Raw genomic sequence first — 57,671 nt, 5'->3', positions numbered from 1 at the left:
TATTGTTAAACCAGGGGTTATAAGCGGTAACGAGCTTAATAAAGTTTATGAGTATGCTAAAGCAGAGGGATTTGCAATCCCTGCTGTGAATGTTGTTGGAACAAATTCTATTAATGCGGTTTTAGAAGTTGCTAAAAAAGTCAATTCTCCCGTAATTATTCAGTTTTCCAACGGGGGTGCCAAATTTTACGCCGGTAAAAATTGTTCTAATGGGGATGTTTTGGGTGCTGTTAGTGGGGCTCAGCATGTTCATTTGCTTTCTAAGGCTTATGGAATTCCAGTTATTTTACACACTGATCATGCTGCTAGAAAGCTTTTGCCTTGGATAGATGGCTTGATCGCAGCAAATGAAGAATTTAAGAAAAATCATGGACAAGCGTTATTTAGTTCTCATATGCTTGATCTTAGCGAAGAAAGTTTAGAAGAGAATTTAAAAACTTGTGAAGAGTATTTGAAAAAACTTGATGCTTTGGGGATTTGTCTTGAATTAGAACTTGGTTGCACAGGTGGTGAAGAAGATGGCGTTGATAATACGGGTATTGATAATGCTAGACTCTATACTCAGCCTGAAGATGTAGCTCTTGCTTATGAAAGACTTGGAAAAATCAGTGATAAATTTTCAATCGCAGCAAGTTTTGGCAATGTGCATGGAGTCTATAAACCTGGCAATGTAAGCTTACAGCCTGAAATTCTCAAAAATTCTCAAAAATTCATAAAAGAAAAATTTGGACTAAGTAGTGATAAGCCAATTAATTTTGTTTTCCATGGTGGAAGCGGAAGTGAATTAAAAGATATTAAAGATGCTGTAAGCTATGGTGTGATTAAAATGAATATCGACACAGATACTCAATGGGCTTTTTGGGATGGAGTTCGCGAGTATGAAGCTAAAAATCATGCTTATTTACAAGGCCAAATTGGAAATCCAGAAGGCGATGATAAACCAAATAAAAAATACTACGATCCACGCGTATGGTTAAGATCAGGCGAGGAAAGTATGATTAAGCGTTTAGAAATTGCTTTTGAGAATTTAAATTGTATTAATAAAAACTAAGCCTTGTGCTTGGTTTTTATTTTAGTTTAAAGATTGTTTTTTAAATAATTTTTAAAGTAAAATTTTATTATTGATTAGGGATTGTTTATATGGAAGTAAAATCGGATGAAATTGCGGAACTTATTTTGCCTGAAAGTAAAGAAAGAAAAGGATATTTTGTTTATTTAAAGATTATTTTTATTCCTGCTTTGCTTTATTTTTTGATTTTGCTGGGTTATTTTCATGTTATAAATTTTGAAGTTGAATTACATACAGTTGTTATGACAGGGATTATTTTCTTTATAGCGCTTATTTTTGCACGTCATAATTCTGAATACGCCTATAGTATTTTTGAACAACAAAAAGATGAATTTAAACAAGCTCTAAAACGACATATTATGAAACATTTTCTTGCCATAGGAAAAGACACAAAATCAAATGCTAATTTTGATGATTTTGCTTATAGTTATATTAGAGAAACTAGAAATGAAAACTTTGCAAGTATAGGTTCAGCAATTTTTCCTATGATGGGAATTTTAGGAACTTTTATCAGTATTGCAATTTCCATGCCAGATTTTAGTTCTAGCAATACAGCGGCTTTAGAGCAAGAAATTGCAAATTTATTAAGCGGAGTAGGAACTGCTTTTTATGTTTCAATTTATGGTATTTTTTTAGCTCTTTGGTGGATTTTTTTTGAAAAATTTGGTAAGAGCAAAATCGAGCGTTTATTAAATCGTCAAAAAAATTCTACAAGTGGATTTTTTTGGACTAAAGAGGAACTTGATCAAAGATATTTGAGTGAAAGTTTGCAGCATTTTGAAAAGATCGGTGCTATTTTTAAACAAGTGAGTAATCAGGATTTTTTTGCAGAGCTTGATCATGCTATCGATAGAAAATTTAAAATTTTTCAAGATATGATCAATGTTGAAGAAAAAGCCATAAGATTAAGTGGTGAACATATTAAACAGACTATGGGAGAATTAAGTAGAGCACAAAGAGATCAAAGAGATCTCGGTAAATTATATAGTGAAATGCTTAATGGTATTGGCATACTTAATCAAAATCTTAAAGAAGTTAATATGCGTATGTCAGAACAATATAATCGTTTATTGGATATTAGCAATGAAAAAATTCAACATTTTGATAAAACTTTAGGTGTTTTTACAGAGGAAGTAGAGCGTTTCAGTCATAATTTTAAACTTTATGAGCAAGAAATGCTTCAAAGTCAAGAGAAGATCTTTGAAGGATTTAAAACAAGTCTTTTTGAGGGAATGCATAAATTTAAAGAAGTGTATGAAGAAGAAAAAAATATTGATGAAAAAATTAAAATGATGGGAGAATTTAAGAAAGAAATTCAAGATCTCAATGAAGAAACCAATGAAGTGATGAAAAAAATTGGTAAAGAAGCAGAAGAAAAAGAAGTTAATATTGAAGAAAATAAAAATACAGAGCAATTAGATCTTGCTAAAGAAGATGAGCAAGAAAAAGAATCGGATCTAGAAAAAACAAGTGAAGAAAAAAATCATGAAAAATGATTTTAAAGAAGATAATAATTTTTGGATAGCCTATGCTGATTTAATGGCAGGCTTACTTTTTGTTTTTATTTTACTAATAGGTGCTATTGTGGTTAAATATGTTTTAACTCAAAGCGATCTAAGAGAGATTAAAGATAGTCTGACTAAACAAGAAGCACGTTTGGAAGAAAATAAACAAGAATTAAAAAATAAAGAAGCAATTGTTTTTAAATTGAGTTCCGATTTAAACAATGCTTCAAGTGCTTTAGATCTTGCAAATTTACAAAAAGCAGAACTTGAAGCAAATATAACTAACTATAAACAATTAAGTCAAGACTTAAATTCAACTCTTGACAATAAAGACAAGCAAATTCTTATTTTGCTTGGACAGCTTGAAAAAAAAGATGAAGAATTATCCAATTTGCAAGAAGAATTTAAACAAGCTAAGGAAAAAATTCAAAATTTAGGACTTATGCGTGAGAATTTGAGCAAAGAATTACAAAAAAAGCTTGATAGTAATATTACGATCAATGATAAAACAGGAGCAATTTCTTTACCTGCTGAGGTTTTGTTTGATAAGGATTCTTATGTTTTAAAAAATGAAGCAAAGGCAAGATTGAGAAAAATTTTAAGTGAATATTTTGATGCGATTATGAATGATCCAAAAATTTTATCTAATATTGAAAATATTATTATCGAAGGGCATACAGATAGTGATGGTTCTTATATTTATAATTTAGATTTATCTCAAAAACGAGCTTATGAAGTGATGAATTTTATTTATAGTTTCTATAAAGATCCAAGATTGCAAAAACTTTTGATGGCAAGTGGGCGTTCTTTTTCTGATCCTATTATGATCAATGGAGTAGAAGATAAAGACAAAAGTCGCCGTATAGAAATCAAATTTAGTATTAAAAATGATAATGCCTTAAAAGATGTAGAAAATTTTTTTGAATTCCATTAAAATTTCATGAGATGCTAAAATCTACCATTGATAAAATTTGTTTTAAAGGTTTTGAATTTTATGTAAAGCGTGATGATTTATTAGGTGAAATCAATGGTAATAAGGCTAGAAAACTTGCCTTTTATTCTTCTAAAACCTATACCAAACATCAGCGTTTTATTAGTTATGGTGGCATTCAGAGTAATGCAATGGCTGCACTTAGTCTTTTTTGTTTTCAAAGAAATATAAAATTTATTTTTATCTGTAAAAAAATTCCATCCTATCTTAAAGAAAATCCATGCGGCAACTATGCTTTAGCTTTAAAAAATAAGACTGAAATCATAGAAACTGATGATAATCTAAAAGAATATGCCCTGTCTTTGTGCAATAAAGATGATATTTTTATAGAACAAGGTGTGGCTAATTTAAATGCAGAACAAGGCTATAAAGAATTAGCAAGTGAAATTAAAGAACAAAGTTTGGAATTGAATTTAGAATTTGATATTTTTTTACCATCTGGCACAGGAACTTCTGCCGCTTTTTTGGCTAAACATTCTCAATTTAAAGTTTTTACTTGTGCATGTGTTGGTGATGAGGATTATTTAAAAAAACAAATTTTAGAGCTAATGCAAGATTATGATTTTAAAAATTTACAAATTTTGCAAAAAAATCAAAAATACCATTTTGGAAAACCTTATAAAGAAATTTACCAACTTTATAAAGAATTAAAACAAGAATGTTCTATAGAATTTGACTTGCTTTATGATATGATAGGCCTAAGCGTTGCGTTAAAAAGAAAATGGGAAAAGCCTTTGCTTTATATACATCAAGGAGGCATTTTGGGCAATGCTTCCATGCTGCAAAGATATGCTTTTAAGGGTTTTAAATAGTTTTTATTTTCTTAGATATACTAAGAGGTTTTTACAAGCTAGAGAAATGATTTTATATGTTTCATCAAAATTTCCACTATACCAGGGATCAGGAACTTCATCATAACCCAAATCAGAAGCAAAATCAGTCATTTTTAAAAGTTTATTTTGAGTATTATTAAATTTTTTTAAAACATTGTTAAAATTAGAATTATCCATAGTGATTAAAAAATCACTTTCGTCACAGAGTTTTTGCGTGAGTTTTTTACTCTTGAAATTTGGATGCTCGATATTAAGACTTTGAAGTTTGGTTTTTGTACCAAAATGCATCCCTTCACCATCGTGTTCTCCTGAAGTGCCTGCACTGGTAATGAAAAAAAGTTCTTCTAATTTATTTTTTTTGATTAAATCTTTCATGACAAATTCAGCCATAGGAGAGCGACATATATTTCCTAAACATATAAAGGTTATTTTTTTCACATTTTTTCCTTGTGTTTTAATCAAAAATTATAAAAAGTATCATACAATAAAACTATGGAAAAATTCAATAAAACTTTGTGGATATGTTGGTTTGGAGTTTTTACTACAAGCATGGGGCTAAGTCAAATTGCTCCTATTTTGCCTTTATATATAAAAGAATTAGGGCATATTAATCCCAATGATATTGCATTTTATTCAGGACTTGCTTTTGGCGTAACTCCGCTTGGAATGGCTATTTTTTCACCTCTTTGGACTTTTTTAGGTGCAAAATATGGTTATAAAAATATGTTGCTTCGTGCGAGTTTAGGGATGTCAATTTTAACCTTATGGCTTAGCTTTGCTCATAGTGCTACAGAAGTAGTTTTAATACGTGCTTTAACGGGAATTGTTTCTGGTTTTACATCAGCATGTGTTGTTTTTATAGCAGTGATTGCACCTAAAGAAAAAGTAGCTTACGCTTTGGGCACTCTTTCTACTGCTTCGGTTAGTGGTAGTTTGATAGGACCTTTGTTTGGTGGGTTTGTCGCTGAGTTTTTAAGCATCAGCACTGTTTTTGATCTGATAGCATTTTTGATTGCTTGTTCTTTTGTGACAATTTATTTTTTCATCCATGAGGATAAGAAAAACAAAGAAATTCAGCAATACACTCATAAGAAAAAAGAAAATAAAACTCTTATTGTTATCCTTTTTATCACAACTTTTATCATTCAGTTTGGAACTTTTGGGGTTATGCCTATTTTAAGTATTTTTGTAGAAAAAATTCACCAAGGGGGCAATTTAGCTCTTTGGGCTGGAATTGTTGTGGCTTCAAGTGGTGTGAGTAATTTGTTTTTTGCACCGAGAATTGGTAGTTTTGCGGATAAAATAAATCCGGTTAAGATAATTTTTTCTTCTTTGATATTTTGTGGAATTTGTTTTTATTTGCAGTCTTTAGCCACAAATGTTTATATGTTGATTTTTATAAGATTATTAATAGGGGTAGCACTTGGCGGTCTTTTGCCTTGTGTGAATGCTCTGCTTAAAAAAAGCGTGAGTGCAAAAAATTTGAGTGTTATTTTCGGCCTTAATCAAACATTTCAATTTTTAGGCAATTTTTGCGGAGCCTTTGGAGGAGGAGTAATAACAGCTTATTTTAAAATAGAAATGGTTTTTATTCTCATGTGTTTTATTTTTATACTCAATGCTTTAATTTTTTTATTGTTTAGAAAGCATATTTAATTTTTTAAAATTTCTTTGATTTTTTCATATTCAGCTATAAGCTGTTCAAGGGAAAAATTTAAATTTGCAGGGGAAGTGGATGGTAAAGCAATAGCATCTAATTTGGGATAGAATTTTTTAAAAAAATGATAAGCACTTTTTCCTGTAGTAAAGATGTGTTCTATTTGGGCATGATTAAAAATAATATTTAAATCATTAGCCTTAGCATAACTTATGGTTTTATCATCGGAATTTTTTATTTTACAACTTTGAAGTATATCCCAAAGGGCTATTTTATGATTTTTTAAAAATATTTTTTGTTCTTTTATGCTTGATAATTTTACCGAGAATAAAATTTCAAAAATAGGCCAAAATCTATTTCTTGGATGTTGATAGTAAAAGCCATCTTTTCTAGATTGGATTGAAGGAAATGATCCTAGGATTAAAATTTTAGAATTTTTATCAAAAAAAGGTTTTAAAGGATGAGTGAGAAAATCACTCATTCGCATAAATCCACAGAAATTTTGCCATTTTTAATTTCACTTACTTTTACTTTTAAAATATCTTGTTCTTTGATATTTAAATGTTTTATTTTAGAATGATGAAGCAAACCATCTATATCGTCTTTAAGCTCTACAAAGGCTCCAAATTGAGTGATTTTTTTAACCATTCCTTCAAATTCTTGGCCGATTTCAAATTCTGATATTTTCTTTTCTTTTAGTGATTTTTTATGAGTTTTATGAGACGTTGTGATATTTAGAATATAATTTTTAGCGGCCATAATTTGTTCATTATCGCAGCCTGAAATTTTTACCTCGCCTTTATCTCGGTCAAGATCGATGGATACATTAAATTTCTCTATAATTTCTTTGATGGTTTTACCACCTTGACCTATAATATCTACAATTTTAGATGGCTCAATATTAAACAGTTCTATTTTTGGTAAAATTTCTTCATTAACAACAATTTCTTTTGCCGCTTTTTCCATAATATCTAAAATATGGAGTCTTCCTTCTTTGGCTTGATAAAGAGCGATTTTTAATTTTTCTTGATCTATTCCACCAAGCTTAATATCCATTTGTAAAGCAGTGATACCATTTTTATTTCCAGCAACTTTAAAATCCATATCCCCATCGTGATCTTCAAGCCCCATGATATCGGTTAAAACTGCAAATTGATCGTTTTCAAAAATCAAGCCCATTGCAACTCCAGCAATCAGATCTAAGCTAGGAACTCCTGCAGCACGCAAGGCTAAAGAGCCTCCACAGACTGTAGCCATAGAGCTTGATCCATTGCTTTCTAAAATTTCACTGACTAAGCGGATAACATAAGGATAATCTTGTGGCACACTTGGATATAGAGCTCTTTTTCCTAAATTTCCATGTCCTAATTCTCTTCTGCTTGGTGCTTTAATAGGACTAGCTTCGCCCACTGAAAAACCTGGAAAATTATAATTTACCATAAAACGTTCGCTTACAGGATTTTTTTCATTGAGTAAATCTATCATTTGGGCGTCATTATCCCCGCCTAAAGTTACTACAACTAAAGCTTGAGTTTGACCCCGTGTAAAAAGACAAGATCCATGGGCGTTAGGAAGTATATTTGTTTCTATGCTAATAGGTCTTACTTCTTTTAAGCCTCTGCCATCAGCTCTTTTTCCTTCATTTAGAATTTGAGAGCGTATGATATTGCGTTTGACTTTATTTAAAGTACCAAGCACGCTTTCTTCGTCCCAATCTTTGGCGATATCTAATTTCATAATTTCTTTAGCAATTTTATTTAATTCGCTGGCTCTTTCACTTTTCGCCATTTGATTGATAGCTTGTTTAATATCATTATAAAAATTATTTTCTAAAAAGGTGAAAATTTCTGGATATTCGATTTCATCTTTTAATTCTATAGGATTATTTTTTTTGTGTTTCATGAAAGTTTTTTCATAAATACTTGATCCTTCTAAGATGGCTTTTTGAGCCAAATTTAAAGCTTCTAAAGTTTCATCTTCACTTAGCTCATTCATAACTTGAGTATTTTCTGGTACAATTTGAATAGGTGGTTGATTATCTGGAAATTTGATTTCTATCATTGCAAATTCATCACTTGGTAAAGCTCTCATTTCTATCATTAAAAGTTCATCTTTTACTCCAGAAACATAAAGATCTAAAGTGCTTTTTTTTAGTTCTTCATGGCTAGGATTTAAGATAAAGTTACCATCTATGCGTCCTATACGAACCCCACAAACTGGAGCTTTTATAGGAATATCACTCAAATAAAGTGCCGCACTAGCAGCATTTAAACTCATTACTTGTAAGTCTGTTTGGGGATCTACTGAAAGAACCATAACAACAATTTGAGTCGGATAGGCATATCCTTTTGGAAAAAGTGGGCGCAAAGATCTGTCTATGATTCTAGCTGTAAGAGTTTCAGCATCAGTTGGCTTAGTTTCTCTTTTGACATAACCTCCTGGAATTTTACCTGCGGCATAAGCTTTTTCTATGTATTGAACGGTTAAGGGTAAAAAATCCTCTTCAACTAGTTTTTCTTCTCTTGCAACTGTTGCTAATATAACACTTTTTCCTTGTCTCATTAAAACAGCACCGGAGGCTTGTTTTGCCACTTTATCTATATCAAAGATTTCTATATTTTTATTCACTTGAATTTCGTATTGCATTGTTTGTCCTTTTTTTCCAGATAATAAATGGGTTAAATTTTTAAAAATATTCAGCAAGTATCTTTCCTTTAAATTTTATTTTCAGTTTCAGCTAATGAAAAATCATATTTAATTCCACCTATTGGGTAAAAATTAAATACAAAATAAACTCCGCTTTGATTTTTAGCAGTAATTCCAGCACTTGTAAGCTGTGGATCAATTCTTTCTCTATACATCAAAGAATAATTCCAACATTTTCTTTGGAAAGTATATCCAAATTCCCACATATTTGCATGTGCTCTTTGAGTGTCAAGCCAAATTCCTCCAAATAAATTGTAATTTGGTGTTATGATATAATTTGCGTGAGTTCCTATGAAATTATATTTACCATATTCGTTATTTTGATAAGCATGAGAAAAATTCCAATTAAAATCAAAATTAGTGCTAAATTCGATTTGATTGATCACATTGGTAAATCTTTGCTCTTTATAAGAATAAAATGTTTCATTGCTTAAATTGATATAATCATTATAGTAATAAGTTATTAAATTTTTTAATTGATCAAAGTGGTGTTGCTTGCTTAAGTATTCGAGATTGAATTTATGTTTTAATTTTTTTTGACCCAAATCATTGTAGAAATATTGAACTGTATAAAAATTGATTTGATCGTCTTTTTGAGTGGTGGATTCTTCAAGATAATTTTCGCTAATATTTCCAGATTTTGCTCCAAGCAGTGAATATTCTAAGCCAAAATTTAAAGTATGAAAAAAATATCCATAATTTTTTGAAAGATCTGTATAAAAATTAAAGCTATGGGTATTTTGAAAATAGTGTTCATGATCTTTTCTAGGATCATGGGTGTAATTAACAAAAGAGGCAAAAAGATGCTCTGTAAAAGTGAAATGAAGTAAGTCATTAAAAAAAGCATTATGGTATGAAATTGGCAATTCTAAATTAATTTGATTAGCATAAGGACCTACTTGGCGATAAAAATTATGAAAGCTTGCGTCAAAAGAATAACGCAAACGCTCATCAAATAAATTATTTAAAAATCGGTGATACTGAAAGCTTGGATATTCTTGCAAGGTTGATTTATTGTTTAATTTAGAGGTATCAATATAGTATTTTCCATAAGCTCCATAATAATTGTTTTCATCAGCTAAAAAATAATTGATCCTAGAGGTGACTAATGAATTAAGATCGTAAGTATCTTTTGAGCTAAGATTAAAATAATCTATATCATTAATATAAATTCCATCAATCCATAGCCCTTCTTGAAAATTATCCCCCAATAAAGATTTAACTAAATCATCCCTAGTATATTTTAGTTCAACACCAGCATGAGTTTTATTTTTTAAATTTTCTTTGTGATAATAAGAAGATTTTTCTCTAAAACCTCCGAAATTAAGTTCTCCCATGGAATAAGGCGAATCTACAAATCTTAAAGTAGAGTAAAGTCCAAAACCTCTATTGGTTCTAATTTGAGGGTTAAATTGTAAGTCCCAATTTTCATCTGTTGCTATATAAATAGGTTGTTCATAGTATAGACCTTCGCCTCTTTTTAGAACAATTTTAGGGATTAAAAGTCCGCTTTGTCTGTGTGTATCAGCACTAAATCCAAAATAAGGCAAATAAAATATAGGTATATCTTTAACATATAATCTTGCATTATATAGATGAACAAAATTATTTTTTCTATTTAACCAGCCTTTGGAAAATCGAATTTCCCAATCTGGATCTTCAACATTACAACTAGAAACTGAAGAAATTTTGCTTTCAAAAACTTTATCATTTAAATAACTTTGTTTGCTTTGAAACCAAACTTCTAAATTGTTATTGGAAAAGAAAAAATTGTCAAAATGTGCTTCATTGGAGTTTAAATTTATTTTTGCATAATTTGAATGCGATCGTTCATTTTGCCCTCTTAAAATATTAACATCACCAAAAAGCTCTATATCTCCACTTTTTTCGTTATATATTGCTTTATTTGCAGTGATGAAATAAAAATCTGAAAAGATAACTACATCATTTTTTGCTGTGAGTATATCTCCTTCTTTCTTTGCATTTAGCGCATAAATATCAACTTGTGCTGCATTTAAAGCAATATTTGTAAAACATAAAAATAAAAATTTACGCCACATTGACCACTACTGTTTTTGCTGCATAATCTTCCCATGTTTTACGCAAATCATTGCTTAAAGCCCATGCAAATCCTAAAAAAAATGCACTATTGCTAAGCTCGCTAACACTAGCTCTTATGCAACTTTGAATTAAGTTGGGTTTATCTAAAAGATCTTCATCCAAAATGATTATCTTACATATCATTTTTCCTAAACTTGCACCGTATAAATAGGTAAAAATGATTTGATATATCAAGTGAATTAAAATAAAGCTAAAGCTGAAATTACGTGATACTTCAATCATTTCCATTAAATCTTTTGCTTGAGATAAAGGAGTATAAAAGATGATATAAATAATAAAAGAAAGGATAAAATTATCTATAAAATAAGCTAAAACTCTTTTTTTAAAACTAGCAATACTTAAATTTTCACGTTCTAAACGAGTGGCTAAATCTTCTTTCATTGGATAACCTGATAAGCAATATCTTTTCTAAATTGTTTTCCTTTAAATTCAACATTTTCACAAAGCTCATAAGCCTTTTTTTGTGCTTCTTTTATATCTTTTCCTACACCAACGCAGACTAAAACACGCCCTCCATCGGCCATTAATTTATCATTATCTAAGCTAACTCCAGCATAAGAAATATGGGTATTTTCTGGAATATTTTTTATAGAGATTTCTGTTTTTTTAGAACTTTTATATGGGTAATTTTCACTAGCACAAACAACTCCGACGGCGTATTCTTTTTTTATATTTATTTTTGTATTTTTTAAACGTTTTTGGGTTGTGGCTAAAATTAATTCCAAAGGATTTTCAATTAAAGGCATTAAAACTTCGCATTCTGGATCGCCAAAACGCACATTAAATTCTAAAACATAAGGTTCTTGATTGACAACCATAATTCCTATAAATAAAACCCCACTGAATTCACTACCTTCTTTTTTCATTCCAGCTAAAGTAGGAATAATGATATCTTTTTTGATTTTTTCAAGCAAATCTTCACTGGCTAAAGAACTAGGTGCATAAGCTCCCATTCCACCGGTGTTTGGACCTTTATCTTGATCAAGAAGTTTTTTATGATCTTGAGCTGCAGGTAATAAAACAAAATCATCCCCATCACAGACTGCAAAAATACTAAGTTCAAATCCATCTAAAAATTCTTCTATTACTATGAATTTTCCAGCATCTCCAAAACTTTCCCCACTAAGCATTTTAGAAGCTGAGTCAATAGCTTCTTCATGAGTTTGTGCAATAATCACTCCTTTTCCAGCACACAATCCATCTGCTTTTACAACTATAGGTGGTGTTAAGGTTGAAATAAATTCTTTGGCTTTTTCTAAATTATTGGTGTTTAAAAATTTAGCCGTTTTAATTTGATATTTTTGAAGAAAATTTTTCATAAAGGATTTTGATGTTTCAAGCATAGCAGCAGCTTTGCTTGGTCCAAATATAGCAAGATTATGTTGTTTAAAAATATCTACAATCCCTTGGGCTAAAAAATTTTCACTTCCTACTATACAAAGATCAATTTCATTTTCTTTTGCGTAATTTGCTAATTCTAAAGGTTTTTCAAGATTGATATTTGTGCCAAGACTTTTGGTTGCACCATTTCCAGGGGAGAAGAAAAAATTTAAATTTTGATCTATATTTTTTAAAGCTAAAGCGATAGAATATTCTCTAGCACCGCTGCCTAAAATCATTATTTTCATTTATTCTCCTTTAATAAAACCCAAACAGCCGCTATTAAAGTTGACCCCAAAAAGTCAAAAGAAAACCGTTAGGCGATTTTTAAAGGCTGCAACTTCTCACTTCTTTCGAAATTCAAACGACGCCACAGACACGGTAAATCGCACACTCACAGTAATTAAAAATGTGTTGGATCACTAAAAATTCGCGTACCGTTTAGGCACGAAATTATAGCTTAATTTAGCTTAAACTTACGTTTTAAATAAGCTTAAATTTGGTTTTTCCTGTTTTATCAAAATGTTTTCCTTGCAATATAATATCTGCCACACTTTCCCAAACGTGCTTTTCGTCAATATAAACAATATCAAAAGTATTATCACGCATTAAGGATTGATAATTAACTTTTTTAGGAGCATATTTTACGATATAATAAGGATTTTGAGCAAAATTTTCAATTTTTAATTTGCAAAGCAAATCCAAATCTGAAGTAACAACTAAAAATTTTCTCCTTTGTTCCTTTGCGATTTTTTGAATATAAATTAAAAGTTTTTGATCAAATGGATTAAGAGCTGATTTATTTAACCTGCTTAAATAATGCTCTGCAAAAGAAAGAGAACAAAAAGAATTTTCTATATTAGCCATTGAAAAATAAGAATTTTTTACCCCTGAAGATTTTATTGATAAATGCCAAATTTTAATATCCATAATTGTAGCACATAGATTAAGCCCTGTAACTATTTTTTTAAAAAGTTTTTCACGAGAAAGTTTAAAAGCATTTTCAAAAATATTATAATTTTTTTTATAAAAGTCTTCCTGAAGAGCTTGTAATCTTTTAAGTGAGGTTTTATAGCCTTCTGATTCTTTTTGAAGGTTTTCTAATCTTTCTTGACGTGCTTTAATTTTTTCTTGATCAGGATTAGCCGCTTTAGATTTAAGATTAATTTCAGATTGCAAGGTTTTCATTTGAGCTTCAATGGATGCGAGTCTATTTTTTTTGGTGTCTATAGTTGCTATAAGAGCTTGATAATGACACTGTAAAGATAAAAAAGTTTCGTTAAAAATTTTAGTTATATTAGGCTTACGATCTGCAATTATTTGTTTATAAGAATTTTCTAGGTGCATCATAATGCTTTTTAAGGCATTAAATTGAGTTTGGTCAATAGAGTTATCCATGAAAATAAGGGTATCATAAGCCTTAAATAAAAATCTTTTAATGATTACATAATCTAAAATACACGGAATATCTTTTTCATCTTCTAAATTTGTTTGTAGAGTTTCTACAGATAAAATTTCGTGAGCAAAATATTTTTGTATAGCTTGAGGAATGGTAAAAGATAAAGGAATTTTCTCAATAGAATCAAAATCTATGGTTCTATAAAGTTCTGTAACATAAGCACTTCTTCTTGAATTTTGCAAATCTTCCAACTCATCATCATCATTTGTTTTCCAAAAATCATTTTCTGTAATAAAATCTCCTTCTTTAAATTCTTGAAATTTAGAAGGTCTTATACTTGTAATTGTTTTATTAACAGGAGCAGGTGCTCCATTTGCATTTTTATTTTCAGCTGAAAGAGTTCTAAACTCCACAAACATTCCAACTGTAGGCATACTTTTCTTATCATTCCAAATTTGACGATTAAAATCAAAAAAGGTATTTGCTGAATTGGTAACAGTCCCTCGTCCTGTAGAGTCCATATAGATAGCTATCTTTCCGTGCATATTTCATCCTTGAAATGTTTTAAAAGGATATTTTAACTTTATTTTTATAAAATTTTAATAATAGATTTAAGATTTTTATTATTAAAATTCACATTAATTTCACATATTTTTTTATAATTATTATTTTTTTAGGATATTTTATTTTTTTAAAGGATAATTATGTTTTTTTATTATTATTTAAAAAATCCTAAACAAGTGGGAGCTTTGTGTCCTAGTTCTAAAAAATTAAGAAAAGCAATCACTCAAAATATAGGTTTAGAAAATGTTAAAAATATAGTTGAAATAGGACCAGGAACAGGAGCATTTACAGAAGCCATACTTCAAAGAAAACATAAGGATGCTAAATTTTTTGCGATAGAAATTAATGATCAAATGGCACAAAAACTTTCTAAAAAATATGAAAATTTAGATTTGCAAATTGGAAATGCCGAGAATTTAGAGTATTTTTTATATCAAAGATCTATGTCAAATGTAGATGTTGTAGTTTCTGGAATTCCTTGGGCTTTATTAAAAAATCATGAACAAGAAAAGCTTTTAAACGCAATTTATAAAAATTTATCCAAAGGTGGATATTTTACCACTTTTGCTTATATAATTCCAAGCCCTTCGAGTAGGGCTTTTCGTTTAAAAATATTTGAACTTTTTAGTGAAGTTAAAATTTCAAAAATAGTGTGGCAAAATATCCCACCGGCCATAGTGTATTATTGTAAGAAATAATCACTCCCATTCTATTGTTGCAGGTGGCTTGCTTGATATATCATAAACTACGCGATTGATTCCTTTTACTTCATTGATAATACGACGACTGATATTTTCTAAAATTTCATAAGGTAGATGTGAAAAAGTTGCGGTCATTCCATCACTTGCATCTACAATACGCACACAAATAGTATTGTCATAAGTGCGATTATCTCCCATAACACCGACACTTTTTACATTTAAGAGCACACAAAATGCTTGCCATGTTTTATCATACCAACCAGTACTTTTTAATTCTTCAAGTAAAATAGAATCTGCTTGTCTAAGTAGATTTAAACTAGGGCGATTAACTTCACCCATAATGCGTATGGCAAGGCCAGGTCCAGGAAAAGGATGACGATAGACCACTTCTTTACTTAAACCTAGTTCCAAACCTAAGGTTCTTACTTCATCTTTAAAAATTTCTTTCAAAGGTTCGATAAGTTTTAGATTCATTTTTTCAGGTAAGCCTCCGACGTTGTGATGACTTTTAATAGTCTTGCTAGCGCCGATGACTGAACTTTCAATGATATCGGTATAAAGAGTGCCTTGAGCGAGATATTTAACATCGCTATGTTTTTTTGCTTCTTGTTCAAAAACTTCTATAAAGGTATTTCCTATGATTTTTCTTTTTTGTTCAGGATCGATTACTCCAGCTAAACGACTTAGAAAAATTTCACTCGCATCAATGCTTATAAGATCTGTTTTTAGTGTGTTTTTAAACATAAATTCTACTTGTTCACGTTCGTTAGCGCGTAATAAGCCATTATCGACAAAAACAACGATGACTTGTTCTTTAATCGCACTTGATAAAAGTGCTGCCACAACACTACTATCAACCCCACCACTTACAGCACATAAAACTTTATCATTTCCAACTTCTTCGCGAATTTTTTCTGTTTGAGTTTTAGCAAAAGAGCCCATATTCCAAACACTTTCGCAATTACAGGCGTATTTAGCAAAATTTTTCAAAATGTTTTTACCAAATTCGCTGTGCTGAACTTCTGGGTGAAATTGCAAAGCAAAGAATTTCTTTTCTTCATTAGCAAAGACGCAAAAAGGACTATTTTCACTCGTTGCTAAAACTTCAAAGCCTTGAGGTAAATTTTCTACTTTATCAGAATGACTCATCCATACGGTTTGTTTTTTAGGTAAATTTTTAAATAATGCACTATCTTTTTGAATTTCTATGGTTGCTTTTCCATATTCTTTGTGTCCTGCTGGAGCAACACTAGCGCTAAAATGATGTGCCATTAGTTGCATACCATAACAAATTCCAAGAATAGGCAAACCTAAATCAAAAACACTTTTGTCGCAAAAATAAGCATCGGTTGCATAAACACTTGCTGGACCACCGCTTAATATAATGCCTTTAGGTTCTTTTGCTTTAATATCAGCTAAGCTTACATTAAAGGGTAAAATTTCCGCATAAACCCCTTGTTCTCTTAATCTTCTAGCGATTAATTGTGTGTATTGAGAGCCAAAATCTAAAACTAAAATATCTGCTTTTTTCATTATATCACCACCTATTGAGTTGTTCATATTTTTTAATGCTTTTTATAGAGCCATTTTGTTCATAAGTCGTGTATTGTGGATCGCCTTTATATCCACAAGAGCACAAAAAAATTAAGAAAAAAAATGATAAAATTATTTTATGGTAAAAATTCAAAATCAAAAAACGATTAAAAATGTTAGTGCTATTGTTAATGATTTGATGAGTAAATCTCATTATAAACCTTTAAAAACCTTGTTTTTTTGTAAAGATTTTTTAAATTCTTTACCACCCGCAAAGCAACGTTTAATAGCTAGGATTTATATAAAAAATGATATTTTAAATATCATTACTTCGCATCCTGCAGGCTTTCAAGAATTAAATCATGATAATAGCAAAATTTATATTAAAATTCTCATAAAAAAATACGCCCAAGTGTATCCTTTAAGTGGTTTTTCAAACATAAAAGATATCAGAGTGATGACGCAAAAATATAGCTTTAGTGTTAAAAATGAAGAAAATATCAAAAAAAATCCATACATAGAATTAAGTTTGGGCTGTTTTAAAAATACTTTAGAAAATAAAGTGTTAGCAAATAAATTTGAAGAATTAAGGCAAATTATAAAAAATGCTTGAAAAATCATCTAAAAATATTTTAGAAAAAGAATTGCAAACCTTACCTCAAAAACCAGGTGTTTATCAGTATTTTGATCAAAATGGAAAACTTTTGTATGTGGGTAAGGCGAAGAATTTAAAAAATAGAGTTAGGAGTTATTTTACCTTTCGTCCTAAATTGTGTGCAAATAGTAAAAATTCTTTAAGAATACAAAAAATGATAGAAGAGGCAGTTCATTTAGAATTTATCACAACCAATTCAGAAGCTGATGCTTTAATTTTGGAAAATTCTTTTATCAAGCAATTGCATCCAAAATACAATATACTTTTAAGAGATGATAAAACTTACCCTTATATCTATGTTGATTTTAATGAAGATTTTCCACGTTTTCAAAGCACAAGAAAACTTATAAAAAAAACTAAAATTAGATATTTTGGCCCCTTTTTTAAAGGAGTCAAAGAGCTTTTAAACGCCCTTTATTTGTATTATCCTTTGAAACAAAAAGCAAATTGTAAAAATCCTTGTATTTTTTATCAAATTCATCGTTGTTTAGCACCTTGTGATGATGGAGTTACTCAGAAAGAATATAAAAAAATCCTAGATAACGCTATTAATGCGCTTTTAAATCCTAGCATTTTAATTAAAAATTTAGAAAAACAAATGCTTAGTCTAGCTCAAAATGAAAATTATGAAGAAGCAGCTAAGGTAAGAGATCAAATTGTTACCATTAAAGATTTGGAGGTAAAAATCCAAATTGATATTGCTAAATTGGAGGATTTTGAGATTTTTGCGGTTGCTTTTAAAGATTCTATGCTTTCAACGATTCGTTTTGTGGTGCAAAATGGAAAGATTATCAGTGTAAATTCTAAAACAACCCTTTTAAAAAATGCTTTAAGTTTTGAAAAAAATGAAATTTATAAACAACTTATTTTAGAGAATTTTAATACCGATACGCCTTTAATAGCTAATACTATTTATACTTATGAAGAATTTGATGATAGAGAGCTTTTAGAGGAAATTTTAAGCAAACGCTTTGAGAAAAAAATCAGTATCAAGATGCCAAAAATAGGGGAAAAAAGAAAAATTTGTGATCTTGCTTTTGAAAATGCACTTTTAAATATAGAAAAAGAACAAAAAAATAGCAATTTTAAAATACAAAAAGAGATTCAAGAGTATTTTGAACTTGAAAATTTTCCAAATCATATTGAAATTTTTGATAATTCTCATTTACAAGGGATTGCAAATGTTGGAGCTATGGTGGTTTATAAATTTGGATCATGGGATAAAAACTCATATAGAAAATTTCATCTTGAATATCAAAATGATTATGAGCAGATGCGAGAAGTTTTAACACGTAGGGCTTTGGATTTTCAAAACAACACCCCACCTGATTTATGGCTTATAGATGGTGGAAAAGCTTTATTGGAACTAGCAAAAGATATTGTTTTAAGTAGTGGTGCTAATATAGATATTTTAGCCATTTCTAAAGAAAAAATTGATGCAAAAGCGCATAGAGCTAAAGGAGGCGCTAAAGATAAAATTCATTCTTTTAGTGGCGAGTTTTCTTTGAGTGTGGATGATAAAAAATTGCAATTTTTGCAAAAATTAAGAGATGAAGCACATCGTTTTGCTATAAGTTTTCATCAAAAAACAAAGAAAAAACAAGATTTAGAAAGTTCCAAATTGGCTAAATTGGGCTTAAGCGTAGGAGTAATACATAAACTTTTAGCTTATTATGGGAATTTTGAATCCATCTATAAAGCAAATTTTGATGAACTTTGCACTCTTATAGGTAAAAAGGCGGCGCAAAAATTAAAAGATATAAAATGAAATCAAGCTTTGTAAAATCGGACACCTGCAAGATTAATGATTTTTACTTCATTTTTTTGGATTAATTCTTGCAAAAGAATTTTAGAACTTTCATTAAAAGTGTGTTCTACATCGATTTGACTTTGTGCTCTTAAATGAAGAAATTTTAGCAATTCTTCTTTATTTAAATCAAGTTTTTGTTCTTTATAATTTCTTTTTGCTAAAAAAACTGGCGCACAGGTGATTAATTTTGAAAGCTCATAAAGTTTTTCTTCATCAATTGATTTGACTGGATAAGATGGAGGCCGATCAATAGTGCTTAGATCAATTCTTGTTGGTGATATTGTAGCTAAAGCGTTATTAAGAGCTATAAATTCTTCTTCATTGTCATTTAGATCTTTAACCACTAAAATTTCCATTACAAGATCGCCTTGAAATTTTGTTTTAAATTCTGCCATTTTTTGTATCATTAATTCTAAATTGATATTTTTTAAAGCTCTATCTATACGATAAAAAGTTTTGGAAATGGCACTATCTAGACTGAATTTAACCACATCAAGTTTCAATAAACTTTGAAATTTATTTTGATCGAGTACAGCTGTGCCATTGCTTAAAATAAGAAGTTTTTTATTTTTAACGATTTGACGCAAAGAATTAATTAATTCATCTAAATGAGGATAAAGACTTGGTTCACCATTAGCAGTTAGTGTAAGAAAGTCAAATTTGATACCTTTATCAATAATCATTTGAACTTCTGAAATGATTTGTGCAACTTCTACAATTTCATCTTGTTTTTCTTGTGCTTTTTTAGCTTCAAGTTCGCAATAGACGCAATCAAAATTACACTGTTTTTTACTCGGGCTTAAATCAATTCCTAAAGATCTTCCAAAGCGTCTAGAACTTACAGGTCCGAAAACAACTTTCATTTGGCCGAGCTTTCCTGAACGAGCTTGATAAAATATTTAGCATTTTCAACAGGGATATCCGGTAAAATTCCATGTCCTAAATTGAAAATATGGGCCTTATTTTTCATAATTTGCAGAATTTGTCCCACGCTTTCTTTAATGGAGTTTTTATTGTATAATCTGCAAGGTTCCATATTGCCTTGAAGAGTATATTTGTGTGATAATTTATCTCGTGCTAATTCTAAAGGAGTGCTCCAATCAACCCCAAAAACATCAAAATTTCCATCGATTTTATCTAAATAGCCACTGATTCCTTTAGGGAATAAAATAACAGGTATATTAGGATATTTATTTTTAATAAAATTAGAAATTTCAAGCATATATTTAAAAGAGAAATTAAAAAATTCACTATATTCTAAAGCACTTGCCCAACTATCAAAAATTTGCACAGCATTAGCTCCTGCTTTGATTTGTTCTTCTAAATATAGTTTTAAAACTTCTGTAAGATTTGATAAAATCAAATGCAAAAGTTCGGGGTTTTGATAAAGCATTTTTTTACATTTTGCGTAGTTTTTGCTTCCGCCACCTTCTATCATATAAGTGGCTATAGTCCAAGGACTTCCACAAAATCCTATAAGTGCTTTATCTTTTGGAAGTTTTTCTCGAGTAAGTTTTAAGGCATCATAAACATAATTTAATTTTTGATGAGCTTTTTGAGTATCTAGTTTTTTTAAATCTTCTATGCTAGAAATTGGATCATCAAATACAGGTCCCTCTCCTTTTTCAAAACGCAAATTCATTCCCATTTCAAGAGGAACGACTAAAATATCTGAAAAAATAATCGCCGCATCCACTTCTAAAATTTCTACAGGTTGCAAACTCACTTCAGATGCTTTTTTGTAATCTTTACATAAAGAAAGAAAATCTCCTGCTTGCTCACGGACTTGCATATATTCAGGTAAATAGCGTCCTGCTTGACGCATCATCCAAATAGGAGTATAGGGCGTTGGTTTTTTAAAACAAGCATCAATGAAAATCATAATTTTCCTTTATTTTTGTAAAATTATAACAAAAATTATTGAAAATTAAATCACTAATTTTTATATCTACTTTATACAGAAGATCCTACAGGAGCTGAAAAAGTATTGAATAAATTTTTATTATTCTCTTCTTGTTTTTTACTAAATACGGTGGGACTATTTTTTGCATGATATTTTTCTTGAGCTTGTATTTGCATATAGCTTATATTTTCTTTGGTTTTAAGATTTAGATTATTATTTATTGAGGCTTGTTTTTCTAGATTGGAATTAAGCTTTTGCTCCATCTTTTCATTTATTTGAGTGCTTATTTTTTCTTTAGTTTGTTCTTCAAGTTTTAATCTTAAATGTTCTTTATATGCTTCTTCATCTAGAACTTTTTTCTTTTCATATTCTCCAGTTTTTTTATTTAGGACAAGCTCTTCTTTATATTTTTTCATTTTAGACTCAACAAATTCCTCTACTTCTTTAAGTAAAGTTTTAAACGAAACATCCCATAAAGAATTTTCATCTTGCTTAGTAGTTTTGGAATTTTGACGAGAATTATTGAAATTCTCGTTTATATAATTTGAATTTATTTTCACACTTAAATCTTTTTACTTACAGCATTTCCTGCGTCTATGGTTGCAAAAAGTTTATTGAGTAGGGTTTCTTCATTTTTTTTATATTGATCCTCTCTCATTTTTTGCCACGCATAGGATCTAAAATCTTCTCTAATAGCTCCAAGATCTAGGTCTTTATTGCTGAATTCATTAGAAGTTGTTTTTTCTTTATCTTCTTTATTTTTGACTTCATTTAAATTAGCTTGAAATTCATCTGCTGAAGAAGTTTTTTCTTTAATTTTAGTTGTGCTAAAAACAGCGTTGGACATTTGTTTGGTATTGTCTATGGTCATTGCTTTCCTTTAATTTTTATACATTATAAATATAAGCAAATTCTATTCCACTTTTCTTTTAAAGTGATTATAGTTAATTTTATCTTTTGCAAATGCTGATGCAAAAATCAAAGCAGGTAAGACAAAAATTGATGCAAAAAGTGCGTTAAATTCGATACCTATATTTGTTAAAACAAGACCTCCTATAAAACTTGCTAAGGCTATACCTACATTAAAAGCTGCTTCATTCACACTGATGGTGCTATCCATTATTTTATGTGTGTGTCGTTTAGCTTTTGCAATGCTTAACATTTTTAAAGCCGGTATGGTTGAAAAAGAAAAAAATCCCATCAAAGCGATATTTAAAATAACTAAAATTGGAATATAAATCGTCCATAAAAAGTTTAAAAATACAAAAATTTGTATGCTTAAAATTAGTCTCAAAGAAAAAATAGCACCTTTTTTATCTACCATTTTTCCACCCCATAAATTTCCAAAAATAGCACATATTCCATATAGGAGTAGGATATAGGTTGTATTTTGTTCTTTAAATCCACTTATATCTACGAGCAGTTTTTGCAAATAGGTATAAAGAATAAATTGCGCACCGCAACTACAAAGGGTGATAGTGTAAGTTTTAAGTAAATTACGATGCGAAAAAGCTGGTGCAAGGTTTTTTAAATTAGTAGGATTAGGATATAAATTTTTAGGCATCATATGCCAAACCCCTAAGGAGGCAAAAACTGTAATGATAAAGATCAATAAGAAAATAAGTTTAAAGCCAAAATGATATCCTATGAAGGTTCCTAAAGGGACACCTGTAACAAGTGCAACTGTAAGCCCTGTCACCATAATAGCTAAGGCGCTAGATTTTTTTTCATTTGGAGTTATGCTTGAAATAGCAAGTGTAGCAATAACAAAAAATACACCGTGTTGAGTTCCAGCAATAAAACGAGCAAAAGCTGTTAAATAAAAATTATTACTAAAAAAGATTGTTAAATTGGCTAAAGCAAAAATTCCAAGATTAATCAAAAGTTGTATGTGTCTATAAAAATGGCTTAAAGCAATACTTACAATAGGAGCTCCTATAACAACTCCTATAGCGTATAAGGTTGTAAGATAACCAGCAGTTTTTGCATTGATTTTGAAATAATGTTGTACATCAATTAAAACTCCAGCCATAACAAATTCAGTTACTCCCATACAAAAAGCACTTAAGGCTAAAGCAAATAAAGCTTTTTTATAATTTTGCATTTTTAGACTCTTTATCAAGTTTAATTTGGTGGTATCGTATGCTAAATTTAGCAGCTTCAAAGTAGCTTTGAGTGTTAATTTTCATATTTTTATAGGCTTTATCAAATGCGGTTCCATGATCAACACTAACGCGAACGATAGGTAAATTCAAACTTACATTGATACTTTTTTCAAAATATAAAGCTTTTAGAGGAGCTAAGGCAAGATCGTGATACATGGCAATTAAACGATTGCATTTTTTTAAACTTAATCGAGTAAAAGCGGTATCAGCAACTAAAGGATAAGGTAGGTAGATTTCTTTTCCTTTAAAATTTTGAGTCAATTCTTTTTGTAAATTTTCGTCTTTTAAAGCTTGATAAAAAAATTTCTCATCTCGTTTTGAGTGCAAATAAGCATTGACAAAACTGATGGCTTTGAACATATTTTCTTCTTCTTTTCCACCTATAACTCCATAGTCTCCAGCGTGAGGGTTAAAACCTAAAATTCCTATTTTCTTAAAATGAGTTTGTTCATAAAAATTCTTTAAAAAGATACTTAATTTTTTAAAAGTGATTTTTTGACTCACCTTTGCTAGTGGAATATGCTCAGTAAATAATCCCACAAAGAGTTTATCACAACCTAACATCATAATAGCATCTTTTTTGAAAAAAGATCTTAAAGCGTCTGTGTGCCCTTTATAGTTTATTTTCGCTAATTCCCAAGCTTTTTTATGTATGGGCAGGGTTAATAGGGCATGTGCATATTTTTTAAAAGTGAAATAACTTGCAGCTTTAAAACTTAAGAAAGAATAAAGTCCGCTTTTATCATCAATCTTTCCAGGCTTTATTGTAAAATTTTCATTGACTTGAAAATTTAAGGGCAAAGAAAAGCAATAAATTTTTAATCCATTTTGACTTTTAACTAACTCAAAACTAAATTCTTGACTCTCTTTAAAATAAACAATATTGGCATTTGAAATATTTAAATTGAGCAACTTTAAAGCTTGATATAATAATTTTTCATGGATAAAATAATAAGGTTCGCAAATTTCACATAAGTCTTCATGAGAGCGTATTAAAATTTCAGAACCTATTCCATTAAGATCGCCAATGCTAATTGCAATTTTTGTTTTCATCAATAAGAGCTTTCATTTCTAAAATAGCCTTTTTTAGTCCTACAAATACGGATCTTGCTATGATGCTTTGGCCTATATTTAATTCACAAATTTCATTAATCTTTACGATTTCTTTTACATTTTTATAGTTAAGTCCATGTCCAGCGGCAACTTTTAAGCCAAGTTCTACTCCTTTTTTAGCGCAAAGTTTTAATTCTTTTAATTCTTCTTCTAAATGATTTTGAAGTTTTTTTCTATCCATTTGCAATTCTTTAAGTGCAAAAGCTGTATGCGAAATATTGGTAAAAAGAGCATTGTGTAAATTCGCATAAAGTCCGGTATGAAGTTCTACAAAATCAGCATTTAGCTCATAAGATTTTCCAATATCATTTAATTTTGGGTTGATAAAAAGAGAAACTTCTATATTTTCATTTTTGAGTCTTTGGATGCTTTTTTTTAGATCGGGATGGTTTAAATTTAGACCTCCTTCTGTGGTAAGTTCTTCTCTTTTTTCTGGCACTAAAGTAACGCGTGAGGGTTTTAGAGTAAGGGCTAAATTTAAAATTTCTTCATTAATGGCACATTCTAGATTAATAGGGCTTTTGCAAAAATGGATAAGATTTTTCAAATCAAAATCTTGAGTATGGCGACGATCTTCTCTTACATGTAAAGTGATTTGATCTCCAAATTTTGCTACGATAAATGCTGCTTCTAAAAGATCAGGATCATTAACCATTCTTGCTTGTCTTAAAACAGCAATATGATCGATATTTACACCCAAAAGCATAATGATTCCTTTAATAAGTTTTTGTTATTATACTCCAAAATTTAAAAGGAAGAGTAATGTTAGGTATTGATTTGGGATCAAATACTTTAAGAGCAGTTGAAATGGATGAAAATTTTAAAAAAATAAAAGAGTATGAATTTATTATAGGTGCAGCAAAAAATTTATCTAAAAGTGGGCAAATTTCAACTGAGGCTATAGAAAAAATCAAACAAGCTTTAAATGTTTTATCTAAGGAGCAAAATTTATGCAAAGCAAAAGCTGCTGCAACGGCAGCTTTTAGAAAGGCAAGCAATACAGATGAAATTTTTAAAGATTTAAAAGAGCAATTTGGGATCAATTTTAAGGTTATTGATGCTAAAACAGAAGCTAAAATCAGCGTTTTAGGGATGAAAAATGCTCTTGCTAATTTGGGCATGAAAGGGCGTTTTGCTTATTGTGATTTAGGGGGTGCTTCTTGCGAGTTATCTTTTAATGAACATTTTCAAAGTTTTGATTTTGGGATTATAAGTTTTTATGAAAAATGTAATTTTAAAGATGATTTTTCTACTTTTTCTTTTAAAAAAATATTGAAAAAATATCCTAATTTCTTTCATAAAATCAAAGATAAAAAATTAAAAATTCACCTATTAATTCAAGATAGAAATTTAAAAAATATAGCGTTTAAAGCTTTTGATGAGGTTAAAGAGCTTAAAAAAGTTTTTAAAAAAAGTAAAATAAAAAAAGTGGTTTTAAATTCAGGTGTTCCTACAGCCTTGGCTGCTTTAAAATGCGGTTTAGATTATGAAAGATATGACGCTAAAAAAATTAATGGCCAAATTTTACACACTCAAGATTTTTTCAAATATGCATTAAAAATTTGGAACATGAGTGAAAAAGAGGCTAATTTTTATCTTGGAAAAACGCGTAAAAAATATTTAGCCGCAGGTTGTTTTTTGTTTTTTGCTATTTTTGATAAAGAAGAATTTATAGTTATCGATGAGGGTTTAAGAGAGGGGCTTTGCATAGCAAATTTATAATTTTGCAAATTCAAAAAAATGGAATTTTTCATCAAAATTAAAAAATAAAATTTTGCTTTGAGAGAGCAAATTTTCATAACTTTTTATATTTTTATTTTTAGTATATTCTAGCAATTCTTCAAAACCAAAATCGATTAAAGCTTGACTTTGTTTTTTTAAATGTAAAAGTTTGAAATTTAAATTTTCAATAGTAGTTTTTAGATGATTAAAATTCACATTGTAAGTTATATCGCTTTTGCCAAAAAAATCTTTTAAAGAAATTTCAAAAGGATCAAAAACTTCGTGTTTTTGATAAATTCTTATACTAAAACGATCATTATCAAAAGTTCCATAATCAAAACCCGCAAAGATAAATTTTTCACTGATTTGATCGAGTTTTTTAAGAAAATTTTCAAGCTCTAAGCTTAATTCTCCTTTTTTTAATCCAAGTTCTTGGCATCTTTGCTGTAAGTTTTCATCTATGGGCTTAAAAACGATTTGATAATCTTTTACATAAGCTATCGTATCATTGTCTATAAGCTCACAAGTAAAGCTATCAAAAAGTTCATTGCAAAAAAAGAAAGCGTTTTTAAAATGACATTCTTCTAAATTATTTTTATGGATAAAATCTATGCCTTCCAAGGTTTTCTTTTGTAAAATTTGTAATTTTTCATGAGGCTCTATGATAAAAAAAGAAATTTGAGAAAAAATTTCAGGCCTAAATTCAACTAAAGCGGATAAAAAATCACGACTCAAATAGCCTTCATTGGCTCCGATTTCAACGATTTCTAAAGGAAGTTTTAATACGCCTTCATCAATGAGTTTTAAAAAATGTTTTGCCAGTAAGGTTCCAAAGAGATTTCCCACGCTTACTGCGGTGAAAAAATCCCCATTTTTACCTATTTTGCTAACATTTTTATAGTAATTTTCATGAAGCCAGATGTTAAAAAATTGACTAAATTTCATCAAATAGTGCGTTAAATTTTTTTATAAAATCCAAAGGATCCACTTGTTTTTGTGCGACAAGTATTCCAAAATGCAAATGTGGTCCATTCACCCTTCCAGTAGCCCCACTTAGCCCAATAAGCTCTCCTTTTTTAACCTTTTGTCCCTTTTTTACATTGATCTTTGAAAGATGATAATATTGAGAATAAATTCCCAAACCATGATCAATAACCACAGAATTTCCAGCATAATATCTATTTTTAGCGATTTTTACTATGCCCGAATTTGCAGCATAAATTGGAGTTCCACTTAGGGCTCTAAAATCTGTCCCACTATGGTAACTTGCGACTTTGTGATTAAAAATTCTAGCTTTGCCAAAATCACTTGTAATAAAACTTGCAAGAGGTATTGTAAAAGTCCCATCGTATAAAGGTTTTGGAGTGTAAGAAGTATAGATAGTATTAGCTTCTTGAAATTCTTTTTTAATGCGATCTTGAACATTTTTAGGTGGAAAAACTTTATTTTTTGCTACTTGTATTTGTTCGCTTTTATAATTTCCTTCTAGTGTATTGATGATGAATTCTTGCTGTTTATTTTTATAAATAGCGATTAATTTTGTGCTTTTTGGAGGATTTTTATAGGATAGGACAAAAATGGCAAGGATTTTATTTTTATTTTTTGGATGATTAAAGGTTGGAATTGTTTTATTTTGGTTTTTTAATTCTATAAAATTATTTTTATCAAGCTCTAAAAATATAGCTTGCCCTTTGATAAGTTTTATTTCTTGGACTCCAAAAACACAAGTAAAGAAACAAAAAAGTAAAGTCAATATTTTTTTCATAAGCTAAGTTCCTTAATGTCTGCAATTTTAAGAAATTCTTGATAGATGCTAAATACTAAAGCTTGGCGATTGTTCTTAAGTTTTTCATCTTTATCATTAATCATAACAGCTTCAAAAAAGGCATCAATTTCAGGTTTTAAAGCAAATAATTTGTTAAGTTTTTCTTCAATCGTAAGAGCTTTTAAACTTTCTTTAAATGCTATATAAAGTTTTTTTTCTGCTTCTACAAATAAACTTTCATCGATGGTATTTGTAGTTTTTTGAGCGATATTAGCAAGGCGTTTAAAGGTGCTAAAATAATCACCAAAATTGCTTTTTTGACTGATTTTTGCCAAAGCTTTAATGCTTTCATCAATGGAAATAATATCAGAATTTTTTGAAACAAGAACAGCTTTGATAAAGCTAGGATTTAAATCATAAAATGTATAAATTCTTTCAAAAATAAAATCTTTTAAAATTTGCAAATTAAAATTTTGATAATTTTTTAAAGCTTTTTCTAAAAACTCATTGATATCGAAATTTTTATTTAATTTTAAAAGTATTTTTAAAATTCCATTAGCAGCACGTCTTAATGCATAAGGATCTTTTGTTCCGCTTGGAATTTTACCTATACTAAAAAGTCCTAAAAGAGTATCAAATTTATTAGCTAAAGCAACTATGCTTGAAAATTCTGTGCTAGGAAGATCCGATTTTTCAGAATTTGGCAAGTATTGCTCTTTTATAGCTAAGCAAATTTCTTGTTCAAGTCCCATTTTGGCAGCATAATAACCCCCGATAATTCCTTGTAAATCTGTGAATTCATAAACCATTTGAGTGGTTAAATCAGCTTTGGCATAGTAAATAGCTTTAGAAATTTTTTCAAAATCATTATTTTTTAAAAATTCACATAAAATTTTTGCCAGCTCAATTTCTCTTGAGCTTTTATCGCTCATTGTTCCTAGATTTTCAAGATAAACGATTTTTTTAAGCTTTTCAGGTTCTAAGCCTTTTTGTAAATCATTTTGATAAAAAAACATTGCATCGCTTAATCTTGCTCTTAAAACTCTTTCATTGCCGTGTATGATTTTAGAATAATCCTCACAAACCGCATTACTAACAACTATAAAATGATTGCTTAATTCATTGTTGTTGAAAACAGCGAAATAGCGTTGATTTTCTCTCATTGAAGTGATGATGACTTCATTAGGAATTTCTAAAAAGGCTTTATCAAAACTTCCAAAAAGAGCTTTTGGATATTCTGTAATAGCTACAACTTCAGCTAAGAGTTCTTTATCTTCACTAATAGTGATATTGTGTTTTATTTCGAGTTCTTTAAATTCATTTAAAATTTTTTCTTCGCGTTTTTTTGGATCAAGAATGATAAAGTTATTTTCTAAAATTTGAAAATATTCTTTGATATTTTGAAAAGGAAAGAAATCATAACTTACGCTTCTATGAACAAAGGTTTTTTTAGAACTTTTAACTCCAAAAATTTCAAATTCAACCAATTGATCGCCTAAAACACAAGCAATATTTCTAATAGCGCGTATGAATTCAAAAGAATGATCCTCCCAACGCATACTTTTTCCAAAATTTAAGCTTTTGAGGAATTTATTGATCATTTCTCCTAAAATTTCAATACTATTTTTTCCTGTCAAGGTTTTTTGATAGTATAAAACCTCTTTTCCTTTGATTTCTTTGAATTCAAGTTCATTTTCTTTAATACCCGCTTTTTCTAAAAATGCTTCACCTGCGGGAGTTAATTTGCCTTCTTTAAAAGCTATGTTTTTAGGTGCTCCTATAAATTCAGCTGTGGTATCTTCTTGCTTTTGATGAAAATTTTTATGAAAAAATACTAAACGACGTGGAGTGTAATAAAATTCAAATTCGCTTATTAAATGATATTCATCTAAAATATTTTGCCATTTTTTTTCTATATTTGGAAGTTCTTTTAATAAAGGTATAGCCGGTAATTCTTCTGTGCCAATTTCGATTAATAATTCACTCATATTTTACTTTCTTTATATTATTGAATTTGCGTTATTTTAGCTATATTTTTTTAAAAAACTCATAAATATTTAAATAAGTATTCTTTTAAAGTTTGTGCATCGCCAAATTCATTTTCTTGTAAATTTTTTTGATACCATCTAGCGTGATAATACGGAATTTTTGCATTTTTAGCACATTCTTTGTCTTTTTGACTATCGCCTATAAAAATGCTAGTTTGATAAGGAGCTTCATCCATAAGAAGTTGAAGCATTTGTGGGCTTGGCTTAGGTTCTATGCCTACGCTTACACCTAAAATTTTATCAAAATATGGAATGATTTCATGCTTTTTAAGAATGCTTGTAAGCGAGCTTTGAGGCGCATTTGTTGCGATGGCTAAAAAGCAATTTTTACTTTTTAAAAATTTTAAAAGATCTATAACTCCTTCAAAGAGTATCACGCTTTGTTCATAGTGTTTGATAAAATATTTTTCAAAACCATCTTTAAAGCTAGAATGATGGAAATTGTCTATATTATAAAGTTCTTTACCCCAATCTATATTTGGAGTATTAATGATCTTAATTATTTCTTCTTTTTTTAGGGCGCTTAGATTAAGATTTGCACGAATTTCATTAACGGCGCAAGAAATTGCATTTGCACTATCAATTAAGGTTCCATCCATATCAAAAAATACATTAATCATTATAATCCTTTAAATAGTTTTTGTGTTTTTCTTTATGATTTTGATTTTTTAGCTTATCTAAAGCATTTGCAAGGCTTAAGAGTTCTTCTTTTTTTAGTGAAAAATCAAGACAAGCATTAACAAAATTTTCCAAAGCTTTACCATAGGTTGAATTTAAAATCACTGCTTGACATTTTTCTAAGTTTTTTTTGTTTTTTTGCATTCTTTCTTGAAATTTTTCTAAATCAAAATCCTCTCTTTTTAGACAAGATTTTGCTGTATTAGCAAATTTTTCTAATAATCTTAGATATTTTACTCTTAATGTTTTTTCATTGATTTTTGTCAAAATAATCCTTAGGTGTTTTTATGAATTCTGCATTCTAATGCTTCTTGAACTAAATTTCGAGCTAGAATTTTTTCTGATCTTACAATGCGAATATTATCATCAATACTTGAAAAAAGCATTTTTTTAAGATTTCCATTAACATGGATAATAGTATCTATAGGTTTTGGATAAGATGATAAAAGTTGGCAGAGCATTTCAAGTTTTGCTTCGTTAGTGATGGTGATAATTGCGACTGCACATTCTTCAATATTGGCAATTTTTAGAGTTTCTTCTTGGGCTGCATTTGCAAAAATCACATTTTCTCCGCGACTAATTCCTAATTCAACTAGATTTAAATCACTTTCTAAGACCAAATAAGGCACCCCAGTATTTTTGATTCTTTGTACCATTTCTTGACCTAAACGACCGTATCCAAAAATGACAAGATGATTTTTTAGATTGCTTTGATGGGTGCTTTGGATTGTGTTTGTATTTAGAGTAATATCTTCAACTACATTGGTAATTTTTCGTATATTGTTGAGTATAAAAGGTGTAATAATCATTGTGATTATGGAAACTACAATTAAAATTTGTGAAGTTTTAACATCGAGCATATTTTTAGCTTGCAAAAGAGAAAAAATCGCTAAAGCAAATTCTCCAATTTGTGCAATAGAAAAGGCAGTTTTTAGAGCAACTCTTTTTTTGGTATAAAGAAATAAAAATCCAAAGATTATGCCAAATTTCATAAGCATAACAATTAGGGTCAAGATGCAAATTAAAAACCAATTTTCTGCTATGACATTGAGTTGAATTTGCATACCTACTGTCATAAAAAAAAGCCCCAAAAGTAAATCTCTAAAGGGAATCAAATCCGCTTCAATTTTATGTTTATATTTTGTTTCTGCGATCAATGCTCCGGCTATAAAAGCACCCAAAGAATAGGAAAATCCAAAATAATTTGCTAAAAAACTTGCTCCAATAACCATAAATAAAATGGTACCTATGAAAATTTCTTGAGAAGAAGTTCTAATAATAAGTCTAAAAATTCGATCAACTAAATATTTTCCTATGAGAAAAAGCAAAGCGATTAAAAGGATAGCAGAAACAAGCGATGTGAGTAAAACTTGTTCTATATTTTGATTATTAGATGAGAGTATATCAACAAGCAAAAGCAAAGGGATAACGGCTATATCTTGAAAAAGTAAAATTCCTAAAGCTTTTCTTCCGTATTGTTCATTGATATCCCCATTGTCATTTAAAATTTTTAAAACTACAGCTGTGGAAGAGAGTGCTAAGGCAAAACCTACTACTGTTGCACTTTTATCTTCAAGGGAAAAAATTCCCATAACAATTAAAGTAAATACAAATCCACAAGTAAGCATTTGCAAAGATCCATTTAGAAAAACTTCTTGTTTCATAGCCATCAAATGCTTAAAAGAGAATTCAAGTCCAATAGTAAACATCAAAAAAACAATACCAAATTCAGCAATATGAGTTATTTCACCTTTGCCGCTTAAATGATAAATTTCAGAAATAATCTCTCCTGCTGCTATATAGCCAATAATAGTAGGAATTTCAAATTTTTTTAAAATGACATTTAAGACGATAGCTATTGCTGCTGCAATCAGAAAAATTTCTAGAAAATTATCCATATTTTTTTATTTTTTTTCATAAAAAATTAAATCAAAACTATTTTTATGTTTAACGACAGCCTTTGAGGCAGCACCTGGATTTTTTTGTTTGCTAAGTTCTAAACGCAATTCATCAATTAAATTTTCAAATTCATGGATTTGATTTTTTAATTTTAATATAACATCAACTCCTGCTAAATTAACTCCCATATCGCGAGTTAAACGCAAAATCAATTTAATACGATCAATATCTCTTTGAGAATAGAGTCTTATTTTGCCATCAGTCCGGCTTGGTTCTACTAATCCTTCTCTTTCGTATTGTCTTAAGGTTTGTGGATGTATGCTTAAAACCTTAGCAACAACGCTTATTAAATATACAGGTTCGTCATAATGGTGATCCATCATTTTCTCCTTATTCTGGAAGCTTTTCTTTTAAAAGTTCGATAAATTTTTCATCCAATGTTTCTGTATTGGGTAAAATAACATTTAAAATTAAATACAAATCCCCGTAAATATTATTTTTTCTATTTTGTACTCCATATCCTTTTAGGCGTATTTTTTGTCCATTTTTTGAATTTGGAGCTATGGTAATTTTTGCTTCTTTTTTATCTTCTTTAAATGTTTTAATTGTGATTTTTCCACCAAATAAAGCGGTTTTAAGTGGAATATCTATTTTTTGATATAAGTCATCATCTTCTCTTTGATATATCTTACTTTCCTCAAGTTTAACGATGATGATAAGATCTCCACGCGCCTTATTGTAAGCACTTTTTCCCTTGCCGCGAATTCTAAGTTTTTCACCTTCTTTGATTCCATGAGGAATTTTAAATTTGATATTTTCTCCTTGAAAGGTAAAATGATGTTCCCCACCTGTGATAGCTTTTTCAAAAGGAATGGTTAATTCTATAGTTGTATCCAAATTTTCTTCTTCAAAATTTCCAAATCCTCCAAATCCTTTAGAAGAAAATCCGCCAAAACGACTTCCGCGAGAAGATCCTCCAAATCCTCCTCCAAATAAATCTTTTAAAATATCATCTAAATTGATGCCACCCGTATTTCTTGAAAAATCATGAAAACTTTGCCCACCAAAGATAGAATCTCCGTATTGATCATATTGAACACGTTTTTTTTCATCGCTTAAAATTTCATAAGCGGCATTAATTTCTTTAAATTTTTCTTCGGCTCCTTTTTCTTTATTGATATCTGGATGATATTGTCTTGCTAGGCGACGATAGGCTTTTTTTATTTCATCAGAACTTGCATTTTTAGATACTCCAAGAGTTTCATATAAACTATTCATTTTTTATCTTCCTTTGGTTGTTTAGTTAATAAAATAATTTATTTTTAGGATTAAAAATTATATCAAAAACTTTAGTCTAAGTCAATCAAGTTTTATCAATTTTTATCACTCAAGTTTTTTATTTACAATTTTGTAAATTTTTGATTTTATACTATAACTTATGTAAAAATATTTTTACAAATAAAATCATAATTAGAACATGTAAATTTTCTCATATAGAAAGGAAGAATTATGAAAAAGATTTTTTTATCAATAGGTTTAGCAAGTGCTTTATTTGCAACAAGTATCAATTTTAATGAATCAACTTCATCAGCTAATCGTGTTAATCCAGCAGATGGTGGGGTTATATTGAGTTATCATGATTCTATTAAGGATGCTAAAAAATCAGTTGTTAATATTTCAACCTCAAAAACCATAACAAGAACAAATAATTTTAGTCCTTTGGATGATTTTTTTGATGATCCTTATTTTAAACAATTTTTCGATATCCCTCAAAGAAAAAACAAAAGTGATAAAGAGGTAATTAGTTCTTTAGGTTCTGGAGTGATCATTTCAAAAGATGGTTATATAGTAACTAATAATCACGTTGTAGAAGATGCGGATACAATCACTGTAAATTTACCAGGAAGTGATACAGAATATAAAGCTAAATTAATAGGAAAAGATCCAAAAACAGACTTAGCGGTGATTAAGATAGAAGCTAAAAATCTTTCAGCTATTACTTTTGCTAATTCAGATAATTTAATGGAGGGTGATGTTGTTTTTGCTTTGGGAAATCCTTTTGGGGTTGGCTTTAGCGTTACAAGTGGAATTATTTCAGCATTAAATAAAGATAATATAGGCCTTAATCAGTATGAAAATTTCATACAAACAGATGCGTCTATTAATCCAGGAAATTCAGGTGGTGCTTTAGTTGATAGTCGTGGATTTTTAGTAGGGATTAACTCTGCTATACTTTCTCGTGGAGGTGGTAATAATGGTATAGGATTTGCTATTCCTTCCAATATGGTTGAAGATATAGCGAAAAAACTCATTGAAAAAGGTAAAATTGAAAGAGGATTTTTAGGGGTAACCATTTCAGCCTTGCAAGGAGAAACTAAAAAAGCTTACAAAAATCAAGAAGGTGCTTTAATCACAGATGTTCAAAAAGGATCTAGTGCTGATGAGGCTGGATTGAAACGAGGAGATTTGGTGATCAAGGTAAATGGTAAGGTTATTAAAAGTCCAATTGATTTAAAAAATTACATAGGAACTCTTGAGATTGGAGAAAAAGTAGTAATTGATTATGAAAGAGATGGAAGCAATAAGCAAACAAGCTTTACTCTTAAGGGAGAAAAAGAAAATAAAGGGGTGCAGAATAATTTAATTGAAGGATTGAGTTTAAGGAATTTAGATCCTAGATTAAAAGATCGTTTGCAACTTCCAAGAGATATTAACGGAGTTTTGGTAGAGAAGGTTAAGAGTAAAAGTAAAGCAGAAGAGGTTGGATTTAAAGAAGGAGATGTGATTATAGGTATAGGGCAAGATGAAATTAAAAATTTAAAAGATTTAGATCAAGCTTTAAAGCAAGTCAATAAAAAAGAATTTATGAAAATTTGGGTGTATAGAAACGGCTTTACTACTTTATTGGTGCTAAGATAATTTTACGAAAGGATTTTCCTTTCGTTATAAATTTTAGTTTAAAATTATATTTTAAGATTAATTAAAAGGAATATAATGACAAATATTCTTATGATAGAAGATGATTTAGAATTAGCTGAAATTACTGCTGAATACTTAGAAAAATTTGATATGAAAGTCGATATAGCTCATGAGCCTTATATAGGACTTTCAAAACTTGCTTTAAAAGAATATCAATTGATTATTTTAGATCTTTCTTTGCCAGGACTTGACGGACTTGAAGTGTGCGAGGAAATTCGTAAAAAGTATGATACTCCTATTATCATCTCAAGTGCTAGACATGATATTACAGATAAAGTCAATGCTTTAGAGCTTGGCGCGGATGATTATTTGCCAAAGCCTTATAATCCTAAAGAACTTCAAGCACGCATTAAAAGTCATTTAAGAAGGATTTCAAATACAAAAAGCACTCTTGCTAAAAGTGTTAAAGATCTTGTTTATGATCAATATAAACACACAATTTCAATGAAGGGGCAAGAACTCATTTTAACCAATGCTGAATTTGATATTTTAAGTTATTTGATCAAAAAAGAAGGTGGGGTTGTAAGTAGGGAAGAGCTTGTGTATAATTGTTCTTCTATCAGTGAAGATTCTAGTAATAAAAGTATAGATGTTATTATCAGCCGAATTCGTCAAAAAATGGGAGATGATCCAAAAACGCCAAAATATATACATTCTATCAGAGGGATAGGTTATAAATTAACTCAATGAATAAATCTTCGATTTTTTATACCATCACTTTTATTTTTATTTTTGCTGGAGTGAGTGTTGTTTTAGGGTTTTTATGGCTAATTGAATACGATCAGCAAAATTATACAAGAGAATTAAATACAAAATATTCTTTAATTGCTAACGCTAGACTTTTGTATTTTGCTGGAGTTATCAATGAAAAAGAATTTGAAGAGCAAACAAAAAATTATAATAAAATGCAGCAAATTGTAGAACCAAAGCAAATTCGTAAAATTCTTTTTAGTGGAGATGTTCTTGCTCGAGTTGAAGTTAATAATGGCCTAATAGAGATTATTTCTTATGACAATCAAGTTTATTTAAATATTATTTATGATGGAAAGATTAATCTTTATAAAGATCAAGATTATCAAACTTATAGATATTTTATTATAAAAGCGATTGCAGTAGCTGTTATTTGCATACTTATTTTGCTTTATATTTTTATTTTTAAAAAATTAAAACCTTTAAAAGCTTTGAAAAAACAAATTGATAAATTTGCAGAAGGAAGACTTAGTGATATTGAGGATGTTAGCACGGGAGTAGATGAAATTTCTCAAGTGAGTGAAGCTTTTTATCAAGCTATTTTGCAAATTCGAAAACTCAATCAATCACGCCAATTTTTTTTAAGAAATATTATGCATGAGTTAAAAACTCCAATTACAAAAGGACTTATCACTCTTGAAATGCTAGAGGATAATAAATATAAGGAAAGATTGGATGGCATATTTAATCGACTTGAAATTTTAATCAATGAATTTGCCGCGATAGAGCAGGTAACTTCAGGAGCCGCCTTCATCAATAGAAAAAAATACAATATTTTAGATGTTTTAGATGAAGCTAAAGAAATAGCAATGCGTGATGATAATAATATACGTATTTTTATGGGCGAAAGCTTTTTTGTTAATGTGGATTTTAAACTTTTTACAACAGCGATTAAAAATATGATCGATAATGGCATCAAACATTCTCAAGATGGTTTTGTGGAAATTTGCATTAAAGATAATTATATATGTTTTAAAAATTGTGGCCCTGAACTTAATAATACCTTAGAATATTACACTCAAGCTTTTACTCAAGGCACAAAGCAAAAATCAAGTTTTGGACTAGGGCTTTATATAGTTAATACGATTTTAGAAGCCCATGATATGAAACTTGATTATGATTATAAAGATGGAGTGAATCATTTTTATTTTATCGGTTTGGATAATATTATAGTAAAAGAATAATTTTTTTAAAAAAAATTGCAAAAAATCTTGACAAAGGCATTAATTTTAAATATAATTACATTTTTAAAACTTTGATATTCCGGATTAGCTCAGCGGTAGAGTAGTCGGCTGTTAACCGATTGGTCGTAGGTTCGAATCCTACATCCGGAGCCACTTTTTATTTAACCTAATTAATATTCTATTTATTTTTTTCTTTATGTGTTTTTAGCTTTTATTGATTATCAGTAATAAAACAATTATTTTAGATTATTTTAAAAAATTTTTTATTTTAAAGTTGGTTTTTGAGATTTTTAAATTTATAAACTAAGAATATTCTTTATAAAATTTTATAGATTGTTTGCAAATTTTACAAGTAAAATTATGCCTTTGTGATATTATTTCTTGATGAATATTACAAGGAACATCATGAAATTTACCTAAGCAATCACAAGTATAAAGATAAAACTGCGGAAGCTTGTTTTCTTTATCTTCTGCTTTAAAATCAACATCTTTATTATTATCTGTAGCTAATAAAGAATTCCTCCATTGTTTAACTTTCATATCTTCACATAATATATGCTCTAAAAGCCATTGTTTGGTGATTGTATAAAGTTTTTCCTTAAGATCGTTAGTTGATTTAATATTTTTAATTGCTTTTATCATATCTTGAATAATTATTTTGTGTATTTTACGATGCTCTTCCAAATTCGGATAATTAATTAGTTGCATATATTTTTCTTCATCGTTAAAATGATCTTTCATATAATTAAAAAATTCAGTTAAAAGATCTTTTATATCATTTCTGCTTACAGATTTTTCTGATATAGCTTCAACTTTTGCTGCAAGTTGAAAAAGTTTTTTATGCTGATCATCAATTTTAGCATTATTGACGCTATATTTCTTAATCCATTTTGGAAGCATTTTAATCCTAGTAATAAAAAATTATTTTTTTGTAATAAGTATTATAAAAAAATTTAAATAAAAATTTATTTAAAGAATTAATAAGCATTTTGTTATAATTAATATATGAAAGAGTTTAGAATTATTAGGAAAGATTTAAAATTATGGCAACAAAAATTTTGCTTTTAGAAGACGATTTAAGCTTAAGCGAAATTATAGAAGAATTTTTAAGCGATGAAGGATATGAAGTTAGTGTTTGCGCTGATGCCCAAGAAGCTTTAAATTTAGCCTATGAAAAGTATTTTGATTTGTGGATTTTAGATGTTAAAGTTCCATTAGGAGATGGTTTTTCCTTGCTTAAAGATTTACGCAGTTGCGGAAAAGAAACACCCGCTATTTTTATGACTTCCTTAAATACAGTAGATGATTTAAAAGAAGGCTTTAGTTCAGGTTGTGATGATTATATAAAAAAGCCTTTTGAATTAGCTGAACTTGCTATACGTATAAAAGCCTTGTTGAAAAGATCTTTTTTTCATAAGAATGAAGATTTTGAAGATTTGGGCAATGGTTTTAAATTTAATTTTACATCTCAAATTCTTTTTCATTTTGATAAACCCTTATCTTTACCAAGCAAGGAGATTAAACTTTTATCTTTATTGTTAAAAAATAAAAATATTTTTTTAAGTGCAGAAAAGATTTTTGAAGAACTTTGGGATTACAATGAAGAGCCAAGCGAACTTAGTTTAAGAGCTTATATTAAGAATTTAAGAAAATTATTAGGCAAAGAAAAAATTATCAATCAAAGAGGTCGAGGTTATCGTTATGAGTAAAAAAGTTATCAGGCAAATTTTACTCATTTATCTTACAACAACAGGTTTTTTCTTAGCTTTCTTTTTTGTCATTTGGTATCAAAAATTGTATGAAGAATTGGTGATTTTAAGGAGTGGTTCTTTAAGAGAAATTCATAGAAATATCGTGATTAATATTATCAATTCTCGCTTTACCCCGATCGCTACAAGTGCTAAAAATATAGCAGAAAGTTCAGGATTGAATTTTGCAATTTTTGACAACAATCATACGATTTTTAATAATCTAAATTTTGATTTTAGAAAAGCAAAAATTGAATTTAAAGGAAGGGGAATTTATGATGGAAAGGTATTTTTTATTTTTCCTATGAGTACGGATTTGTATTATTTGCAATACTCAAGAAATGAGGATTTAGCTCAAGAAAATGGCTTAAAGGTTTTAATTCAAGGAGAAGATGTTAGCAAGGAACTTTTTTGGATTAGAGTTAAGGTTTTTAGTTTTTCTTTTTTAGCTTTTTTTGTTTTAGGACTCATTGCTTATATATTAGTTAAAATTGCTTTAAGGCCTTTAGAGGATAAAATTACTGTTTTAAATCGATTTATCAAAGATTCTACACACGAGTTAAATACGCCCTTAAGTGTTATTTTAATGAGTATAGAGCAACTCGAACGGCAAAATTTAGATAACAATAAATTTAAGCGTATAAAAATTGCAGCAAAAAGTTTATCTCAAGTATATTCTGATTTGGTTTTTTATAATTTTCCTAATACTTTAGAAAGTGAAAAAGAAGAATTTAATCTCAAAAATTTACTTGAAGAAAGGATAGAATATTTTAAATTATTTTTTGAGCAAAAAAAGATCAATTTAAATCTTAAATTGGATAATGAAGTTATGATTTTTGCTACTAAAAATCAAATTTCAAAACTTTTAGATAATCTTTTAAGCAATGCCATTAAATACAATAAAAAAAATGGAACTATTTTTATAAAACTAAAAGATAATTTTTTAAGTATCGCTGATACGGGTTGTGGCATTTCAAAAGAGAATTTGAAATTTATTTTCGATCGCTATGCAAGATTTAACAAAGATCAAGGAGGTTTTGGCATAGGCTTATCTTTGGTAAAAAAGATTTGTCATGATAATAATATAAAGATTGTTTGTGAATCTATAGAGAATGAAGGAAGTGTTTTTAAATTAAGTTGGTGAAAATCAAGCCAGAAAGCTGACTTGATTTTAGCTTAGGTAGAAATTACATCATTCCACCCATGCCTCCCATTCCACCCATGCCACTCATATCAGGCATAGCAGGTTTGTCTTCTTTAATTTCGCTGATGGTTGCTTCAGTCGTTAAAAGCATACTTGCTACAGATACTGCATTAAGTAAAGCAACTCTTTCTACTTTAACAGGATCGATAATACCAGAAGCAAACATATCTACATATTCACCTTTAGCAGCATCAAAACCTGTATTTTCATCTTTTGTATTTTCTACAGTATTAACAACAACGCCTGCATCAAAACCAGCATTTTCAGCAATTTGTCTTAAAGGTGCTCTTAAAGCTCTTTCTACTATTGCTGCTCCAATAGCTTCATCGCCTTTAAGATCTAGTTTGATTTTTGATTTTGCTTTAATAAGTGCAGCGCCACCACCAATTACTATACCTTCTTCAACAGCAGCTTTTGTTGCGCTTAAAGCATCATCAACGCGGTCTTTTTTCTCTTTCATTTCAGTTTCAGTTGCAGCTCCAACTTTGATTAAAGCTACGCCACCGCTTAATTTTGCAAGTCTTTCTTGTAATTTTTCTTTATCATAATCACTTGTTGTTTCAGCGATTTGAGCTTTGATTTGATTGATTCTTGCATCAATATTTGCTTTTTCACCTACACCATTTACGATAGTTGTATTATCTTTATCGATAATCACGCTTGAAGCTTGTCCTAGATCTTCTAAAGTTGCACTTTCTAAAGTTCTTCCAAGCTCTTCAGAAATCACTTCTCCGCCTGTTAAAATAGCAATATCTTCAAGCATAGCTTTTCTTCTATCGCCAAAACCAGGTGCTTTTACAGCTGAAATATTTAAAACACCTCTTAATTTATTTACAACTAAAGTTGCAAGTGCTTCACCTTCAATATCTTCAGCGACGATTAAAAGAGGTTTGCCTGTTTTTTGAATTTGCTCTAAAATTGGCAATAAATCTTTTAAGCTTGATATTTTTTTATCATAAAGTAAAATATAAGGATTTGAAAGTTCTACCAACATTTTATCTGCATTTGTGATAAAATAAGGGCTTAAATATCCTCTATCAAATTGCATACCTTCAACAACATTTAATTCATCATTAATTGACTTAGCTTCTTCAACAGTTATTACGCCGTCTTTGCCTACTTTTTCCATAGCATCAGCAATTAAATTTCCGATTTTTTCATCAGAATTTGCTGAAATAGTAGCAACTTGAGCTATTTCTTTTTTATCTTTAACTTCACGAGAAAGTTTTTTAAGTTCAGCTACGATAGCTTCACAAGCTTTATCCATACCGCGTTTAACTTCGATAGGATTAGCTCCTGCTGTGATATTTCTTAAGCCTTCTTTGAAAATAGCATGAGCTAAAACAGTTGCCGTTGTTGTTCCATCACCTGCTTGATCAGCTGTTTTGCTCGCAACTTCTCTTACTAAAGAAGCACCCATATTTTCTAAAGAATCTTTTAATTCAACTTCTTTAGCAACACTAACACCGTCTTTTGTGATTGTTGGAGCACCAAAGCTTTTTTGGATTAAAACATTGCGACCTCTTGGCCCCATAGTTACTTTTACAGCGTCATTTAATTTTTTAACGCCCTCATAAAGTTTATTTCTTGCTTCATCTGAAAAAATAATTTCTTTTGCCATCGTTAATCCTTTTTTAAATTATTTTAAAATTCCTAAAATATCATCTATATTTAGTACTAGATACTCATCATTGTCAAGTTTAATTTCAGTTCCACCGTATTTGGAAAACATAATTTTATCACCACTTGATATATCACTTATTTCTTTACTTACTGCAATTACCTCTCCCATTAGTGGTTTTTCTTTAGCATTATCTGGTATAATTATACCTGAAGATGTTGTTTTAGTTTCTTCTACGCGTTTGATTAAAACACGTTTTCCTAAAGGTTGAAAATTCATTTTGTCCATCCTTATATAATATTGATTTCTAGCACTCTTTAATTTAGAGTGATAAAATCATACTATAAAAAATGAATTTTGTCAATACTTTTAGTAAAAATATTTATATAACTTTAGTTAAATTGACTAAAGTTTTTTTATAAATTAACTTATAAGGATAAAAAAATGAAAAAAATTTTCTATACAATACTTGCTTTAATTGCGGTGCTTATAATAGCTTCTTATGTGATATTATTTACAGGCTTTGGTAATGGTATCGTTGCTAATATAGCTCAAAATAAGATCAAAGAAAGTTCTGGACTTGATGTAAATATTACGCGTTTTAAACTTCGTTTTTCTAGTGTTGATCTTCAGCTTAGTTTGGCCAATATGGTTAATCTTGATTTGTATGGAAAATTAAATCTTTTTAAATTAGGTTTTGATCTTGATTATATCGTTAAATTAAATAAAAATTATGCTCAAAATTTAGGTTTAAATTTAAAAGAAAATTTAGCTTTTGGAGGGAAAATTCAAGGAAAAGCAAGCGATTTTACCGCTAATGGTAAGGGTTATTTGTTTGGATCTGATATTTTATTAAATGCACGCATTTATGATTATTCTCCTATTGCTTTAAATTTAAGTGCTCAAGATATGCAAATTTCAGAATTGTTAGGGCTTTTTGGTCGAGCAAATTTAGCAAAAGGAACTTTAGATATAGCAAGTAAAATCAGTGCAAAAGATTTAAAACCTGATGGGAATATTATAATAAAACTTGATAATAGTTATATAAACTATGCCATGATTAAAAAAGAATTCGGATTAGACTTGCCTGAAAATTCAAATTTAAAAGCTCAAATTTTGGCAAATATAAAAGACGATAAAATTTATGCTATAAGTAAGGTTTATAATGATTATTTAAATTTGCAAACTCAAAAAACTTTATATAATTTATCTAATAATACTCTTTTTACTGATTTTGATTTAAAAATTCCTAGTCTGGCTAAACTTGAAAAACTGACAAAAACAAAATTAAATGGTAATTTACAAACCATAGGAGACTTAAGTTTGGCGAACAATTCCTTACAAACTTTGAATACCAATGTTATAGGATTGGGCGGTGAAATTAAGGCCGGTTTTAAAAACAATCAATTACTCGCTCAAATTGATAATGCAGATTTAGGAAAAATTTTAGCCATTGCTGGGTATGGCAGCTTGATTAATGGTAGTTTGAATGCTAATTTAAGCAGCATAGGGCTTGATTTTGCAAATTTTAACGCTGAAGCAAAAGTCAATAATGCAAAAATAAACACCGAGGAGCTTAAAAAAATCGCCCATATAGAACTTCCAAATACAAGTTTTAGTTTTAATGCAAAAGCGGTTGGTAAAAATAGCAATATTGCTTACAATGCAATTTTGGCTTCTAATTTATTAAATATCAAAAAATTATCTGGAACTTATAATCTAAAAAATAAAGAACTCAATACAGATTTAAATTCTTTTATCGATGATTTATCCCAATTTAGTGCTATTGCAGGACAAAAACTACAAGGTAATGCAGAGTTAAACGCAAAAGCTCATCTTATAGGATCTAAGATAAAAAATTTAAGCGCGGATGCAAATATTGCTAATGGAATTATAAAAGCAAATTCTAATGGTGAGAAATTGGATTTAGATATTAATAAACTTGATCTTTCAAAGCTTTTGGTGATTGTAGGCATGCCAAATTATGCAAATGGAGATATTAATGCAAAAGCACATTTGGATAATGTTGATTTTAAAAATTTAAATGGTAATTTGAATTTAAAAGTCAAGGGTATTTTAAATTCTGTAATTTTAAGTAAAATTTTAAATAAAAAATTTCCAAATAATGTAAATTATGATCTAAATTCAAATATAGTTTTAAAAAATAATATCGCTCAATTTGACAATGCTTTAAATTCTACCTTGGCTAATCTTACACATTTAAAAGGCAGTTTTGATATCAATAAAATGAATTTAAAATCTAATTTTGTTTTAGACGTTAATGATTTTTCTAAATTAGGATTTTTGCTAGATAGAAAACTTAAAGGTTCTGCGAGTTTTAATGGTGATGTTAGCTATGATAAAACTTTAAATTTTAATATCATGAGTAAAAATTTATTCAACGGAGCTTTAAACGCAATTTTAAAAGATAATATTATTAATGCTGATTTAAACAATGTAGATTTGGATACTTTAACTCAAGGAATAGGTGTTATGGATGTTTATCAAGGCAAGGCTAATGTAAAAGCAAATTATGATATATCAAATGAGAAAGGTGAGGTTAATTTAGATATTAAAGAAGGAAAACTTAAACAAAATGCAATTACTACGGCGTTAAAAGTTTTAACTTTTAAAGATTTTACTCAAAAAGTTTTTCATACAGCAAACGCAAAAGCATTAATCAATAAAGAAAATATAAAGCTGAATTTAAATATGCAAGCTGATAATGCTAGTATTCTTATAAATTCAGGAGAGCTTAATTCAAAAAGTGGTTCTTTAAATCTTCCTTTTAATGCTAAAATCGATAAGGTTGATTTTAAAGGAAATATTACAGGAACGACTGATAATCCTAAAATAAAATTAGATGCAAGCAGTGTTGTTGATTCTGTAAAAAATATATTTGGTGTAAAAAACAAAGATGCTACGGATAAAAATAAAAAAGTGGATAAAGCAATTAATAAGATAATAAACAAGATATTTTAAGGAAATTTAATGTTTAACGGTCTTATAAGAGAAATTGCACAGGTTGCATCTTATCAGAATAATATTTTAAGATTAAAAGCGCATTATAAACCGAATTTAGGAGATAGTATAGCCGTTAATGGGGCTTGTTTAAGTGTAACAAAAATTCATCATGATGGTTTTGAGGTTGAGCTTTCTCATGAAAGTCGTTTGCATATAGCGGTACAAAATTTAAAAGAAAATGTCCATATAGAGCCGGCTTTAAGGTTTGGAGATAGAATCGATGGACATTTAATGCAAGGACATATTGATTTTATAGGAACACTAGAAAAAATTCATCAAGATGAAAATGGGGTGGATTTTTTTATTTCCTTACCTAAAGATGCGATGAAATTTGTTGCCTCTAAGGGTAGTATAGGGATTGATGGGGTGAGTTTGACTGTGAATGAGGTTTTTGAAAATCAGATCAGATTGACTATTATTCCTATTACTTTTAGAGAAACTCTTTTTAAAGGATATAAGGTAGGTAGAAAAATCAATATCGAAACTGATTTACTTGCTAGATATATACACGCACAACTAAAAAACGCTAAGGAAATATCATGGAAAGAAATAGACAAAATTTCTTATCTTTATTAGACAATGAAAAAGTAAGTGTTTTTTGTGCTTATGATCAAGATTATAATATTTTTAGAGCTAACTCTTTTAAGCAAAATTTATTTTCTCATTTAGGTTTTGAGGGTATTTTAGAATGTGTTTTTATGGATCAAATTCATTCTGATTTGGTACAAAATTATGATACAAATTTAAAAGATCTAACCTGTGATGGTTTAATCACTAAGAAAATAAATACCGCACTTTGTGTTTTAAGTGCTGATTGCTTACCTTTGTTATTGTATCATGAAGATGGCATTATAGCGGCTTTACATTCTGGTAGAAAAGGAAGTTTTGAAAATATTTTAAAAAAATGTGTAGATAAGATTATTTTAGAAAATCCAAATTTAGATAAAACTAAATTTCATCTTTTTATTATGCCAAGTATTTGTTGGAAAAATTATGAAATTAGTGGAGATATTTTAAATTTTGCAAAGCAAAATTTTAAAGATTTTTTATTAGATAATCGGTTAGATTTGAAATCTTTAGTCAAATTTCAAGCTAAAAATTTAAATATAAATCATATTTTAGACTCTGAAATTTGTAGCTTTGAAAACAAAGATTTTTTTTCTTATCGTAGAAATAAAACACAAAAACGTTTTGTGAGTGTGATTTATTTAAGGGATTGATTTAATGTATGAAAAAAAAGATTTAAGGGTTTTAAAGATCATTCAAAAGGCTAGAGAATTTGGTGATTTGGATCTATGTAATGAAATTTTAGTTCATCAGCTTGTTAATTCAGTTTTTAATGAAATAGAGTCTAAAGAAAAAGAAGAGCTGATCGCTCTTTTAAATTCTTTAATAGAAGCTAAAGACAAGGCTTTGCTTAGCAATTAATTTAATTCTATATAATTTTCAAAATCTTCTTCTTTTGGAGGATTTGGTTGATGATTGTTTAAAGCCTCTTGAACAGTTTTTTCATATTGGGCTATAGTGTTTTCAAATTCCTCTTTTTGTTTTCCTTTTAATTCAGACTTGGCAATTTTTACAACTGATGCTGGATTAATGGCTTTGTTATTAAGATATACTCCAAAATGTAAATGAGGGCCTGTACTCATTCCTGTTGATCCTACATAGGCAATGATTTGTCCTTGATTGACTCTTTGACCTGTTTTTATTTTAGCAAAACGACTTAAATGTGCATATAAAGTTGTATATCCTCCTTCATGTTTTACCTGCACTACGTTTCCATATCCTCCTTTTGTTCCAACAAAAATAATCGTTCCTTTGCCAGCGCTTTTAACAGGTGTGCCAGTAGGTGCAGCATAATCTATACCAAGATGTGCGCGGTAACGTTTAAGTATAGGATGATATCTTGCAGTACTAAAAGGAGAAGAAATTCTTATATAATTAACAGGTTTTGTCAGTAAAAAATTATCTAATTCTCTACCTTGTCGATCATAAAAAGTATCATTGTAGGAGAAAACTTCTTGGATATTTTTATTAATTTCCACCGTGGCCATTTTAATTGTAATATCCCCCCATAGTTTTCCCATACGTCTTTTTTGCTCATAATAAAGCGTTATTTCATCTCCTTTTTGGATATTTCTAAAATTAATCCCTTTAAAAGCTCGAACCATTGCACGAGCTAAAGTGCTACTTCCACTTTCTTCATAAACATCTTGATAGGCTGAATTTTTAATGGTTAGATGTAAAATTCTATTGTCAATTTGATAAATAATTGGAGTAAAGGTTAGTACATATTGATTATTTTCATTTTTATAAATATGAATTTGCAAATCATCGCTTATCGGGATTAAAACTTGCTCTATATTGTTATTATCGTCTTTTAAAATTTGATATCTTGTTTTATAAAGTATATCAGAAGCAAGCTCTTGATCTTCTTTATCAAGTCCATAATAAAGCGACATCGGAATAGAATTTCGTTGTAAAAATTTAAGTAAAGTATCTCCATTATCCCAAGTTAATTCTTCAACGCTTAAGGCGGCAAAACTTTGGATAACAAATATAAATAAAAGTAAAATTTTTCTCATAAAAAACCTTGATTTTTATAGATTTGAAAATTTAAAATCTATATTTTACTTTATTTTTCTTACAATTGCTTAACAAAAAAGGAATATAATAATACAAAATTATTTTTATAAGGAGTAAAGTTTGCTTAGATTTATAGCACTTTTTCTAACATTAAATCTCACTTTATTTGCCGCAAATTTCGACTTAAAACCTTTTAAAACCGAGCTTTTAAAAGTGGATGATATCTATGGCTATATTAAAGATAGTCCAGAAATTCAAATCAATTCTAGTGGCGTTGTATTACAGCAATTTAAAAATTCTAAAAGCATTATTGCTAGAGCAAGTGTGATCGCTAAAGAAAATGGTCTTGCAAAATTAGAATTTAGTGTTTTTTCAGATTTGAAACAAGAAGCTTTGCCATTACCAAATGTTTTACCTAAAAGTGGCGATGAGGTGGTTTTAAATTTTCTTTATGATAGAGGGGTGATTGTTGCTCCAGATGAAAAAACTTATAATGATTTGGTGTCAGATTTTCCTCAAATTTATTTTACCCATATAGATATCTTTGGAGCACAATTGATTAGAAGTTCTACCGTTGCGCCAAAGCGTAGTGATTTTAGAAAATTTTGTGCGGATAATGCGGTGGGTATTTTAATTTTTGCCTTAGAAGATAAAGCTAAAATCATTGATTGTCAAAATTTCAATGAACTTTATGAATTTCCTATTGAAAAAGCATCTAGTGTGCAAATTCCTTTTTATTCTCGCGTAAGTGGATATAGGACTAATTTTTTTGATTTTAATGCACAAGAGATGAGTGATTATTACCGTTATTATAATGCTTTAATTGATTTTTCTAAGGTTTTAGCGGATTAATGAAAGAAGAATTTAAGCAATATTTTATCAAGCTTTTAGGCAAAGAAAATGCCTATTTTGATCAAATGCACAAAATTGCTTATAGTTATGATGCAACTAAAAATCATTATCTACCCGATGGTGTGCTTTTTCCAAGAAATGAAGAAGATATTTCCGATATTTTAAAATTTTGCAATGATAGAGATATCATCATAGTCCCACGCGGTGCTGGAACCGGTATGAGTGGGGGTTCTTTGGCTGTTAATGGTGGTTTAATTTTAGCCTTTGAAAAGCATATGAATAAAATTTTAGAAATCGATTTGGATAATTTAGTCGCCGTTGTTCAACCAGGCGTTATAAATATGCATTTACAAAAAGAAATTGCTAAATACGGACTTTTTTATCCGCCTGATCCTGCTAGTATGGAGCATTCAAGTTTAGGTGGTAATGTCAGTGAAAATGCCGGTGGAATGCGTGCAACAAAATATGGAATTACAAAAGATTATGTTTTAGCTTTAAGAGCGGTTTTGCCTAATGGAGAGATAATTTCTGCAGGCAAACGGACTGTAAAAGATGTTGCAGGTTATAATTTAGCTGGAATTTTAATCGCTAGTGAGGGTTCTTTAGCAGTGTTTAGTGAGCTGACATTAAAATTAGCTGCTTTGCCTAAATTTAAAAAAACAGCCATGGGAATTTTTCCAAATGTAAAAAGTGCTATGAATGCTGTTTTTAAAACTCTAGCAAGTGGGGTAACACCTGCTTCAATGGAATTTTTAGATAATCTTAGCATTTGTGCAGTGGAGACTAAATTTAATATAGGATTGCCTATAAAAGCTGGAGCGATTTTGGTTGTTGAGGTGGATGGCAATATTGAGGCGTCTATCGATGAGGATTTGAAAATAATAAAGCATTATTTTTTAGAAGAAAATGCAAGTGAATTTAAGATCGCTAGAGATGAAAAAGAGGCTAAAGATATATGGTTTGCTAGAAAAAATTGCTCTCAAAGTATTGCCATGTATGGAAAATTAAAACTAAATGAAGATATTACCGTTCCGCGATCAAAACTTCCTGATTTATTAGAAGGCATTGCTGAAATTTCAAAAAAATATAGTTTTAAAATTCCTTGTTTTGGTCACGCAGGTGATGGCAATGTGCATACTAATATTATGGTTGAAGATAAAAACGATCAAGAGCAGGTTAAAAAAGGATATTTGGCTGTAGAAGAGCTTTTTAAACTCACGATCAAACTCGGTGGGACTTTAAGCGGGGAACATGGTATAGGAATTTCAAAGGCGTCTTTTATGAATTTGGCATTTTCTGATGCTGAAATGAATTTAATGAGAAATATAAAAAAAGCCTTTGATCCAAATAACATACTTAACCCTTTTAAAATGGGACTTTAAAGGAATGAAAATTTGAAAAGAATTTTTAATATTTTATTGAGTATTCGTGATAAAGAAATTTTAAATTATGCTGCTGCGCTTAGTTTTTATACTATATTATCTTTAATTCCGATTTTATTTATATGTTTTTCTGTTTTTACTCAAATTTCAAGTTTTAAAATGTATTATGAAAAAGCTAAGCGTGTTATTTTTGCTTTTTTAATTCCTGCTCAACAAGATATAGTGGCTACTTATTTAGATACTTTTTTAAAAAATAGTGTTAATCTAGGCATAGTGGGTCTTATAGCGATGACTTTTACTTCCTTAGCGTTTTTTTCTGGTTATGATTTTGTTATCAATCGTATCACTAAAAGCGAACCTAAAGGAATTTGGCAAAGCATTAGTTCTTATTGGACTTTATTGACTCTCGTTCCTTTGGGACTCGGGCTTAGTTTTTATATTTCTGGTTTTATTCAGCAAACTTTGGATGATTATAAAATAGGATTTAATTTTTTTGAAATTCTACCCTTTGTGATTGTTTGGGGTTTGTTTTTTATATCTTATTCAAGTTCTGTGCATAAAAGTTCTTTAAAAAGTTTATTTCTTGTGTCCTTTAGTGCAAGTGCTATTTGGTATATCGGAAAGAATTTATTTGTTTATTATGTAGTTTATAATAAAACCTATGCAAGTGTTTATGGATCTTTTTCCACTATACTTTTTTTCTTTATTTGGATTTATATTTCTTGGATAATTTACCTTTTTGGACTTAAGGTTTATTTTTTTCTAAATCACAATGATAATGAAGGGAAGAAGGTTAGAAAAAATACAAAAAAGAGCTAATAATTTAAAACGAATCGACAAAAGCGAAGCTCCAAGATAACTGATAAAAATCCAAAACGGAATTTGAACATTGTTTGCATAAATTTTAAAATCAAAAAATTCTTTCAATGCAAAATCAAATAGATCTCCAATTCCAATAAAATGTAAAATCAAACTTAAGGGATAAAATATTACAAAGATAGCGCTTAAAAATATGGATAAAATTTGTTGATAACTAATCAATGGAAAGAAATAAATAACGGGTAAAGTCATAGCAAAAAAAGTCCATATATTTAAAAAAAGTACATTGAAAAAAGCGTTAAAAGATTTTGAAAAATGATGTAAATATAAAAAAATATAAAAAACTCCCATGATGGAAAATAAAAACCCCACGCTAAATAAAAGCTTAGGATAACAACAAATACAAATAAAAACACTAGTAAAAAGTGTGAAAAAATTAAGCACTTTGATATTTTTACAAATAAGATAAAATCCAAAAATAGCCATAGTTAAAGAACGCACATAAGAAGGAACAAAGCCTATAAGATAGGTATAAGAAAAAAGCAAAATAAAAATTAAAATACTTAAATCAAAACGCAGATTTCTATAAGGAAAATATTTTTTTTGAAAAAAGCTATAAATTGGAGTTAGGATAAAAAATATCAAACTAAAAATAAGACCGATATGATATCCGCTAATGGCGATTAAATGAGCAATTCCATAATAATTAACATCATTTCTTAAATCTTTAGATATAGGCAATGCAAAAAATAAAGCCCCGTAAAATTCGCGAATTTTTTCATTTGTATGTTGATTTAAAAAATAAGAAATAATAGCATTTTGTTCTTTTATTTTTAGCTTTTCAAGATCATAACTAGGCACATAAAAAATTTGACTAAGATAATCTTTAAAAGTGACATTTTCAGTAATGATTTTTAAATTTAAAAGTTGATTATTGCTTAAATTTAGATCTTTAAAACTTGTCGTGTAAAAAGTAAAATCTTTTGTTTGTATTTTTAAAATCCAATATTTTTTATTCTTTTTGTTGTATTTTGTATAATTTTGCAAAAGAATAGCGTTTTCTATGAGATAGTGTTTATTTTTTTTAAACAATGAAAAATTGTAATATTGTAAAGCTATGTTGAAAGCAAAAATAATGATTCCAAACAAAAATATATAGCGAAATTCTTTAAAATGATTAAAAAAAGAATTGCGCCAAAGCATTATTTTTTGGAAAATTTAGCCAAATAAAACCAAATAATTCCAGCTAATGCTAATAAAAAAAGAGGAGCGATATAAGGATATTTTCCTAATTGAGTAAAGATTTCTTCTATAATATGACCAAAAATATATGCTGCTAAACCTAAGATGATTGACCAAATCAAACTTGCAAAAGCGTTAATGAATGCAAATTTTGTAAAATTATATTTTGCTATTCCAGCCGCTACAGGTATGAAAGTTTTTAATCCATAAATAAATTTTTGCACGATAAGTAAAATCGTGCCGTATTGTTTGATTTTCATTGTTGCTAGTGCAAGTTTGCGTCGATGGTTTTTAAAATAGGGCATGATGTCTTTTTTGTAATATTTTCCAAGTATAAATAATAAAGTAGAACCTAAGGTATTTCCTAAAAAAGCTAGAAAAATACATAGGCCAATTTCCATTTTTCCTTGAGAGCAAAGTATTCCAGCGGCTAAAATTCCAACCATACCGCCACCTAAAGAATAAAAAAACAGGACTATATAGCCATATTGGATCAAGGTATCAACCATATCTTGCATTATAAGTCCTTATTTGGCGTATTCTATAGATCTTAATTCCCGTATGACATTAACTTTAATTTCTCCAGGATATTGCATTTTTTCTTGAATTTCATTAGCAATTTCTTTAGCCAGTAAAGCACTTTCATCATCATTGATCAATCTTGCATTAGCAATGACGCGAATTTCTCTACCTGCATTGATAGCATAAGCATTTTTAATCCCATCTTTACTTTTAGCGATATCTTCTAGTTCTGTGACTCTTTTTAAGAAGGCTTCTAAGACTTCTCGTCTTGCACCAGGTCTTGCTGCGCTTAAGGTATCAGCCGCACACACAGCAGCTGCTTCGATGCTTGTTGTTTCTTCATGTCCGTGATGGGCATAAATCGCATTGATCACCACAGGATGTTCTTGATAACGCTTACAAAGCTCTCCACCTAAATCAACGTGTGAGCCTTCATAATCATGCGTTAAAGCTTTTCCAATATCGTGTAAAATTCCAGCCCTTCTAGCTAAATTTTCATCACCCCCGCATTCAGCCGCAATAATTCCTGCTAAATGAGCGACTTCTAAAGAATGTGCCAAAGCATTTTGTCCATAACTTGCACGATATTTAAGTTTTCCAATTAATTTAACAATCTCTGGATGAACTTTACTTAATCCCAAATCCATAACGATGGTTTGACCTTCTTCTAAAATAGCATTGTCAAATTCTTGGCACACTTTATCATGAACTTCTTCTATACGTGCAGGTTGAATTCTTCCATCTTGAACAAGCAATTCTATCACCTTTGTGGCAATAGCACGACGATAAAGATTAAAGCAGCTTACTATGATGGCTCCAGGTGTATCATCGATAATAATATCAACCCCTAAAACCATTTCTAAAGTTTTTACATTACGTCCTTCTTTGCCTATGATGCGTCCTTTTAACTCATCACTTTTGATATTGATCACATTGATAAGTCTTTCAGCGGCAAATTCTCCTGCAAAACGCGAAGTCGCTTGAGCTAGGATATAATTAGCTCTTCTTTTGGCTTCATTTTTGGCTTCTTCTTCATATTTTCTTACTATGTGTGCGATTTGGCTGCGTGAAGTTTCTTCAACTTTTTTAAGGATAATTTCACGTGCTTCATCTTGGGTTAGTCCTGCAGAACATTCTAAAATATTAAGCAAATCATGAAGTTTTGACTCATATTGAGTTTTTACTTTTTCAGCATCTAGGTGCAAATCTTGAATTTGTCTTTTAGTATGCGTGAGTTTTTCTTCATTTTCTTTTATTTTTTCTTCTTGAATTTGAAGTTTTTGTTCTTTTTTGGATAACTCATCAAATTTTTGATTATAGTCTCTTTGAATTTTATGAATTTTATCTTCATATTTTTTCTTTGCTTCAAGTTCTGCATTGAGTATAGAATTTTTAGCATCTTTAAGAGTAAGCTCAGCTTCGTGCTCTATAGCTCTTGCTCTTGCTTTAGCTTGCTCAACAAAAATTTCATATTTAGCATCGTTAATTTTTTTAACAATTAGGTATCCGATTGCGATGCCTATTATAGCGGATACAAATGCGATTATCGACTCTATCATTTTTTCTTTCTTTCCTATAATATTTTCTATAAGGATTGATATAAAATTCACCCATAATATCATGTTCTTGAGTGATTTCTTTCTCACTCAAAGCATGGATACTTTGAGTAAAAATTATATTAGGTTTATAATGTAAATTTGAGAAAAATCTATCATAAAAACCTTGCCCATGTCCTATTCTTTTTAAATTTTTATCTATCCCAATAACAGGGATAATAGCTAGATCAATTTTAGCTTCTAAAAAAGAATTCATAGGCTCTAATATTCCAAACCTTTTTTTAACAAAAGGTAGCCTTAATTTTACAATTTTTAAACTTTTATCTTGCATAAATGGAACAAAAAGTATGCATTTTTTACTAAGCAAATGACGAAATTTAACCAAATTTGGCTCATAAGCTAAAGGAATAAAAATAAGGATTCTTTTTGCCTTTAATTTTTTAATGATATGAAAGCATTCTTGAAATATTTGAAAATCTTGTTTAAAATATAAATTTGGATGGCGTTTTAATTTAGTTTTTTGCAAAGCTCTAAAATGGATTTTTTGCATCATATGCCTTTTTAAAAACTTATTATCTTAGTTGTGTTATAATTTTACCATTTTTTAAATGAGAATAAGGAAATAAAAGATTATGAAAAAAATATTTTTATTGACTTTGATGATTTGTTTTTTTGTAGCCTGTAGCAACGATAAACAAAAAGATAAGGATGAAAATGCAAGTGTAAATATAGAAGCAAATTTGGAACAAGGCGAAGATGTGAATTTCGATATCCATTTGATTGATGGAAATTCGATTTCGGTTCAAAAAAGCAATGAAAAAATCACTTTTAATACCGATAAGGCAACTTTATTTGTGTTTTTTACTACATGGTGCACCCCTTGTGTCGCAGAAATTCCTTATTTGAATAATCTTCAAAATAAATACAAAGATCAAATCAATATAGTAGGTGTTTTACTCGAAGATAAAAGCGATGAAGATATCAAGGCATTTAAAGATAAAAATAAGATTGTATATGAAATAGCTAATGGAGAAAATAATTATCTTTTAGCAAAATCATTAGGCGGTGTTAATGGCATTCCTACCATGTTTTTATATGATAAATATTCTAAATTAATCAATGAATATTTAGGTCTTATTCCTCAAGAAATGTTGGAAATTGATATTCAAAAGGCTGTATTTTAATGTTTGATTTTATAAAAAAAGGACTTTCAAAAACCCTTGAAGGAATTATTGGTATTAAGGGTGATAATAAAAAAATAACTAAAGATTTACTTGAGGAAATTTTATTAGAATCTGATGTAAGTTATGAAATCGTTGAAGAAATTATTTATTATTTACCGCCTAGCAATGAGGTTAAAAAAGAAGATTTAAAACGAGTGATGAGTTCTTATTTTCTTTATGATAAACCTGAAATTGTAAATTCTAAGCCTTTTGTGGAATTGATTTTAGGGGTTAATGGGGCAGGAAAAACAACAACTATTGCTAAACTTGCTCATCTTTATAAAAATAGACAACAAAAAGTGATATTAGGTGCTTGCGATACCTTTAGAGCGGGTGCGATTGAACAATTACGCCTTTGGTCTGAAAAAATTGGAGTGGATATCGTGCTTACTAGCCAAGGACACGATCCTTCAGCGGTTGCATTTGATACGATCAGTAAAGCCAAGGCTAAAAATTTTGATCAAGTTATCATAGATACGGCAGGTCGTTTGCAAAATCAAAAAAATTTAGCTAATGAGCTTGAAAAAATTGTAAGAATTTCAAACAAAGCTTTAGAAGGGGCTCCTCATAGAAAAATTTTAGTTCTTGATGGTACTCAAGGAAATGCGGGAATTTTACAAGCTAAAGCTTTTAATGAAATTGTTAAACTTGATGGAGTTATCATTACCAAACTAGATGGCACAGCTAAAGGCGGAGCACTTTTGGGTATAGCAAGAGAGCTTGAACTTCCTATTTTATATATAGGAGTGGGCGAAAAAATGGAAGATTTGATTGAATTTAATCCGGATAATTTTTTAGATATTTTATTAGAGGGCGTTTTTGAGTAAATGGCCAAAAATAAAATTCTTTTTGAATGCCAAGCTTGTGGAAATCAACAAAGTAAATGGTTGGGAAAATGTCCAGAATGCGGAGCTTGGGATAGCTTTGTAGAGTTAAAAACTGAACAAATTCAAGTCTTAAAAGAAATTGCTAAAGCAAGTTCAAAAGCTAGTGAAGCTGTATGTATTGAAGATGTAGAGCTTGAACATTTTTCAAGATCAAGTACAGGAGATGATGAGCTTGATTTAGTTTTAGGCGGAGGATTGGTTGAGGGATCTTTGATTCTTATTGGTGGAAGTCCTGGTGTTGGCAAATCAACACTTTTGTTAAAAATTGCTTCAAATTTAGCCAAAAAAGGTAAAAAAGTTCTTTATGTAAGTGGTGAAGAAAGCAAAGCACAGATTAAACTAAGGGCAGATAGACTTGAGGCAAATGCTTCAAATTTATTTTTATTGACTGAATTATGCCTTGAAAATATCTTAGAAGAATTACATAAAAAAGATTATGAAATTTTAATCATTGATTCCATACAAACTTTATATTCTAATAAAATTTCTTCCGCAGCAGGAAGCATTACTCAGGTGCGTGAGATCACTTTTGAACTTATGAGAGTGAGCAAGGCTTTTAATATAAGTACTTTTATTATAGGGCATATTACCAAAGAGGGATCTATAGCAGGTCCTAGAGTTTTAGAACATATGGTGGATGTGGTGCTTTATTTTGAAGGCGATGCAACAAAAGAAATCAGGCTTTTAAGAGGCTTTAAAAATCGTTTTGGTGGGACAAGCGAAGTGGGAATTTTTGAAATGACTTCTAAGGGTTTAGTGAGTGCAAAAGATCTCGCAAATCGTTTTTTTACTCGCGGAAGAGCTATTTCAGGAAGTGCATTAGGTGTAGTGATGGAAGGATCTCGTGCCTTAGTTTTGGAAGTGCAAGCTCTAGTTTGTGAAAGTGCTTATCCAAAACGCAGTGCTACAGGCTATGAAAAAAATCGTCTCGATATGCTTTTGGCTTTACTTGAAAGAAAGCTTGAAATTCCATTAGGGCATTATGATGTGTTTGTAAATATCAGCGGTGGCGTTAGGGTAAGTGAAACTGCAGCTGATTTGGCTGTGGTTGCGGCTATAATTTCGAGTTTTAAAAATCGTCCTTTAAGTAAAGATAGCGTTTTTATCGGAGAGCTTAGTTTAAATGGTGAAATTAGAGAAGTATTTAGCCTTGATACTCGTTTAAAAGAAGCAAAAATGCAAAAATTTAAAAATGCTATTATTCCTTCAAAACCTATTGAAGATGTGGGTTTAAAATGTTTTGTGGCTAAGGAACTTAGTCAAGTATTAGAATGGATGTGAAATAAAATATTATCAATTTTTAATGTTTTATCATTCTCTAAAAAAAACTATAATTAAAATAAAATAGTGTGATTAAAGTATTTTATAAAGAATCAAAATGAAATATTATCAAATTAATGTACAATGATAAATATGAAATATACAAAAAAGGAAAACAAATGACTAAAGAAAAATTCATCTCCTATGAAGAAGTTCAAGCAAATCCTATGCTTAAATGGTTTTTTTATGAAGAATGTAGTGTCAAAGATAAATATTATCAAGAATGGCAAGAATTTGTTAAAAAAACAGATTTAAATACTATCTATGTTATAAGAGATCCAAAAGGTAGAGATATTTATGACTTATATCCATACGAAAGACCTGATATGGCTTCTCACTTATTTGGTGGCCACGAATTATATGATCATGAATTTAAGGATAGAAAATGCTAAGGGATACTAGTAAAGATGAAGCGTATTTTACTGAAGAAATAATAAAATGCGAAGAAGAGATTGAAGAACGTAAAAGATGGCTTTTAGAACTTCCTTTAGAAGATCCAAGAAGAAAAAATTATCTTTTTTATATAGAAGATAGAAAATTTCATAACGCTATGGA

The 57,671-nt window shown here is 29.3% G+C and carries 56 protein-coding genes and 1 tRNA gene (1 of these 57 running past the window's edge); 26 read left to right on the top strand and 31 right to left on the bottom strand.

Annotated features, from left to right (window positions below; all coding sequences use genetic code 11):
* From fbaA to H2279_RS02205, 4 genes are all read left to right on the top strand, one after another.
* On the top strand, window positions 1–1,051 hold the 3' portion of the coding sequence (gene fbaA, locus H2279_RS02220; protein ID WP_337195462.1) for a class II fructose-bisphosphate aldolase. The gene continues 14 nt to the left of window position 1, outside the view; only the last 1,051 of its 1,065 coding nucleotides appear in the window; the start codon falls outside the window, past its left edge; it ends in the stop codon at window positions 1,049–1,051.
* An 89-nt stretch (window positions 1,052–1,140) separates the two neighbouring features.
* On the top strand, window positions 1,141–2,565 hold the full coding sequence (locus H2279_RS02215; RefSeq protein ID WP_337195448.1) for a MotA/TolQ/ExbB proton channel family protein: 1,425 nt from the start codon (window positions 1,141–1,143) through the stop codon (window positions 2,563–2,565).
* Window positions 2,555–3,508, top strand: a complete 954-nt coding sequence (locus tag H2279_RS02210; RefSeq protein WP_137623950.1) for an OmpA family protein — start codon at window positions 2,555–2,557, stop codon at window positions 3,506–3,508. The genes H2279_RS02215 and H2279_RS02210 overlap by 11 nt, the downstream gene beginning before the upstream one ends.
* An 11-nt stretch (window positions 3,509–3,519) precedes the next feature.
* The gene (locus H2279_RS02205; RefSeq protein ID WP_337195447.1) at window positions 3,520–4,377 is read left to right on the top strand and encodes a 1-aminocyclopropane-1-carboxylate deaminase/D-cysteine desulfhydrase; all 858 of its coding nucleotides are present in this window, start codon (window positions 3,520–3,522) and stop codon (window positions 4,375–4,377) included.
* Between the two features lie 3 nt (window positions 4,378–4,380).
* Here the strand turns inward: H2279_RS02205 and H2279_RS02200 are convergent, their stop codons facing one another.
* Entirely contained in the window at window positions 4,381–4,836 is a 456-nt protein-coding gene (locus H2279_RS02200; RefSeq protein ID WP_337195446.1) for a low molecular weight protein-tyrosine-phosphatase, read from the bottom strand.
* 54 nt (window positions 4,837–4,890) lie between these two features.
* Here H2279_RS02200 and H2279_RS02195 point away from each other — a divergent pair, with 54 nt between their 5' ends.
* Window positions 4,891–6,054 carry an MFS transporter gene (locus H2279_RS02195; RefSeq protein WP_137623953.1) on the top strand — a complete coding sequence of 388 codons (1,164 nt, stop codon included), beginning with the start codon at window positions 4,891–4,893 and terminating at the stop codon, window positions 6,052–6,054.
* Here H2279_RS02195 and H2279_RS02190 read toward each other — a convergent pair.
* From H2279_RS02190 to H2279_RS02165, 6 genes are all read right to left on the bottom strand, one after another.
* Window positions 6,051–6,536: a DNA-deoxyinosine glycosylase gene (locus H2279_RS02190; protein WP_137623954.1), complete on the bottom strand. Its 486-nt coding sequence runs from the start codon at window positions 6,534–6,536 to the stop codon at window positions 6,051–6,053. The two genes, H2279_RS02195 and H2279_RS02190, sit on opposite strands and share 4 nt — an antisense overlap.
* A complete protein-coding gene (locus H2279_RS02185) occupies window positions 6,533–8,701 on the bottom strand; it encodes a polyribonucleotide nucleotidyltransferase (RefSeq protein ID WP_337195445.1) in 2,169 nt (722 codons plus the stop codon). The genes H2279_RS02190 and H2279_RS02185 overlap by 4 nt, the downstream gene beginning before the upstream one ends.
* A 68-nt stretch (window positions 8,702–8,769) precedes the next feature.
* A complete protein-coding gene (locus H2279_RS02180; RefSeq protein ID WP_337195444.1) occupies window positions 8,770–10,821 on the bottom strand; it encodes an LPS-assembly protein LptD in 2,052 nt (683 codons plus the stop codon).
* A complete protein-coding gene (locus H2279_RS02175; RefSeq protein ID WP_337195443.1) occupies window positions 10,811–11,263 on the bottom strand; it encodes an RDD family protein in 453 nt (150 codons plus the stop codon). The genes H2279_RS02180 and H2279_RS02175 overlap by 11 nt, the downstream gene beginning before the upstream one ends.
* A complete protein-coding gene (gene purD / locus H2279_RS02170; RefSeq protein ID WP_337195442.1) occupies window positions 11,260–12,510 on the bottom strand; it encodes a phosphoribosylamine--glycine ligase in 1,251 nt (416 codons plus the stop codon). The genes H2279_RS02175 and purD overlap by 4 nt, the downstream gene beginning before the upstream one ends.
* A 235-nt stretch (window positions 12,511–12,745) precedes the next feature.
* Entirely contained in the window at window positions 12,746–14,206 is a 1,461-nt protein-coding gene (locus tag H2279_RS02165; RefSeq protein ID WP_337195441.1) for a hypothetical protein, read from the bottom strand.
* A 159-nt stretch (window positions 14,207–14,365) separates the two neighbouring features.
* On the opposite strand from H2279_RS02165, the gene H2279_RS02160 reads away from it, so the two are divergent.
* Window positions 14,366–14,923: a class I SAM-dependent methyltransferase gene (locus H2279_RS02160; RefSeq protein WP_337195440.1), complete on the top strand. Its 558-nt coding sequence runs from the start codon at window positions 14,366–14,368 to the stop codon at window positions 14,921–14,923.
* On the opposite strand, the gene guaA is transcribed toward H2279_RS02160, so the two are convergent.
* Window positions 14,924–16,459: a glutamine-hydrolyzing GMP synthase gene (gene guaA, locus H2279_RS02155; protein WP_337195439.1), complete on the bottom strand. Its 1,536-nt coding sequence runs from the start codon at window positions 16,457–16,459 to the stop codon at window positions 14,924–14,926. It abuts the gene before it with no gap.
* 139 nt (window positions 16,460–16,598) lie between these two features.
* Here guaA and H2279_RS02150 point away from each other — a divergent pair, with 139 nt between their 5' ends.
* Together H2279_RS02150 and uvrC are read left to right on the top strand one after the other, a co-directional pair.
* On the top strand, window positions 16,599–17,072 hold the full coding sequence (locus H2279_RS02150; protein WP_337195438.1) for a hypothetical protein: 474 nt from the start codon (window positions 16,599–16,601) through the stop codon (window positions 17,070–17,072).
* Window positions 17,065–18,882, top strand: coding sequence for an excinuclease ABC subunit UvrC (gene uvrC, locus H2279_RS02145; protein WP_337195437.1), 1,818 nt, complete (start codon window positions 17,065–17,067; stop codon window positions 18,880–18,882). Before H2279_RS02150 ends, uvrC begins: the two co-directional genes overlap by 8 nt.
* A gap of 2 nt (window positions 18,883–18,884) precedes the next feature.
* On the opposite strand, the gene H2279_RS02140 is transcribed toward uvrC, so the two are convergent.
* The 7 genes from H2279_RS02140 to H2279_RS02110 all read right to left on the bottom strand — a co-directional run bounded on the left by H2279_RS02140 (window position 18,885) and on the right by H2279_RS02110 (window position 24,811).
* Window positions 18,885–19,787, bottom strand: a complete 903-nt coding sequence (locus H2279_RS02140; protein WP_337195436.1) for a radical SAM protein — start codon at window positions 19,785–19,787, stop codon at window positions 18,885–18,887.
* The gene (gene hemE / locus H2279_RS02135) at window positions 19,784–20,806 is read right to left on the bottom strand and encodes a uroporphyrinogen decarboxylase (RefSeq protein WP_137623965.1); all 1,023 of its coding nucleotides are present in this window, start codon (window positions 20,804–20,806) and stop codon (window positions 19,784–19,786) included. The genes H2279_RS02140 and hemE overlap by 4 nt, the downstream gene beginning before the upstream one ends.
* A 71-nt stretch (window positions 20,807–20,877) precedes the next feature.
* Window positions 20,878–21,387: a hypothetical protein gene (locus H2279_RS02130; protein WP_137623966.1), complete on the bottom strand. Its 510-nt coding sequence runs from the start codon at window positions 21,385–21,387 to the stop codon at window positions 20,878–20,880.
* Window positions 21,388–21,389: 2 nt separating this feature from the next.
* The gene (gene ciaC / locus H2279_RS02125; RefSeq protein WP_137623967.1) at window positions 21,390–21,698 is read right to left on the bottom strand and encodes an invasion antigen CiaC; all 309 of its coding nucleotides are present in this window, start codon (window positions 21,696–21,698) and stop codon (window positions 21,390–21,392) included.
* Between the two features lie 42 nt (window positions 21,699–21,740).
* Window positions 21,741–22,931 carry an MFS transporter gene (locus H2279_RS02120; protein ID WP_137623968.1) on the bottom strand — a complete coding sequence of 397 codons (1,191 nt, stop codon included), beginning with the start codon at window positions 22,929–22,931 and terminating at the stop codon, window positions 21,741–21,743.
* Entirely contained in the window at window positions 22,918–24,045 is a 1,128-nt protein-coding gene (gene pdxA / locus H2279_RS02115; protein ID WP_337195435.1) for a 4-hydroxythreonine-4-phosphate dehydrogenase, read from the bottom strand. The genes H2279_RS02120 and pdxA overlap by 14 nt, the downstream gene beginning before the upstream one ends.
* Complete coding sequence (locus H2279_RS02110; RefSeq protein WP_337195434.1) at window positions 24,023–24,811, bottom strand: pyridoxine 5'-phosphate synthase; 789 nt, start codon at window positions 24,809–24,811, stop codon at window positions 24,023–24,025. Before H2279_RS02110 ends, pdxA begins: the two co-directional genes overlap by 23 nt.
* A gap of 56 nt (window positions 24,812–24,867) precedes the next feature.
* Here H2279_RS02110 and H2279_RS02105 point away from each other — a divergent pair, with 56 nt between their 5' ends.
* Entirely contained in the window at window positions 24,868–25,827 is a 960-nt protein-coding gene (locus tag H2279_RS02105) for a Ppx/GppA phosphatase family protein (protein ID WP_337195433.1), read from the top strand.
* Here H2279_RS02105 and H2279_RS02100 read toward each other — a convergent pair.
* Genes H2279_RS02100 through H2279_RS02065 form a run of 8 tightly spaced genes read right to left on the bottom strand, consistent with a single transcriptional unit; the run spans window position 25,822 to window position 33,495 of the window.
* Window positions 25,822–26,772 carry an SAM-dependent methyltransferase gene (locus tag H2279_RS02100; protein ID WP_337195432.1) on the bottom strand — a complete coding sequence of 317 codons (951 nt, stop codon included), beginning with the start codon at window positions 26,770–26,772 and terminating at the stop codon, window positions 25,822–25,824. The genes H2279_RS02105 and H2279_RS02100 overlap by 6 nt on opposite strands.
* Window positions 26,762–27,592, bottom strand: a complete 831-nt coding sequence (locus H2279_RS02095) for a M23 family metallopeptidase (protein WP_337195431.1) — start codon at window positions 27,590–27,592, stop codon at window positions 26,762–26,764. Before H2279_RS02095 ends, H2279_RS02100 begins: the two co-directional genes overlap by 11 nt.
* A complete protein-coding gene (gene glyS / locus H2279_RS02090) occupies window positions 27,589–29,580 on the bottom strand; it encodes a glycine--tRNA ligase subunit beta (protein ID WP_337195430.1) in 1,992 nt (663 codons plus the stop codon). Before glyS ends, H2279_RS02095 begins: the two co-directional genes overlap by 4 nt.
* 59 nt (window positions 29,581–29,639) lie before the next feature.
* A complete protein-coding gene (locus H2279_RS02085; RefSeq protein WP_337195429.1) occupies window positions 29,640–30,260 on the bottom strand; it encodes an HAD family hydrolase in 621 nt (206 codons plus the stop codon).
* Window positions 30,253–30,585 carry a hypothetical protein gene (locus H2279_RS02080; RefSeq protein ID WP_337195428.1) on the bottom strand — a complete coding sequence of 111 codons (333 nt, stop codon included), beginning with the start codon at window positions 30,583–30,585 and terminating at the stop codon, window positions 30,253–30,255. Before H2279_RS02080 ends, H2279_RS02085 begins: the two co-directional genes overlap by 8 nt.
* 8 nt (window positions 30,586–30,593) lie before the next feature.
* Window positions 30,594–32,216 carry a cation:proton antiporter domain-containing protein gene (locus tag H2279_RS02075; RefSeq protein WP_137623977.1) on the bottom strand — a complete coding sequence of 541 codons (1,623 nt, stop codon included), beginning with the start codon at window positions 32,214–32,216 and terminating at the stop codon, window positions 30,594–30,596.
* Between the two features lie 6 nt (window positions 32,217–32,222).
* A complete protein-coding gene (locus H2279_RS02070) occupies window positions 32,223–32,597 on the bottom strand; it encodes a heat shock protein transcriptional repressor HspR (protein WP_137623978.1) in 375 nt (124 codons plus the stop codon).
* Between the two features lie 10 nt (window positions 32,598–32,607).
* Window positions 32,608–33,495 (bottom strand): J domain-containing protein, encoded by an 888-nt coding sequence (locus tag H2279_RS02065; RefSeq protein WP_337195427.1) that lies wholly within the window; start codon window positions 33,493–33,495, stop codon window positions 32,608–32,610.
* A gap of 231 nt (window positions 33,496–33,726) precedes the next feature.
* On the opposite strand from H2279_RS02065, the gene htrA reads away from it, so the two are divergent.
* From htrA to H2279_RS02045, 4 genes are all read left to right on the top strand, one after another.
* Window positions 33,727–35,136 (top strand): serine protease HtrA, encoded by a 1,410-nt coding sequence (gene htrA, locus H2279_RS02060; RefSeq protein WP_137623980.1) that lies wholly within the window; start codon window positions 33,727–33,729, stop codon window positions 35,134–35,136.
* Window positions 35,137–35,211: 75 nt separating this feature from the next.
* Window positions 35,212–35,886: a response regulator transcription factor gene (locus H2279_RS02055; RefSeq protein ID WP_137623981.1), complete on the top strand. Its 675-nt coding sequence runs from the start codon at window positions 35,212–35,214 to the stop codon at window positions 35,884–35,886.
* Window positions 35,883–37,130: an ArsS family sensor histidine kinase gene (locus H2279_RS02050; protein WP_337195426.1), complete on the top strand. Its 1,248-nt coding sequence runs from the start codon at window positions 35,883–35,885 to the stop codon at window positions 37,128–37,130. Before H2279_RS02055 ends, H2279_RS02050 begins: the two co-directional genes overlap by 4 nt.
* A 78-nt stretch (window positions 37,131–37,208) precedes the next feature.
* Window positions 37,209–37,283 (top strand) — tRNA-Asn (locus H2279_RS02045).
* Window positions 37,284–37,433: 150 nt separating this feature from the next.
* On the opposite strand, the gene H2279_RS02040 is transcribed toward H2279_RS02045, so the two are convergent.
* A complete protein-coding gene (locus H2279_RS02040; RefSeq protein WP_337195425.1) occupies window positions 37,434–38,030 on the bottom strand; it encodes a bacteriohemerythrin in 597 nt (198 codons plus the stop codon).
* A 143-nt stretch (window positions 38,031–38,173) separates the two neighbouring features.
* Here H2279_RS02040 and dccR point away from each other — a divergent pair, with 143 nt between their 5' ends.
* Window positions 38,174–38,839, top strand: a complete 666-nt coding sequence (dccR, locus tag H2279_RS02035) for a two-component system response regulator DccR (RefSeq protein ID WP_337195424.1) — start codon at window positions 38,174–38,176, stop codon at window positions 38,837–38,839.
* Complete coding sequence (dccS, locus tag H2279_RS02030; RefSeq protein ID WP_337195423.1) at window positions 38,832–40,022, top strand: two-component system sensor histidine kinase DccS; 1,191 nt, start codon at window positions 38,832–38,834, stop codon at window positions 40,020–40,022. The genes dccR and dccS overlap by 8 nt, the downstream gene beginning before the upstream one ends.
* A gap of 43 nt (window positions 40,023–40,065) precedes the next feature.
* Here the strand turns inward: dccS and groL are convergent, their stop codons facing one another.
* Window positions 40,066–41,703 (bottom strand): chaperonin GroEL, encoded by a 1,638-nt coding sequence (groL, locus tag H2279_RS02025; RefSeq protein WP_137623985.1) that lies wholly within the window; start codon window positions 41,701–41,703, stop codon window positions 40,066–40,068.
* An 18-nt stretch (window positions 41,704–41,721) separates the two neighbouring features.
* Window positions 41,722–41,982, bottom strand: coding sequence for a co-chaperone GroES (groES, locus tag H2279_RS02020; RefSeq protein WP_137623986.1), 261 nt, complete (start codon window positions 41,980–41,982; stop codon window positions 41,722–41,724).
* Window positions 41,983–42,147: 165 nt separating this feature from the next.
* Here groES and H2279_RS02015 point away from each other — a divergent pair, with 165 nt between their 5' ends.
* The 4 genes from H2279_RS02015 to H2279_RS02000 are packed head-to-tail and all read left to right on the top strand — an operon-like array spanning window position 42,148 to window position 46,155.
* The gene (locus tag H2279_RS02015; protein ID WP_337195422.1) at window positions 42,148–44,685 is read left to right on the top strand and encodes a hypothetical protein; all 2,538 of its coding nucleotides are present in this window, start codon (window positions 42,148–42,150) and stop codon (window positions 44,683–44,685) included.
* 9 nt (window positions 44,686–44,694) lie between these two features.
* Window positions 44,695–45,303 carry a riboflavin synthase gene (gene ribE, locus H2279_RS02010; protein WP_137623988.1) on the top strand — a complete coding sequence of 203 codons (609 nt, stop codon included), beginning with the start codon at window positions 44,695–44,697 and terminating at the stop codon, window positions 45,301–45,303.
* Entirely contained in the window at window positions 45,267–45,947 is a 681-nt protein-coding gene (locus tag H2279_RS02005; protein WP_337195421.1) for a polyphenol oxidase family protein, read from the top strand. Before ribE ends, H2279_RS02005 begins: the two co-directional genes overlap by 37 nt.
* A 4-nt stretch (window positions 45,948–45,951) precedes the next feature.
* Window positions 45,952–46,155: a hypothetical protein gene (locus H2279_RS02000; protein ID WP_137623990.1), complete on the top strand. Its 204-nt coding sequence runs from the start codon at window positions 45,952–45,954 to the stop codon at window positions 46,153–46,155.
* Here H2279_RS02000 and H2279_RS01995 read toward each other — a convergent pair.
* On the bottom strand, window positions 46,152–47,312 hold the full coding sequence (locus H2279_RS01995) for a M23 family metallopeptidase (RefSeq protein WP_137623991.1): 1,161 nt from the start codon (window positions 47,310–47,312) through the stop codon (window positions 46,152–46,154). The two genes, H2279_RS02000 and H2279_RS01995, sit on opposite strands and share 4 nt — an antisense overlap.
* A gap of 121 nt (window positions 47,313–47,433) precedes the next feature.
* On the opposite strand from H2279_RS01995, the gene H2279_RS01990 reads away from it, so the two are divergent.
* Genes H2279_RS01990 through H2279_RS01980 form a run of 3 tightly spaced genes read left to right on the top strand, consistent with a single transcriptional unit; the run spans window position 47,434 to window position 50,366 of the window.
* A complete protein-coding gene (locus H2279_RS01990; protein WP_137623992.1) occupies window positions 47,434–48,165 on the top strand; it encodes a plasminogen-binding N-terminal domain-containing protein in 732 nt (243 codons plus the stop codon).
* A complete protein-coding gene (locus H2279_RS01985) occupies window positions 48,165–49,547 on the top strand; it encodes an FAD-linked oxidase C-terminal domain-containing protein (RefSeq protein ID WP_337195420.1) in 1,383 nt (460 codons plus the stop codon). Before H2279_RS01990 ends, H2279_RS01985 begins: the two co-directional genes overlap by 1 nt.
* A 12-nt stretch (window positions 49,548–49,559) precedes the next feature.
* Window positions 49,560–50,366: a YihY/virulence factor BrkB family protein gene (locus H2279_RS01980; protein WP_137623994.1), complete on the top strand. Its 807-nt coding sequence runs from the start codon at window positions 49,560–49,562 to the stop codon at window positions 50,364–50,366.
* On the opposite strand, the gene H2279_RS01975 is transcribed toward H2279_RS01980, so the two are convergent.
* From H2279_RS01975 to H2279_RS01960, 4 genes are read right to left on the bottom strand one after another with little or no spacing between them, the layout of a single operon-like run.
* Window positions 50,310–51,572: a ComEC/Rec2 family competence protein gene (locus H2279_RS01975; protein WP_442862184.1), complete on the bottom strand. Its 1,263-nt coding sequence runs from the start codon at window positions 51,570–51,572 to the stop codon at window positions 50,310–50,312. The genes H2279_RS01980 and H2279_RS01975 overlap by 57 nt on opposite strands.
* Window positions 51,569–52,126, bottom strand: a complete 558-nt coding sequence (locus tag H2279_RS01970; RefSeq protein ID WP_337195418.1) for a DedA family protein — start codon at window positions 52,124–52,126, stop codon at window positions 51,569–51,571. The genes H2279_RS01975 and H2279_RS01970 overlap by 4 nt, the downstream gene beginning before the upstream one ends.
* 9 nt (window positions 52,127–52,135) lie before the next feature.
* Window positions 52,136–53,689 (bottom strand): ribonuclease Y, encoded by a 1,554-nt coding sequence (gene rny, locus H2279_RS01965; RefSeq protein WP_337195417.1) that lies wholly within the window; start codon window positions 53,687–53,689, stop codon window positions 52,136–52,138.
* Window positions 53,622–54,236: a 5-formyltetrahydrofolate cyclo-ligase gene (locus H2279_RS01960; protein WP_337195416.1), complete on the bottom strand. Its 615-nt coding sequence runs from the start codon at window positions 54,234–54,236 to the stop codon at window positions 53,622–53,624. Before H2279_RS01960 ends, rny begins: the two co-directional genes overlap by 68 nt.
* A gap of 82 nt (window positions 54,237–54,318) precedes the next feature.
* Between H2279_RS01960 and H2279_RS01955 the strand changes: the two genes are divergently transcribed.
* The 4 genes from H2279_RS01955 to H2279_RS01940 all read left to right on the top strand — a co-directional run bounded on the left by H2279_RS01955 (window position 54,319) and on the right by H2279_RS01940 (window position 57,508).
* The gene (locus H2279_RS01955) at window positions 54,319–54,870 is read left to right on the top strand and encodes a TlpA family protein disulfide reductase (RefSeq protein ID WP_337195415.1); all 552 of its coding nucleotides are present in this window, start codon (window positions 54,319–54,321) and stop codon (window positions 54,868–54,870) included.
* A complete protein-coding gene (gene ftsY / locus H2279_RS01950; RefSeq protein WP_337195414.1) occupies window positions 54,870–55,736 on the top strand; it encodes a signal recognition particle-docking protein FtsY in 867 nt (288 codons plus the stop codon). The genes H2279_RS01955 and ftsY overlap by 1 nt, the downstream gene beginning before the upstream one ends.
* Window positions 55,737–57,077 (top strand): DNA repair protein RadA, encoded by a 1,341-nt coding sequence (gene radA, locus H2279_RS01945; RefSeq protein ID WP_137624000.1) that lies wholly within the window; start codon window positions 55,737–55,739, stop codon window positions 57,075–57,077.
* Window positions 57,078–57,235: 158 nt separating this feature from the next.
* Entirely contained in the window at window positions 57,236–57,508 is a 273-nt protein-coding gene (locus tag H2279_RS01940; protein ID WP_337195413.1) for a hypothetical protein, read from the top strand.
* Window positions 57,509–57,671 lie beyond the last annotated feature (163 nt).

Source organism: Campylobacter sp. B0100352/1, assembly GCF_020135855.1.
In the GTDB taxonomy this organism is placed as follows: Bacteria; Campylobacterota; Campylobacteria; order Campylobacterales; family Campylobacteraceae; genus Campylobacter_D; species Campylobacter_D taeniopygiae.
This window is presented reverse-complemented; position numbering and strand designations above follow the sequence as displayed.

Coding starts and splice junctions, on each gene's coding strand:
- H2279_RS02215 (WP_337195448.1), top strand. CDS start 1,141: ATGGAAGTAAAATCGGATGAAATTGCGGAACTTATTTTGCCTGAAAGT.
- H2279_RS02210 (WP_137623950.1), top strand. CDS start 2,555: ATGAAAAATGATTTTAAAGAAGATAATAATTTTTGGATAGCCTATGCT.
- H2279_RS02205 (WP_337195447.1), top strand. CDS start 3,520: ATGCTAAAATCTACCATTGATAAAATTTGTTTTAAAGGTTTTGAATTT.
- H2279_RS02195 (WP_137623953.1), top strand. CDS start 4,891: ATGGAAAAATTCAATAAAACTTTGTGGATATGTTGGTTTGGAGTTTTT.
- H2279_RS02190 (WP_137623954.1), bottom strand. CDS start 6,536: ATGAGTGATTTTCTCACTCATCCTTTAAAACCTTTTTTTGATAAAAAT.
- H2279_RS02185 (WP_337195445.1), bottom strand. CDS start 8,701: ATGCAATACGAAATTCAAGTGAATAAAAATATAGAAATCTTTGATATA.
- H2279_RS02180 (WP_337195444.1), bottom strand. CDS start 10,821: ATGTGGCGTAAATTTTTATTTTTATGTTTTACAAATATTGCTTTAAAT.
- H2279_RS02175 (WP_337195443.1), bottom strand. CDS start 11,263: ATGAAAGAAGATTTAGCCACTCGTTTAGAACGTGAAAATTTAAGTATT.
- purD (WP_337195442.1), bottom strand. CDS start 12,510: ATGAAAATAATGATTTTAGGCAGCGGTGCTAGAGAATATTCTATCGCT.
- H2279_RS02165 (WP_337195441.1), bottom strand. CDS start 14,206: ATGCACGGAAAGATAGCTATCTATATGGACTCTACAGGACGAGGGACT.
- H2279_RS02160 (WP_337195440.1), top strand. CDS start 14,366: ATGTTTTTTTATTATTATTTAAAAAATCCTAAACAAGTGGGAGCTTTG.
- guaA (WP_337195439.1), bottom strand. CDS start 16,459: ATGAAAAAAGCAGATATTTTAGTTTTAGATTTTGGCTCTCAATACACA.
- H2279_RS02150 (WP_337195438.1), top strand. CDS start 16,599: ATGGTAAAAATTCAAAATCAAAAAACGATTAAAAATGTTAGTGCTATT.
- uvrC (WP_337195437.1), top strand. CDS start 17,065: ATGCTTGAAAAATCATCTAAAAATATTTTAGAAAAAGAATTGCAAACC.
- H2279_RS02140 (WP_337195436.1), bottom strand. CDS start 19,787: ATGAAAGTTGTTTTCGGACCTGTAAGTTCTAGACGCTTTGGAAGATCT.
- hemE (WP_137623965.1), bottom strand. CDS start 20,806: ATGATTTTCATTGATGCTTGTTTTAAAAAACCAACGCCCTATACTCCT.
- ciaC (WP_137623967.1), bottom strand. CDS start 21,698: ATGACCATAGACAATACCAAACAAATGTCCAACGCTGTTTTTAGCACA.
- H2279_RS02120 (WP_137623968.1), bottom strand. CDS start 22,931: ATGCAAAATTATAAAAAAGCTTTATTTGCTTTAGCCTTAAGTGCTTTT.
- pdxA (WP_337195435.1), bottom strand. CDS start 24,045: ATGAAAACAAAAATTGCAATTAGCATTGGCGATCTTAATGGAATAGGT.
- H2279_RS02110 (WP_337195434.1), bottom strand. CDS start 24,811: ATGCTTTTGGGTGTAAATATCGATCATATTGCTGTTTTAAGACAAGCA.
- H2279_RS02105 (WP_337195433.1), top strand. CDS start 24,868: ATGTTAGGTATTGATTTGGGATCAAATACTTTAAGAGCAGTTGAAATG.
- H2279_RS02100 (WP_337195432.1), bottom strand. CDS start 26,772: ATGAAATTTAGTCAATTTTTTAACATCTGGCTTCATGAAAATTACTAT.
- H2279_RS02095 (WP_337195431.1), bottom strand. CDS start 27,592: ATGAAAAAAATATTGACTTTACTTTTTTGTTTCTTTACTTGTGTTTTT.
- glyS (WP_337195430.1), bottom strand. CDS start 29,580: ATGAGTGAATTATTAATCGAAATTGGCACAGAAGAATTACCGGCTATA.
- H2279_RS02085 (WP_337195429.1), bottom strand. CDS start 30,260: ATGATTAATGTATTTTTTGATATGGATGGAACCTTAATTGATAGTGCA.
- H2279_RS02075 (WP_137623977.1), bottom strand. CDS start 32,216: ATGGATAATTTTCTAGAAATTTTTCTGATTGCAGCAGCAATAGCTATC.
- H2279_RS02070 (WP_137623978.1), bottom strand. CDS start 32,597: ATGGATCACCATTATGACGAACCTGTATATTTAATAAGCGTTGTTGCT.
- H2279_RS02065 (WP_337195427.1), bottom strand. CDS start 33,495: ATGAATAGTTTATATGAAACTCTTGGAGTATCTAAAAATGCAAGTTCT.
- htrA (WP_137623980.1), top strand. CDS start 33,727: ATGAAAAAGATTTTTTTATCAATAGGTTTAGCAAGTGCTTTATTTGCA.
- H2279_RS02055 (WP_137623981.1), top strand. CDS start 35,212: ATGACAAATATTCTTATGATAGAAGATGATTTAGAATTAGCTGAAATT.
- H2279_RS02050 (WP_337195426.1), top strand. CDS start 35,883: ATGAATAAATCTTCGATTTTTTATACCATCACTTTTATTTTTATTTTT.
- H2279_RS02040 (WP_337195425.1), bottom strand. CDS start 38,030: ATGCTTCCAAAATGGATTAAGAAATATAGCGTCAATAATGCTAAAATT.
- dccR (WP_337195424.1), top strand. CDS start 38,174: ATGGCAACAAAAATTTTGCTTTTAGAAGACGATTTAAGCTTAAGCGAA.
- dccS (WP_337195423.1), top strand. CDS start 38,832: ATGAGTAAAAAAGTTATCAGGCAAATTTTACTCATTTATCTTACAACA.
- groL (WP_137623985.1), bottom strand. CDS start 41,703: ATGGCAAAAGAAATTATTTTTTCAGATGAAGCAAGAAATAAACTTTAT.
- groES (WP_137623986.1), bottom strand. CDS start 41,982: ATGAATTTTCAACCTTTAGGAAAACGTGTTTTAATCAAACGCGTAGAA.
- H2279_RS02015 (WP_337195422.1), top strand. CDS start 42,148: ATGAAAAAAATTTTCTATACAATACTTGCTTTAATTGCGGTGCTTATA.
- ribE (WP_137623988.1), top strand. CDS start 44,695: ATGTTTAACGGTCTTATAAGAGAAATTGCACAGGTTGCATCTTATCAG.
- H2279_RS02005 (WP_337195421.1), top strand. CDS start 45,267: ATGGAAAGAAATAGACAAAATTTCTTATCTTTATTAGACAATGAAAAA.
- H2279_RS02000 (WP_137623990.1), top strand. CDS start 45,952: ATGTATGAAAAAAAAGATTTAAGGGTTTTAAAGATCATTCAAAAGGCT.
- H2279_RS01995 (WP_137623991.1), bottom strand. CDS start 47,312: ATGAGAAAAATTTTACTTTTATTTATATTTGTTATCCAAAGTTTTGCC.
- H2279_RS01985 (WP_337195420.1), top strand. CDS start 48,165: ATGAAAGAAGAATTTAAGCAATATTTTATCAAGCTTTTAGGCAAAGAA.
- H2279_RS01970 (WP_337195418.1), bottom strand. CDS start 52,126: ATGCAAGATATGGTTGATACCTTGATCCAATATGGCTATATAGTCCTG.
- rny (WP_337195417.1), bottom strand. CDS start 53,689: ATGATAGAGTCGATAATCGCATTTGTATCCGCTATAATAGGCATCGCA.
- H2279_RS01960 (WP_337195416.1), bottom strand. CDS start 54,236: ATGCAAAAAATCCATTTTAGAGCTTTGCAAAAAACTAAATTAAAACGC.
- H2279_RS01955 (WP_337195415.1), top strand. CDS start 54,319: ATGAAAAAAATATTTTTATTGACTTTGATGATTTGTTTTTTTGTAGCC.
- ftsY (WP_337195414.1), top strand. CDS start 54,870: ATGTTTGATTTTATAAAAAAAGGACTTTCAAAAACCCTTGAAGGAATT.
- radA (WP_137624000.1), top strand. CDS start 55,737: ATGGCCAAAAATAAAATTCTTTTTGAATGCCAAGCTTGTGGAAATCAA.
- H2279_RS01940 (WP_337195413.1), top strand. CDS start 57,236: ATGACTAAAGAAAAATTCATCTCCTATGAAGAAGTTCAAGCAAATCCT.